This window comes from Vibrio sp. YT-19(2023) (assembly GCF_033337395.1).
Window position 1 is genome coordinate 105,068 of the sequence record NZ_JAWOQN010000011.1, and the last position, 57,671, is coordinate 162,738.

Below are 57,671 nucleotides of genomic sequence, written 5' to 3' on the forward strand. Positions count from 1 at the left end.
GCGAATGCGTTACCTAAAATAAGTTTGAATAGTTCTTTCATGATTATTTGCCTCCCGTACGTAGGCGAGGGTCTAGAATCATGTACAGCATGTCAGCCATTAAGTTGAAGCACAGCATGAACATCGTCATGATAATTAACTGACCTTGAAGTACTTGGTAGTCACGAGCGTGAATTGCGTTAAGTAGCACGGTGCCTAAACCTGGGTAGTTGAAAATCATCTCGATGATCAATTGACCACCAATGGCCATACCCAAAGACATAGACAGTGCGGTAACACTTGGAAGTAGTGCGTTACGTGCGGCGTAATTAAAGACGACGCGGTTTTCACTCAGCCCTTTACCTTTAGCCATCGTGATGTAGTCTTCGGCGAGAAGGTTGATCATGTTGTTACGCATGTTAACTAGGAAGCCACCAATTTGAACGATGGTTGCACAGAATAGAGGTAGTACAGCGTGATAACCCACGTTCTTGATGAACTCCCAGCTTGTCCAATCAGGAATAGTACCTGGCGTGTAAGCATAGCCAGATGGGAACCATTTCAGGCCAATCGCAAAGGTAAACAGCGCTAACATTGCGATAACCATTTGTGGAATAGCTTGAATGATCAATGTGCCAGGCGTTACGAATGCATCGTACTTACTACCGCGCTTCCAGGCGGCAAAAATACCAAGGACAGAAGCGATGGAGAAAGAAAGTACAACCGCAGTACCAGCTAGAAATAGTGACCAGCCAAATGCACTACCTAGTAAAGAATTAACTGAAAGTGGGTAGAACTGGATTGAGGTGCCCAATTCCCAACTTAGAATGTTTTTAATGTACGAGAAGTACTGAATGTAAATTGGCCCATCAACGAAACCGAGCAGTTCTTTCATTGCTGCGATTCGTTCTGGAGTCACCTGTACTGAAGCATTAGCAAACATCATGGTAACTGGGTCACCAGGCATTGCTCGCGGAATAATAAAGTTTAACGTCGCTGCAACTAAGAGCGCGACAAGATAGAACGACAAACGTCTTAAAAAATAACCCATAACTCACACCTTACTCACCCAGATTTTTTCCCTGTTTCTGGTTTCAGGTCGCTCCTAGCGAAATTTAGAGCGAAAAATCCCCTGACGACGAGCGCCACATATTGGTTTCGTTAACAAGGGATTTTTATAGGCGGCACACGGGATGTATGCCGCTTGAAATGAACTTCTACTTATTTAACTGGTTTTAGGTCCAGTACGTGAAGTAGACGCTCTGGGATACCTGCCCAAATGTTTGGACGGCCCTTAGGGTTTTCTTCGTTCCACCAACCAGTGAAGCGAGTTGTGTTGTATTGGTACATGTACGCGCCAGATAGCACAGGAATAGTTACTTGGTCCTGAGCAATGATCTTCTGAATGCCATGAGCGATCTCTAGCTGTTCTTGCTTATCTGCTGTCTTGTAGAAGCTGTTAAGAAGACCGTCTAGCTTATCGTTCTTGTAGAAGTGCATTGCAAAGCGAGGCATGCCGTCACCAGCTTGTAGCTTCGAGTTGTAGCCACTATCCCAGTACAAGTGTGGATCTGCACCGTGGAAGTAGTTGGTGTAAGCAACGTCGTAAGTACCTTCTAGCATTGCTTGGTTGTATACCGAGAAGTCCGGTGTACGAGCACGAGCTTTAATGCCCACTTCTGCTAGTTGCTCAACGGCTAGTTGTACTGTGTTGTTGAAGTCAGTCCAACCGTTTGGTGATTGAATTAGAAGCTCGAAAGACTTGCCAGATGGTGTATCCACAAAGCCATCTTTGTTTACATCTTTGAAGTCAGCTTTAGCTAGAAGCTTTTTCGCACCTTCCGCGTTGTATGTGTTGTAGCCTTTGTACTTGTTGTGCGTCTCTTCATCAGACCAAGCTTCGAATGCGTAGCCAAGGCCAGATGCGAAGTCGTTCACTGTACCGCCGCCGTAGAAAGCGATATCAATAATAGTTTGACGGTCTAGCGCCATAGAGAACGCACGACGGAAGTCAACGTTAGTTAGCGCTTCGTTTTTCGCAGCGTCTGGGTTTTTGAAGTTCACTACAAATGCTTGAGTACCCGCTGGTGGGTACCAGTAGTGGTGATTCGGACTTGCTGCAGCGTACGTACGGTCGATGTCTGGTACGAATGAAGACGTCCAGTCCATTTCGCCGTTAACGATTTTGCCCAAGAATTGGTCGTTGTTCGCGATTTGCGGCACACGCAGACAGTCTACATCTAGGTTGTCTGCATCCCAATAATTCGGGTTCTCACACTGGATATATAGCTGCGGTGTGAAAGTGTCGATTTCGGTAAATGGACCACTGCCTACTGGATTTTCGTTTGTGAATGTTGCTGGATCTTTTACTTTGCTCCATACGTGCTTAGGTACGACGGGTACTTTCGCAATTTCGTAAGGAACGTTTGAGTTTGCTTCGCTTAGACGGAATTTAACTTGGTAGTCGTTAACTTTTTCTACGCCAGTCACCCAAGAGTTGATACCAGATTGGTCTAGCTCTGGCTTCTCTTTAACTAGGTTGAAAGAGTAAACAACATCATCAGCGGTAAACGCTTTGCCATCAGACCATTTTACGCCCTTACGGATATCGAAGGTTACGCTCATCAGGTCATCAGCCATGGTAAAGTTTTCTGCTAGACGAAATACAGGCGTATTACCGTGCATTTCGTTAAAAACAACGAGCGGCTCGTAAATAAAGTCGGTTGTTGTGTGCAGGTTAGTTGCACCCAAGAAAGGGTTAAAGTTACGAACGAAAGTTGTAAACTCTTTAGGGTGGATAGTCAGTTCACTGCGTTCAGCCGCAGTAGCTACCGATGCAAAACCTGTAGTAGCCGTTGCAATAATTGCTGTTGCTAGTGCTGTTTTTTTAATATTGGCAAGCATAGCTGTTCCTTACTATTTGCTTTCATTTCACTAAATGGAATTGAATGTCATCAATTGATAAACACTCTCTAAGACCTACCTCTTGTACATGCCTTACTCATTACAACATTGAGTTTCGCCAAGAGTGGCCTGTAGGCCTTAGGCAGGAGTAAGAAAACACCTTATCCATAAAATAATCAAACTTGATTCCCGTTAAAAACGTTAAAATCTCTGAGCTCTCCGTTATAAACGTTATTTTGGCTAATTTTAACCAGCATTGGGCCAAAAAATAAACGTTGATATGCGTCGCAGTTTATATCCTTGTTAATAATGAATGTTGGTGATTACTAACCTGTTGGTCCTTTTTAAATATACGTTTCTTGCTTGGTTTCTAGGTTCGGAGATCTCGCTCACATGCAGAAATGGTGTTAATTAATCAGCTAAAAATTAATCTGCCGTTCTGTTGTGATTAAGTTCGCAATCTCTATCAATAGTTCGTCAAAATCCGCTTGTTATCTGAAAAATGGCCTTTTTTATCGACAGTTTTCTTCCGTTTGTTGTCCTTTTTTTATTGTATGAATGAAGTTTTTCGGTTGCTCGAACTTACCTAGTTAAGACAAGTTAAATGGATAAGGTCGTACGTTTTGAAGACCAACAATAGATAGCGTTGTCTAACCAAATGTTCGTTATTGGAAATATGTTAACGGGGTAGGAAGAGGCGGTCTCTTTTATCTCTAGGAAGGGAATACTCGAATAACAAAAAAGCCCAGCATGCACGCTGGGCTAGTTTTTTGATAAATATTAGCTGGTCAATAGTCGCTGTAGTTTATCTCGTTGTGCTTCTATGTATGCTCTCTCGGGGCTCTGTTCTTTGCAGTGTTCGAGAATGAACTCTATCGAGCTTAGCACCGTTCTCCAACGTGGTGTTTTGGGTAATGTTTCTATACGCATGTATTTATCTAAAGTGCGTGTTTGCAAAGTACTACGGTCTAGATAAACGCGCCACAAGCCACTTTGCTCTGCAAATGCGAACTTACTTTCACCCGTTACAGATTCCCAATACTCTAAAGCATGTGTCATTGCGTCTACTAGAACTTCTCGCATAAGTTCTTGCTTGTCTTTTTTATTACCGAGCGCTTTGTCTGCAAGGCGCGTAAATTCTCCGCCAAGCTCTTTTAGCTTTTGTAATTGGTCTTTGTCACCATCAAATGCATAACTTGAAAGCACTTCTACGGCGGTTTCTAGATTATGTATGCGAGCGGCACTGGCTCCACCGCCGACATTAAAGATGTACATGATATCTAACCCTGAACCTTCAGGGAGCTTAAGAATGTCTGCTTCGATGTTCTGACGAATATCTTCAATATAGATATCAATCTTGCCACAGTAATGAGGTTGTTTGACGGTTAGATATTTAGGGGCAATCAGCTCATCAGCAGATGAGCGCTTTAGCTGTTCTAAGCTGCGCTTGAATAGCTTACAAGCAGCTTCGTTAGCAAAGCGAATACGCTTGTCTTCACGTAGACAGATGATAGCTTCAGGAGCCGATTCTAGCTGTTCCAACAGACGACCTTGAGTCTCAAGTAAGCTTGCTTCAACGACTGCTCGCTGTCTAAGTTCAGACTCTAGCACTTTGTTTTCCATATGGCGCATTTCTGCTTTACTTGCCGTTAAATGCGCTTGGATACGTGCCGCCAACTCTTGTTTATTAAATGGTTTCGATAAATAGTCGTTGGCTCCTGCTTCAAAACCTCTTACACGATCTTCTGTTTGACTGAGTGCGGTGAGCATAATGATTGGCAACTCGGCATGATCATAGGTTTCACGTAGTTCACTACAAACTTGGTAGCCGCTCATGCCTGGCATCATGATATCCAATAACAGAAGTTCCGGCTTCTCTTGCTCGACGAGCGCTAACGTTTCTGGCCCATCGGAGACGGTACGCACACGATAGCCCTCTAAACGTAAAAAGCTTTCAAGCACGCGTAAGTTTACTGGTTCATCGTCAGCAACATACAGTAACGGGCCGTCTGGGTTCTCTGGAAGTGATAAGTCTTCGCGGTTCTCTACATTAACTTCAGGAATTTGGAAGTGCCCGTGCGCAGCTAGAGTCTGGGTTGCTTGGATTTCTTCTTCACTGGCGAGCGGTAAAGTGAAACTGAAGGTAGTTCCGACCATTGGTTGGCTACTGACGTATAACGAGCCTCCCATTAATTCGATCAATTGCCGGCTAATGGAGAGCCCAAGCCCTGCACCTTGACGATAACGGCTCGCGTCTTGCCCTGCTTGGATAAGTGGTTCAAAAATATGCTCAAGTTGTTCTGCGGGAATTCCTTGTCCAGTATCCACGACTTGTACGCGTACATGATCATCTACCACATTAGCGGAGATAACAATTTTACCTTCTGAGGTGTATTTAATCGCATTGCCAATCAGGTTATATAGCACTTGTTCAAGGCGTTGCGGGTCAGCTGACACTGCTTTTAAATCCGCTGGGACTTGGTTGATGATGCGGATGGTTTTACTTCCAAGTAAATGGCTAGAAAGCTCTAAAACCAATCGTGTTGCACTGCCCAAACTCACTGCTGATTTCTGGATATCCATGCTTCCATAACGCATTTTATGATAATCCAACAAGTCATCGACTAGATTAGCGAGACGCTGACCACTTTTAATGATGATATCAAGCTGATATTTCTGGCTAGCGGGGATCGCGCCATTGGCGCCGGACGCTAAGGTTTCAGCAATCCCGACCATGCCGTGTAACGGTGTACGAAGTTCATGAGAAGTCGTGGCTAAGAATTCATCTTTTAATTTATCGGCCAATTGCAGTTCTTCATTCTGTTTTTGAATGATCTGTATGTTGCTTTCTAGTTCTTCATTTTGCTTCTTAATGGTTTGAATCTTCTCTCGAATAGAGCGTTGCATTCGTTCAAAGCTTAACGCAAGCCGACCAATTTCATCTTTACGAACAGTATTAAAAGACGTGTCATCAAGATCACCTGCAGAGACCTTTTCGGCAACCCAAGTCAATTTCAGCAACGGAGAAGTGATAAAGTTTGATAAATAGTGAGAAGCGATCACCACAAGGATAATGGCGATCAACATAGCGATAACGAATAGTTTTTCGAGTTGATGGATACGAGCGAAAGCTTCGTTTTCTGGTAACTGTACGACGAGCGCCCAAATCACACCACGAGTTTCAATCGGTGCATAAGCCGCGATGATCTCTTCACCTAAACCGTTTGTGTAAGTGCCGACACCAAATGCACCAGAGAGTGCTTTATCGATCACTTCTAAACTGTTCTTAATATCGTCTTGTTTCGTGTTAATTGTGCGAGGTTGGTGATCATTTCCAACCAGCAAGGTGTTAATTGATGACTCTCGGTTGGCGTCTGCGGCTAACTTAGTGATGCCATTATTTGGCAAGCGGAACATGGCATAGCTGTGTAGATAACCTTGCTGAACAATTGGTGCACCTAGCCAAGCGACTGATTTCCCCCCTTCCAGCTCGAAGTCAGACACAATCACAGGAGTGTAGTCTTCGTTTACTTTTCGACGTTCAGTCACATCATCGGCGAGACGCTTGAAAGTTTTGCCAAGTGCCGAGTCTTTGTAGGGGCCTGATAACAAGTTCGTTCCGTAGTTATCGTCTTTGTTGATCGAGTAGGTGACGTTACCATTGATGTCGACCAGCAAAATGTCATTAAAATCAGAGCGCTTGAGGAGCTCTAAGTAGGCCCAATGATAGCGTTTATGTAAAAGCCGGTAACGTTCACTTCCTACATAGTTGGATGACTCGGGTAACGTTGAGGTTTTGATTTGGTCTCCGCTGCCCTCGATGTAGCGCTGTTGGGCGTTTTTACGAGACTCTTCAATATCATTGCCTAAACGACTAAAAGCATTGACGAGACCGTAGAATCGGCCACCACTGGCGTAAGCCAACTCTGAGCGCACAAAGCCCATGACTTCGGTTTCTCGTGCCTCAAAGTAGTCGATGATTTGCTGCTGTTTTGTATCTCGAACAGACAGTAAGTGCGAGGTGCTTTGTTCTTGCAGATCTTTACTGTGGGACTGCAAGAAAAAGATCGCAGTAATGGTAAGAGGTGTGATACTGAGCACCAGAAATGCGGTCATCAGTGTACTCTGAAGGCGCTTAAATTTCTGTTTTTTGTAGAATTTAAACATGGATAAGATTACAACTCATAATGGGCAGTTCTAAAACATACTTCGCTGCCGAGGTTCTCGTTAAAAACGGATAAGATGTTCAACTAGATAGAATTAACAAAATTAACGAGTTTTTTTTCTTTGACAAGAAAGTTAGTTGTAAAGCGTGCAGGGTGACGCAGTTTTTCTTATGAGTGTTGAATTTATGAGAAAAAATCGCGCAGGTTTGTGCCCGCGCGGGGGGAAGTTATGATTTTTTCGCGTAGTAGATAGAAAATTTATTGGTCTTATTTAGCGTCTCGCAATTATTAAACGCCCGCTCGATAATTGGTGGGTATTTTAAGAAACTATTCGCGACAATCACCATTTCGCCGTCTTTGGTTAAATATTGTGGTGCCTGACCCAACAAGGTTTCCGCTGCGTTGTAATTTGTGTCTAGACCACTGTGGAATGGCGGGTTGCTGACGATAAAGCGGTAGTCTTTTGCGGTATCCGAGTATATATCTGATGCAAATACGCGTCCGGATAAACCATTCGCTTCTAATGTGGCTTGGCTAGAAGTGATCGCATAAGCATTAATGTCACACATCTCAATCGCGATCTCTGGATTCGCTTTCGCCATAAACGCACCGAGTGCACCTGCACCACAACCAAAGTCGAGCACTTTGCCCGACAGCTTAGGTAAGGCTTCAAGCAGCAATCGGCTACCTAAGTCGAACTCGCCATGGCTGAATACGCCAGGTAGGCTCTTAACCGCTAGCGACTGCTCACCGAGTGTAACAGTGTAAGACTTAAACCAATCTGCTTGGTTGAAAGGTTTTGGTTCATTGAGGCAATTACCCCAGTAAAATGAGCAGCGACGAGCAGAGTCGTACTTGTTCACAGGGCCGTATTCTTGGAACATCTTCTCGATGCTCTTGATGCCGGAGCGGTTTTCACCAACGATGACGATTTCGGTGTTAATGCCCAGTTTCGCCATCAACATCGCCAGCAAGTATTCTGCTTCGGCTTTTGCTTTTGGCCAGTATAAAAGGACCATGTCTGCTTTTGTTTCAACATCAAACACAGAGCCAAAATGACTTTTCACTTTGTCAGAGGTTTGAATTTGGCGGTAGTAGCTATAGTTGGAAGTAAACACTTCAACAGACTCACAATGAGCCACTAACTCAAGAGGAAATAGGTCTTCAACTTCACCAGCGACTAAAACGTGTTTTCCGTTGAAGTATTCAAGTTGGCGCTGAGCTATTTGGCTAGGAGCGATATAAGCAGACATAAATTTGGTTCATCAGAAATAATTTGGGGCAGATTTTCGCACAATCCGCCCCAAGCTTGAAGTGATTAAGCGGTGACTAGCTGTTGTCTTGTTGGTTAAGGAAGTCTTTGAATTCTTCCTCGTAGATATTAAACAGTACCATGGTCACGGCAAAAATAAGTGGGCCGTAGATAAGACCAATCAAACCAAACAGATGCAGACCACCCAGTAATGAGAAGAAAATCATAAGGGTATTCATGCCGGCGCTGCCTTGCATTAGCAACGGACGTAATAGGTTATCTATAGAGCCAACGATAACTACACTCCACACCGTCAAGAAGATAGCCCAAGTCATATCGCCTGTTAAGAACAAGTACGCTGCTGCAGGAATCCAGATTAGCGCGGTTCCTACCACTGGAATGAATGATGCAAAGCCCATCATTGTTCCCCAAAATAACCCAGGGAAACCGGCGAGCCACATACCGATACCGCCAGCCAAACCTTGAGCAATCGCTGTCATGAATGAGCCCATTACGGCTGATTTAGAAACTTGCTCTATCTCTGTCAATATGCGGTCTTCTTGGCTACGTGAGAGTGGCAGGATATGACGAATCGCAGAGATAATTTTGTCGTGGTCACGAAGCAGAAAAAACAGCACAAACAGCATTAGGAAGAAGTTCATTAGGAAGTTGGTTGCGTCTCCTAAAATCTTTGCGCTGATAGCGACTAAGTTAGAGCCAAACGATGTGGCAAATTGCCCAATTTTCTCAGCGATGGCTTTGGGCTCGATTTTATCAAAAGGTAAGTACTCATTAACAATCGCTAAGCCTTTGATAACGAAAGGATGTTGGAATATATCTTGGATACCACCATTGGTAACCCAATTATATGTATTTTGTGAGAAAACAGAGCCTTGCTGAACAATGGCGGCAAACACAAATAAAAGCGGGATAACAATAATAAACGTCAAGACGACACATGACAGCAGTGCCGCCATATTGGGGTGCTTGGGAATTTTCTGCTCAAACCATTCGTGTATTGGAAACATGAGCAAAGAAATGATAAAAGCCATCACAATTGAATTGATATATGGCTCAACCAATAAGTAGCAAGCAAAAGCAGCGGCGAGTAAAGCAACCATTAGTACTCGGTGACTCGACGTTATTTTTACATTATTTGGCATGGTATTAGTCCAACTTACAGGTGACGTTTACGGTTTATGCCTTCAATGATGGCGTGTAACCTTTATTACTTTGCACTCTTAACTCTTTCAAGCTTATGACAATGCCGAATTAGAGCAGGGCGATGTACCTTGCTATAATGACTACAAATCAGTCGGTTATCAATCAAGAGATGAGCTATGGGTTGTTGCAACGGTGATAAAAAGTGTCAAACCGAGAAAAAAGCTAAGCGAATACCGTGGTTTGGCATTGTCGTTGGGGTATTAGCGATATTGGTTATTTTGAATTGGCAATAAAAAAGGACCGTTACGGTCCTTTTCTAAATGCGTTATCGCCGTTTTTAGCGATTACTTCGCTTCTTCTGCAAGAACAGCAAAACAGCGGTCAGCAGCTTCTAGTGTGGCATCAATCTCTTTTGAACCATGAGCGAGTGAAGTAAAGCTCGCTTCAAACGCAGATGGCGCAAGGTAGACACCGTGTTTTAGCATTAAGTGGAAGAAACGCTTGAAGCGTTCTACATCGCACTTCGTTACGTCTTCGTAGCAAGTTACTTTTTCTTGGTCAGTGAAGAAGAAGCCGAACATACCGCCCACTTGGTTAACAACTAGCGGAATACCGTGTTTTTCTGCTAGAGACTTAAAACCTTCAGCAAGTTGTTTCGTTTTAGAAGCTAGGCGCTTTTCGTTGCCTTCTTCTTTTAGAAGGTTCAAACATGCGTAGCCTGCTGCCATTGCGACAGGGTTACCGGAAAGGGTACCAGCTTGGTAAACTGGGCCTGTAGGTGCAACGTATTGCATCACTTCTTTACGGCCACCGAAAGCACCTACTGGCATACCGCCACCAATCACTTTACCCAGTGTCGTTAGGTCGGGTTTGATGTTGTAGTGTGCTTGCGCGCCGCCTAGAGCAACACGGAAGCCTGTCATTACTTCATCAAAAATTAGTAGCGCGCCCTCTTGATCACAGATTTCACGTAGCCCTTCGTGGAAGCCTTCCACTGGTGGAATACAGTTCATGTTGCCAGCTACTGGCTCAACGATGATACAAGCAATTTCGCCTTTGTTAGCAGCAAATAGCTCGCGTACAGAATCTAGGTCGTTGAATGTTGCTGTTAGCGTGTGCTTAGCAAAATCTGCAGGAACGCCAGGAGAGCTTGGTTGACCTAGTGTTAGTGCACCAGAACCTGCTTTTACTAGCAAGCTGTCAGCGTGGCCGTGGTAACAACCTTCAAATTTCATGATCTTGTCGCGACCGGTGAAGCCACGTGCAAGGCGAATCGCGCTCATCGTAGCTTCAGTACCAGAACTTACCATGCGTATTTGCTCCATTGATGGAACAAGCTCAGAAACTAATTCTGCCATCGCGATTTCAAGCTCTGTTGGCGCACCGAAGCTAAGACCGCGTTGCGCTGCATCAATTACTGCTTCGCGGATAACCGCGTGGTTGTGGCCAAGAATCATTGGACCCCAAGAGCCAACGTAATCAATATACGCTTTACCATCGGCATCAAAAATCAGTGGACCGTCTGCTCGTTCGATAAATAGCGGAGAGCCGCCAACGCCGTTGAATGCACGAACTGGTGAATTGACACCGCCAGGGATGGTTTGCTGAGCTTTTTGATACAGCTCTGATGATTTGGTCATGGGGTTATCCTCTTTTGATTGCTCGGACCAAGTGGAGCGCATTGTACCTAGCTATAATCAAGTTAGAAACGTTTTGCTTAATTTATGTGTTGTTTCGCAGTGTAATCTTATATATCCGCATCTGTTATAAAGAATCGGCGGCGAATACTTGAACGAGTTTGTCAGGTATTGGATAATCGTCTCAATTAGCACAAATTTGACGTCTTGCTTCAGGCTTGACGCATTACACGAGTGAGAGAGGTCTTCGTGAGCGAAGTAAACGTACCATTATCTTTTTCTGACGCAGCAGCATCTCGCGTTAAAGCATTGATTGCTGAAGAAGAAAACCCAGCATTGAAACTGCGCGTATACATTACTGGCGGCGGCTGCAGCGGCTTCCAATACGGCTTTACTTTTGATGAAAATGTAAACGAAGGCGATACGACAATCGTAAACAGTGGTGTAACACTGGTTGTAGACCCTATGAGTCTGCAATATCTCGTTGGCGGTATTGTTGACTACACAGAAGGGTTGGAAGGAGCGCGCTTCTTCGTAAATAACCCCAATGCAACGACAACATGTGGTTGTGGTGCATCGTTCAGTGTGTAATTAACACCTAACAGGCAGCTAATGGCTGCCTGTGCTTTATGTAGAAGGATGTCACGTAAAGCACACGCTCGCAGATATGCAGAGAAATAATAAAAAGGACTTTATATGTCTGGACTTTCTTTTGGACGCCGAATTGTCGAGCGCCCTTGGCTAGTATCTCTTATCCTCGTCTTACTTCTTGTTGCATGGCTAACCATCGGCCAACTCAAAGCACAAGATGATCATCCTAACTCTTCAACATCCACGAACACGACACCACTTGCAAAGGTGATGTTTGATACTTTTCTTGCCGAACCTACCAGTAAAACCATTGAATTGTATGGACGAACAGCGCCCAATCGTCAAGCGCGTCTTGGCGCCGAAGTTGCAGGTAAAATAGTCAGTCTTAACATAAAGAAAGGCCAAGCGGTCAAACAGGGACAAGTGATCGCAAACATCGATAAGCGCGACCTTGGCATTCAACTTAAACGGGCCCAGGCGATGCTGTTGGTTAAAGAAAAAGAGTTTAATGCAGCTAAATCGCTAAAAAGTCGAGGACTGCAAGGTGAGGTTGCGTTTGCGACAGCGCAAGCAGCGTTGGTAGATGCACGTGCGAATTTGAGTAACGTGCAAACGGCTTTAAGAAATACTGAGGTTAAAGCGCCATTTGATGGCATCGTAGATCACCACTTTGTTGAGTTAGGTGATTTTGTCGGGATTGGCGATCCTATTGCGACGGTCATTGATTTGGATACTTTAGTGATTGAAGCCGATGTCAGTGAACGGCATATACAATACCTTAAGGAAGGCCTAGAAGCCGACGTAAGAACCATTAACCAACAGCATCATCAAGGTCGTGTGCGCTACATTGGACGTGTTTCTTCTGCTTCTACTAATACATTTCCAATTGAAATCGAAATTGATAATCAAGACGCAAGAATTCCTGCTGGTATGAGCGCAGAAGTACAGCTACCTTTGAGTGAAGTGTTGGCAGTAAAGATTACGGCTGCCATGTTAGCACTCGATGAAGAAGGTAACTTAGGTGTCAAGACACTGCGTAATGAGCATGTTGAGTTTGTTCCAATTCAACTCGTTAAGGCCGAGGATGATGGTGTGTGGCTCTCTGGGTTAGGAGAGCGTGTAGACATTATCGTGCTGGGACAAGGTTTTGTGCGAGATGGTGATCAAGTACTGGCCAATAAAGTTGATGACGTAGTTATTGAAGCGGCTAATGAGTAGTAAGGAGCACCTATGTACACTCTGATTGATGCTGCGTTATCTCGCGCTCGCACTATGCTGACATTGTTGGTGATGATATTAATTGCAGGTGTCATTACTTACGTCACAATCCCCAAGGAATCGAGCCCTGATATTACCATTCCTATTATCTACGTCTCTGTTGGGCATCAAGGCATTTCTCCTGTCGATGCCGAGCGTTTATTGGTTCGTCCAATAGAGCAAGAGCTGCGTTCAATTGAAGGCGTAAAAGAGATGACCTCTGTGGCATCAGAAGGTCATGCTTCGGTGACGCTGGAATTTAGTGTCGGAGTGGATCTTGATAAAGCGATGGCAGATGTGCGTGATGCGGTTGATCTTGCGAAGCCAAAGTTACCAGAGGACAGTGATGAGCCGACGGTAAACGAAGTCACGTTTGCATCTGAAGAGCCTGTTTTGACCGTTGTGCTCTATGGCACCGTACCAGAGCGAACCATTGTTCAGATTGCCAGAACGTTACGTGATCGTTTGGAAAGTTTCCGTCAGGTTCTTGAGGTTGAAATCGCAGGAGATCGCGAAGACATCGTGGAGATAGTTGTCGATCCGCTATTGATGGAAAGCTACGGTCTCGATCAAGCGGACATCTATAATTTAATTGCCTTGAATAACCGAGTTGTGGCTGCGGGGTTTGTCGATACTGGGTATGGACGCTTTTCGGTAAAAGTCCCATCGGTTTTTGATTCACTGAAAGATGTGCTTGAACTACCGATCAAGGTGAATGGCAAAGAGGTGATCACTTTTGGCGATGTGGCGACAGTACGACGTGCATTTCGCGATCCTGAAAGTTTTGCTCGTTTAGATGGCGAATCTGCCATCGTTTTGGACGTAAAAAAACGGGCAGGGGAAAACATCATTGAAACGGTTGAGCTGGTAAAAGAAGTACTGGCTCTGGGACAGAAGCGCGCCGAGTGGCCCGACAATTTGCAAGTTAAATATACTTGGGATCAATCCGACGATGTCAAATTGATGCTCAGTGATCTACAAAACAATATCTTATCCGCAATTATCCTCGTAGTTATCGTCATTATTGCCATATTGGGGGTTAGGACCGCGCTTCTCGTGGGGATTTCTATTCCAGGATCGTTCTTGACTGGGTTGTTGGTGTTATCGGTATTTGGGCTGACGGTCAATATCGTCGTACTGTTTGCTTTAATTATGGCGGTAGGCATGTTGGTGGATGGTGCCATTGTGGTGACAGAGTTTGCAGATCGGCGCATGCAAGAAGGAACGCCACGTAAAGAAGCCTATCGAGATGCAGCAAAGCGAATGGCCTGGCCTATTACCGCATCCACAGCAACCACATTGGCTGCGTTTGCTCCGTTACTTTTCTGGCCAGACATCACTGGTGAGTTCATGAAGTACTTACCACTTACTTTAATTGCTACCTTGGCCGCTTCGCTGATGATGGCTTTATTGTTCGTTCCTGTCATCGGTGGGATCATTGGCAAGCCTCAAGTAGTCAATCAGAAAGCTCAGCGAGAAATGGTGGAGCTGCATAACGGCAACTTTGAAAAAGCGACTGGCATTACCAAGCTTTATTACCAGACTCTGTCGGTAGCGATTCGTCATCCATGGAAAGTCTTACTCAGCGCGATACTGCTAGCGGCAGGTGTCGGCTTCACTTACAACAAAGCTGGCTTGGGTGCAGAGTTTTTCCCTGAGGTGGACCCTGCCTTTTTTACCGTTAAAGTTCGTTCTTATGGTGACCTGTCTATTCACGAAAAAGATGTTGTTATGCGCGAAATCGAGAAGGTGATGCTCGGTCATGACGAGTTTGAAAGTGTCTACACGCGCACAGGATCGAGCGATAATGGGGACGAGATTGGCCAGATTCAAATAACGCCTGTGGATTGGCAGTATCGACGCAAAGTGAAAACCATTATTGAGGAACTAAAAGAGACGACAGACCGCTTTTATGGTGTTGAACTTGAGTATAAATTCCCGGACGCAGGACCGCCTGTCGAGCATGATCTCGTGATTGAAGTGTCATCACGAAATTTGAGTGTTAGTGCGTTAGATGAAGCAGCCAAAAAAGTACGACATTGGGCTGATGGTAATCCTGCACTGACCAACTTGAGTGATACCACTAATAAGGAAGGGATTGATTGGCAAATTGATATCCAGCGAGATGACGCCTCTCGCTTTGCAGCGGATGCTACTTTAGTCGGGAATACCGTCCAGTTTGTTACGAACGGCTTGAAAATAGGCGATTATTTGCCCGATGATGCGGATGAAGAAGTCGATATTTTGGTGCGCTATCCGCAAGATAAGCGCGACATAGGTCGATTTGATCAACTGAGAGTGAAAACGGCAGCTGGTCTGGTACCGATTACGAATTTTGCTCAAATCAAACCAGATCATAAGCAAGACACTATTCGTCGGGTCGACGGTCATCGAGTTATCAATATTAAAGCGGATATGGTGGAAGGTTACAATTTGGCGCTTGAGTTACCTAAGATTGCCGCTGGAATGGAACAGCTCGACTTACCGGAAGGCATTGAATATAAGATTCGGGGTCAAAATGAAGAGCAGGAAAACTCATCAGCATTCTTGCAAAATGCTTTTATTGTCGCGCTTGGTGTCATGGCTTTGATTTTAATTACGCAGTTTAATAGCTTTTATCAAGCTTTCTTAATCCTTAGTGCAGTGCTGTTTTCTACCGTTGGTGTCTTCGCTGGGTTACTTATTTTCCAAAAGCCATTTGGCATCATTATGTCGGGAATTGGAGTGATTGCGTTGGCTGGTATCGTGGTAAACAATAATATTGTTTTAATCGATACTTATAATCAGATGCGTAAACGTGGCTTAGAAAAATCTGAGGCTATTTTGCGTACCGGTGTGCAGCGTTTAAGACCCGTTTTACTTACGACGGTGACCACCATATTAGGCTTATTGCCAATGGTGTTAGAAATGAACATCGACTTAGTTAATCAGAAAGTGGAGTTTGGCGCACCAAGCACTCAATGGTGGTCTCAGCTTGCGACCGCTGTCGCGGGTGGTTTGGCGTTTGCGACTTTGCTAACGTTAGTTCTGACACCGTGTTTGCTTATGCTCGGGAGAGAGCATCACTCCGAACAGTAAGCTTTATCGTGATGATATCGACAAAACAAAAAGGGCAGCTTCGCTGCCCTTTTCAATACCTGGCTTACTTCATTGCTAGCAGTTTGCTGTAGCGTTCAAGCTTGTCCATGCTAATTTTCGCGTTTGCCATGAAAGTTTGTCTCGCTTTGCCTGTCAGGGATTTAGATTGTGGCAAATTCACCGTGCGCGGGTTTTTATGGACACCATTCACAAGGAACTCATAGTGCAGGTGAGGGCCAGTTACACGGCCAGTTCCGCCAAGCGTACCAATGGTTTGGCCTTGCTTAACGCGTTGACCAGCTCGTACAGTACGTTTGGTTAAGTGCAGGTACTTGGTAATGTAAGTATTGCTATGTTTAATGAAAACGTAGTTACCATTAAATTTGTTGTAAGACGATTTTTGAACAACGCCATCACCAGCCGCCCAAATCGGGGTGCCCACTGGTGCCGCATAGTCCGTGCCTCTATGAGGACGAACGCGTCCCGTCACTGGATGTAAGCGGCGTGGGTTGAAATTAGACGAAACTCGACGGAAGTCCAACGGCGCGCGTAAGAATGCTTTTTTCATTGCACGCCCATTTTCGTCGTAATACTTGCCACTTTTCTGATCCAATATTGCGGTAAAGGTATCGCCTTGGTTTTTAAAGATCGCAGCAATGATTTTTCCACGGCCGATTACTTCACCTTCTACCACTTCCTCTTGGTAAAGTACTCGGAAGCTGTCGTTTTTACGAATATCTAAAGCAAAGTCGATGTCCCAACCAAATATGCCAGCCAGTTCCATGATTTGGTTACCATTTAATCCAGAAGATATTCCTGCATTCCAAAAGTTTGATTTGATGGTGGCTTCAGCGTAGTTGTACTGGAAGTCGACTTCTTTTTTATCAACTTCAGAAACGTACTTGCCGTCTTTTAATGTGATACGAAAAGTCTCGAACGCGCTTAGTGTTCTTCTTAGCTGCACCAAGTTGTTATTTTCGTCAAAACCAAATTGCAATCGGTCACCAGGTCGAAGCCGAGTTAACTGTTTTTCCACTTCTTTGTCTGATGACACCAGTTCATGTAATAGACGAGCAGAAAGCCCTACGCGACTAAATAAGATGGCAGCACTCTCGCCATTTTTTACCTTGTATGTCTCCCAGCGCAGCACGGCGGGAACCGCAGGCGATGAACTATTTAGTGCACTGAGTTCGAGGGAAACTGGCACAGGATAATGTTGACCAACTTTTAATCGGCTCTGCTGCGGGTCTAGGTCTTGCGGATCAGGTAAAAAGAAGAGCGCGAAGATAATCAGCGCACTAAAAAAACCGATCAATACTTTGTGCAAGAGTGGAAGTCGGACAAAAATCGAATGCATGAGGTACTTGATTGCTAAATTAAACGGAAAAAGTGACAACTACCTAGTCTAACGTGTTTCAAAATGCATCGCTATTCAAGTAATATGTTCAGCTATTATATTTTTGCCAAATCTGTGGGAGTGAACAAGAATGGCGAGCATTGAAGCTGCACTAGCCGAGATTAAGCGCGGTGTTGAAGAGCTGATTCCAGAAGAAGAGCTAATCGCAAAACTAAAAGAAGACCGTCCTCTACGTATTAAATTGGGCGCTGATCCAACAGCACCTGACATTCACCTAGGCCATACGGTTATTTTCAATAAGCTTCGCTTGTTCCAAGAACTAGGTCATGAAGTGACGTTCCTAATCGGTGACTTCACTGCAATGGTTGGTGACCCAACAGGTAAAAACACAACTCGTCCACCGCTAAGTCGCGAAGACGTATTGCGTAACGCTGAAACGTACAAAGAGCAAGTGTTCAAAATTCTCGATCCTGCAAAGACTAAAATTCAGTTTAACTCTGAGTGGCTGTCTGAACTGGGCGCAGAAGGTATGATTCGCCTTGCGGCAAACCAAACCGTTGCTCGTATGCTAGAGCGTGACGACTTTAAAAAGCGTTACGCGGGTGGTCAGCCAATTGCTATTCATGAGTTCATGTACCCACTTCTACAAGGCTGGGACTCAGTAGCAATGGAAACGGATGTTGAATTAGGTGGTACAGACCAGAAGTTCAACCTTCTAATGGGTCGTGAACTGCAAAAGTCTCACGGTCAAAAACCTCAGGTTGTACTGATGATGCCGCTTCTAGTGGGCCTTGATGGCGAGAAGAAGATGTCTAAGTCAGCAAACAACTACATCGGTATCAGCGAAGCGCCAAGCGAAATGTTTGGTAAAATCATGTCTATTTCTGATGACCTAATGTGGAGCTACTACGAGCTGCTCTCTTTCCGTCCTCTGGAAGAGATTGCTCAATTCAAAGCTGATGTAGAAGCGGGCAAAAACCCTCGTGACATCAAAGTATTGCTAGCAAAAGAAATTATTGCTCGTTTCCACAGTGAAGCCGATGCCGATGCAGCAGAGCAAGAATTCGTAAACCGTTTTGCGAAGAACCAAATTCCTGATGAAATGCCAGAGTTTGACTTTGACGCAGGTCGCCCAGTGAGTAATCTGTTGAAAGAAGCAGGCTTATGTCCATCATCGTCAGATGCGATGCGCATGGTTAAGCAGGGCGCTGTGAAGATTGATGGTGAAAAAATTGCGGACAGCAAATTTGCTCCAGAAGCGGGTACTTACGTGTTCCAAGTAGGCAAACGTAAATTTGCTCGTATTACTATTCAGTAATTCATAATGACTGCAAATGAAAGCGTCCGAAGGGCGCTTTTTTGTATGAAAATTTAGCAAAAACGGCAAAGTAAAACTTCCATACCTGATGAACTTTGCTACTATACTAGCGCTGCCAATAATGGCAGCGCTATTGGAGATTTACATGAACAATACCGACCATCCTCCCAGTCGTTGGGTGAGTAAGATTAAGGGAGCGAAATAGCCCGCTTCGGTATTGGCGATCTCCGCCTTACCTAAGTGGTGAGGCATCTTTTCTAATTTTCTTCTCGTTATTTCCTTCATACATTCTGAATAGACAGTGCATTCGCATTGGTTTTCTCTGTGCATCTTATTTGTTGTCTGACTTTTAGCGTGCAAGAGTGGCTTTTCATGCTTTGTCGATGGTCGTTACCAATGCCAATCGGGAGATTCGCCATGACGGTAATGAACAACACTTTTATTGAAACAACACCAAACTTTTCTGAAGTAGAAATTGGTGCTGCTCGCAATGCATTCTTGCAGTACGAGCAAGAGCAACAAGTCCATTTGCTTACGGTTATGCCGATTGATGAGGCTGTAGGTATTTTACAGCATTGCTCTGTCGGCTATGTGAATAGTCTTATTGCTCAACTTGAGCAAGCAGGTCATGACAAACGCGCACGTCATTATGCTCACCAACTGGGTCTGCATATGTCTGAAGTTGATACACCCGATGGTTATTTATCAACTAGTGTTTTAGGGCATGTAAAACAGCGTATTGGATGGATCATTGCGCTGGCTCTTTTAGGGATAGTGTCAGGCTTGATCATCGCTCAGTATGAGGACACCCTTAGTCAGCTTGTTTTACTTGCAGTGTACATGCCAGTGATTGCAGCTGCTGGTGGTAACACAGGAACACAAGCAGCAACTTTGGTGATTCGTGCTCTTGCTACTGGAGAGTTAAAAAAACGCCAATGGTTAGAAGTTTTGTGGAAAGAGAGCCGAGTCGCTCTATTTATTGCGCTAGCGATTGCTATCGTGATGATTGGACGCATTATGTTATTTAGTGCAGGACAATCAACAGGAGGCTTTGAACTGACCGATATCGCACTGGCAATAGCAGTTGCGCTGTTCATTCAAGTCACCATTTCTACAACATTGGGCGGGCTGTTGCCAATTATTGCACGAGCTTGCAAGTTGGACCCAGCCGTATTGGTGAGTCCAGTTCTTGCGTCTATCGTCGATATTTCAGGAATGTGGATTTACTTTAACGTGGTGAACTATTTCTTAGGTATTGCCTGACTAAAGTTCACAATGTCATTGTAAAAAAGCTGCTCAAAATGTGTAATCGGGGCGATGACAGGTGTGTTGTCGTCCCGTTTTTCTGGGAAGTAGTCTGAAACAAACTGAACAAAAATGGTGTTAGGTTGACCATTTTTATCCAAGCCATATCCAGCCATATTGTAAGTCCCGTAGATAGAGCCACTTTTCGCGATCAGCTGTCCTTTAATTGGAAGTTTTCGCATACTTTGTCGGTACTTTAATGTGCCGGATTCACCTGATTTCGGCATGATGGCAATCAATTTGAGTTCGTTTTCATGCTTCCAAATATAGCGCAGCATTTCAGCCATCTTGGTCGCGGAGATCCGGTTATTTCGCGAAAGTCCTGAGCCGTCTTCTAGGCGCGCATTACGAATATCAATACCAGTGTTGGCGAAAATGATCTGCTTGATCGCTTCTGTCCCGTTAGTAAAACTGCCTGGCTGAACGAAAAATTTAGCGCCAAGTGTTTTGGTTAATGTGTCGGCAATTAAGTTGTCAGAGTTTTTGAGCATATCTTCGAGAATGTCTGGTAAGGCTTTTGATTGATGCATTGCGATGAGCTTTCGCTGCTTTTCTGGCGCCGTACCGACCCTAATCTTTCCCGATACCCCAATGTTGAGCTCCTTGAGCAAAGCCGCCAACCTTTGACTGGTGTAACGCTCAGGGTCTTGAACCGCAAATTTCAGTGGCAATGGTTTGTCTCTTTCAACCAAGCACCCTGTTAGCTTGTAGTTGTTATCGGGATTTGCAACTAAACCTAAGTCACAATGACGACTTTTCTTAATGGTTTTAGAAACTGTTTCTACGGTACTTGTGACACGAATAGGTTGATGCTCTGGTACGTAGACCCGCGTTCCACCATCTTTTTGTGTATAGATAGAGGCTTGTACACAGTTGTTATTGAGTGTGATGGTCGATGCCGGAGCGCTGTAGCAAACTCCCAAGATATCCCACGGCCAGCCCACCGCACGGTTATAACCAGTGAATGCGCTGTTATCGAGCCATAGGTCACCGTTAATCCGTTTTAAGCCATTTTTCTTAGCTAGAGTGAGAAGTGATTTTAAGTCGTTGGTTTGGAGTGTTGGGTCGCCGACAAAGTAAATCACTGTATCTGAGTTCGACGTTTCCAGCTTGGTTCGAAACCGGAAGTTATCACCCAGTTCTAGCTTTGCGGCTAATGCGGTGACGATTTTTAATGTACTCGCTGGTGGGAACAGTTGTTCGGTAGGATGAACACCGTCAAGCTCAGCATTTTCACTGAGTTTTTCCGCAACTAAACTGATGCGGGCGCCTTCAGGCAACACCTCTTGATGAGGGTACGCTTGTGAAAAAGCAGAAAGTAATGAAGAGAATATGAGCAAGGGCCAACGTAAACGCATAATGATACTTTCTAAGGTGAGTTATGTGATTGAGTATACGCAAGTCCTTTCAATATGCTAGGTAACTAAAGAAATGCTTCAAATGTCTTCATGAATGAGACACGAGAGAAAGGCGCGCTGCTTAAAATGAAGTATAAAAAATGCCCGCTTAAAGCGGGCATTCGATATTCTAGTCAAAGACCGGAATTAGAAGTCGTAACGTAGACCTAGAGCTAGCTCGTCTTCAGCATCGATCTTAGTTGCAACTGTTTTGCTCGTGTCAGTTGAACCAAACTTGTCACCTGCATCAATCAGGTTGAAGTTGTAAGAAATGTAACCACGGAAGTTAGGCTTGAAGTAGTAAGAAGCATCAACAGCGAAGTTGTTTGCAGAAGTTTCGTTGTTAGTTTCTGCATTGTTGTATGATGTTGTAAATACTGTTTGGCCTAGAGTGTAAGCACCCGCTAGCTCGTAACCAGTGTAATCAACTGTGTTACTGTTGTTTGAATCTTCCATTTTCTCGCCGTCAGTGAATACACCAGCGAAGTAAAGATCAGACATTGTGTAAGATGCAGCTAGCATGTACTCGTTAGCTTTGTCTTGATCTGCGTAACCAGCACCTAGCTCAAGACCAGTGTCAGCTAGAGCGTAGATTGCAGATAGAGAGTAACCGTCTTGTTTGTTGTCGTAGTACTCACCAGTGTTTTTGTTTTCCATACGATCAGCGAAGCGGTAGCTTGCTTTTACGCTTAGGTTTTCAAACTGGCCTTTGTAAGCCATCATGTTGTCTGTACGGTCTGATACAGCTAGTTTGTCTGCTGCAGAGTTACCGTGGTAAGCCATGATATCTGTGAAGTCAGTGATAACGCCTAGTGCACCTTCAGTTTTACCGTATGCGAACTCACCGTAAGCACCGCCAAGACCAGCGTAAGCAAGACGAGTTTCTAGATCGCTCTTGTCGTCGCCGTCTACAGTACCGTTTTGAGCAGTCTCAAATTCACCTTCCCAGAAACCAACACCGTATAGGTTGTCATTGATTTCTTGTTTACCAAGGAAGTTTAGACGGATGCGAGATTTGTCTTGAGCGTCGCCATCTTTCATAGATAGACGTGCTTCAGCACGGCCGCCCATTTCTAGAGAAGTACCGTCTTGGTTGTAAAGTTCAGCTGCGTTTACGCCAGTTGCCATAGCTGCTGCAGATACAGAAAGAGCAATTAGAGTCTTTTTCATCTTATTTGTCCTAGTTAGCTGTCCATAATCATTGTTGTATGGGGGAGAGGTGATCTCTCACAAGTTGTTGGTCCAAAATTGGCTAATTGAGCGATATAGTTCGCACTTGTAAGCCATTGATCTAACAACTCGCTGGACATGTTTTACTGCTAAAGTTTCCGTATGAGTTAGTAAAATGATATAAATCCCACTGATGAACACTGTTCAATTGTGCGTTGTTTTTATTTAAATTACTGTTTTTGATTGAAATTATTGGCAATGACATTGGCCTGACATTGATTAGTTTTTATCTTTTTTGAGGTTTTTGGTGTAATGAACAGTGTTGTTTTTCAATAAATTGAGAAGGTGATTCGCCCTAGAACCGCTCTAAAAGTGAGTTATATCATTATGCCGAAAAGGCATAGTCTTGCTGTCTTTCGAATTAAGATGATTTCGTCCGGGAGTTTGTTTACACTAAACGAAATACATCTTTAAGCGCACTACCCAGTCCTATGACAGGGTGGGCTTTTTTTGTCCAAAGACCCATTTGGGCTTGAGGTTATAAAATGGAAAAAGTTCCAATGACACTACGTGGCGAGCAAAAGCTACGTGCAGAACTCGATCGTCTACTTAAACTACGTCCTCAGATCTCAGAGGCAATTGCTGAAGCTCGTGAGCTAGGTGATTTAAAAGAGAATGCTGAATATCACGCCGCTCGTGAAGAGCAGGGCATTTGTGAAGCACAAATCCGTGACATTGAATACAAACTGTCAGTTGCTCAAGTTATTGATGTAACGAAGATGGAGAACACGGGTAAAGTTATTTTTGGTTCAACCGTAACCTTGATTGATATCGACACCGAAGAAGAAAAAACGTACCAAATCGTTGGTGATGACGAAGCCGATATCAAAGCAGGTCGCATTTCAGTGAGCTCACCTATTGCTCGTGGCCTGATTGGTAAGATGGAAGGCGATGAAGTTGCTATTCAAACTCCGGGTGGCGCGAAAGACTTCGAAATTGACCGAGTAGAATATATCTAAGTCGTTTGGAGTAGCATTACTACTCTGATAAAACGCAAAAAGGTCGCCTCAGGCGACCTTTTTTCTTCAGCAACGTAAGTAGAGTTACTTACGAGGGATTTCGATTTTACGCTCTTCAGACTGGCGGTATAGCACAAGCACTTTACCAATAGTCTGAACTTTTTCAGCGCCCGTCTCACGTACGATAGCGTCGATGATTAGCTGTTTTGTTTCACGATCTTCCGAAGCAACTTTTACTTTGATAAGTTCGTGATGGTTAAGAGCGATTTCAATTTCTGCTAGCACGGCTTCTGTAAGTCCATTTGCGCCCATTAGCACAACAGGTTTTAAACTGTGAGCTAGGCCTTTAAGGTGCTGCTTTTGTTTGGTGCTTAGGTTCATTACGCGGCCAATTTTCTTTAAAATAAGGGTTGAAAAAAGCTATTTTAACGCCATCTATTGCTGAAGACTATAATTTATTGAGTAATAGGTAGCGCCTATTAAAACAATAGCTCCAATTTGTGCCTTGTTGGGATTAAAATGAGTAAACAAAAACATTCGGCTAGTTCTGGTCGTTGGTTGAAAGAACACTTTGATGATAAATACGCGAATGAAGCCCGAAAAAAAGGCTACCGCTCACGTGCTTATTTCAAGATCGATGAGATTCAAACGAAAGATAAATTGTTAAAGCCTGGAATGACAGTCGTCGACTTGGGGGCTGCGCCGGGCGGATGGTCTCAATATGCTGCTAAGATAGTAGGGGACAGTGGTCAGATCATCGCGTGTGACTTGCTTCCTATGGACCCGATTGCTGGCGTTAGCTTTTTACAAGGCGACTTTCGTGATGATGCAGTATTGGAAGCTTTGCTAGAAAGGATCCAACCTTCCATGGTAGACGTAGTAATGTCTGATATGGCGCCTAACATCGCGGGAAACAATTCTGTTGATCAACCTCGCGCTATGTATTTAGTTGAATTAGCTTTAGATATGTGTCGACAAGTTCTAGCGCCTAATGGTAGCTTTGTCGTAAAGGTTTTCCAAGGGGAAGGCTTCGATCAGTATGTGAAAGAAGTCCGAGACATGTTTAAAGCCGTAAAAATTAGAAAACCAGACTCATCGCGAGCTCGCTCTCGAGAGGTCTTCGTCGTAGCCACTGGTTACAAAGGTTAACCATTTTGCTCTCTTGAGAGCGTGTTAACACTATAGCTACAGTTAATGAACTGTAGTACCCTACCTTTAATTACAATTAGTTATCGAGAGGCTTACACCTTGAGTGACATGGCAAAAAATTTAATTCTGTGGCTTGTTATCGCCGTCGTATTGATGTCGGTATTCCAGAGCTTTGGCCCTGGAGAAAGCAATGGCAGAACCGTGGATTACACCACGTTTGTACAGGAAGTTGGCCAAGGCCAGATTCAAGAAGCAACTTTTAAAGACGGTGAAATTAGTTTTGTTCGTCGTGGCGGCGGTGCCAAAATGGTCACTTACATGCCAGTGTATGACCAAAAGCTTCTAGATGACCTAATTAACCAAAACGTGAAAGTACAAGGCACGCCTCCAGAAGAGCAAAGCTTGCTTGGTACTATCTTCATCTCTTGGTTCCCAATGATCTTACTGATTGGTGTATGGATTTTCTTCATGCGTCAAATGCAAGGCGGCGGTGGTAAAGGCGCCATGTCTTTTGGTAAGAGCAAAGCTCGAATGATGAGCGAAGAACAAATCAAGACAACTTTTGCTGACGTTGCTGGTTGTGACGAAGCAAAAGAAGACGTGAAAGAACTGGTGGACTACCTACGCGATCCAAGCCGCTTCCAAAAACTGGGCGGTAAGATTCCAACGGGTGTTCTAATGGTTGGTCCTCCTGGTACGGGTAAAACGCTTCTAGCGAAAGCCATTGCCGGTGAGGCGAAAGTACCATTCTTTACTATCTCTGGTTCTGATTTCGTAGAGATGTTCGTTGGTGTTGGTGCATCTCGTGTGCGTGACATGTTTGAACAAGCAAAGAAAGCCGCACCTTGTATCATCTTTATCGATGAGATCGATGCGGTAGGTCGTCAACGTGGCGCAGGTGTTGGTGGTGGTCATGATGAACGTGAACAAACACTAAACCAAATGCTCGTTGAGATGGATGGTTTCGAAGGTAACGAAGGTATTATCGTTATCGCTGCGACTAACCGTCCTGATGTGTTGGACCCTGCGTTACTGCGTCCTGGTCGTTTTGACCGCCAAGTGGTAGTTGGTCTTCCAGATGTACGTGGCCGTGAACAGATCCTAAAAGTTCACATGCGTAAGGTCCCTCTAGCGGGTGATGTAGAGCCTTCTCTCATCGCGCGTGGTACTCCAGGCTTCTCTGGTGCTGACCTAGCAAACTTAGTTAACGAAGCAGCCCTGTTTGCTGCGCGCGGTAACAAGCGCAACGTTTCTATGGTTGAGTTTGAACTGGCGAAAGACAAAATCATGATGGGTGCTGAGCGCCGTTCAATGGTGATGTCTGAGGAAGTTAAAGAGTCAACCGCATACCACGAAGCGGGTCACGCGATTGTTGGTCGCTTGGTTCCTGAACACGATCCAGTGTACAAAGTGTCTATCATTCCACGTGGTCGTGCGTTGGGTGTAACAATGTACCTTCCAGAGCAGGACCGCGTGAGTATGTCTCGCCAACACCTAGAATCAATGATTTCTAGCTTGTACGGTGGTCGTTTAGCAGAAGAACTTATCTACGGTGCTGACAAAGTATCAACCGGTGCTTCTAATGATATCGAGCGCGCAACAGATATTGCTCGTAAGATGGTTACTCAATGGGGTTTCTCTGAAAAGCTTGGCCCTCTGCTGTATGCAGAAGATGAAGGCGAAGTGTTCTTAGGACGTAGTGTAACTCAGACTAAACATGTGTCTGACGATACAGCGAAGTTGATTGATGACGAAGTTCGTCAGATCATTGACCGCAACTACGATCGTGCGAAGAAGATTCTTCAAGAGAACATGGATATCATGCATGCGATGAAAGATGCGCTGATGAAGTATGAAACCATTGATGCTCGCCAGATTGATGACTTAATGGAGCGCAAAGCTGAAATTCGTGAGCCTGCGGGCTGGAGTGATAACTCAGCAAGCAAACCAGAAGACAGCGACAAGCCTCAAGCAAAGCAAGAAGTTAAAGAAGAAGCAACGGAGACTGCGAAAGATGCAGAACAGCCTAGCTCTTCTGAAACAACTTCTAACGAAGCGCCTGAAAAGAAAGACTCTGAATAAAGAGTATCGATAATATTAAACCCCGAGTTATCTCGGGGTTTTTGTGTTTATGATGATGATTACAGCAAATAACAAATCTTTGGACCTTTCGCGTCCACATGTCATGGCCATTCTAAATGTGACACCGGATTCCTTTTCGGATGGCGGTAAATACAACTCAATTGAACTTGCTCTTGCTCAAGTTGATAAAATGATAAAGGCTGGTGTAAGTATTGTTGATGTTGGTGGTGAATCGACAAGACCTGGTGCACCGGATGTGTCTTTGGAAGAAGAGCTTAGGCGTGTTGTCCCAGTAATCAAAGCCATTCGTGAAAAGTATGATGTGTGGATTTCCGTTGACACCAGTAAAGCAGAAGTGATGCGTCAAGCAATTGATGCTGGGGCTGATTTGATCAATGACATCCGCTCGCTGCAAGAGCCAGGTGCTCTGGAAGTCGCAGCAGAAGCAAACCTTCCAATTTGTCTGATGCATATGAAAGGTCAGCCTAGGACCATGCAAGTTGACCCTCATTATGATGATTTAATGGGGGACGTGTCGGCTTTTCTAGAAGAGCGTATCGCGGCGTGTGAAGCAGCAGGGATTGATAAATCTCAACTGATTCTCGATCCTGGGTTTGGCTTTGGCAAAACAATCGAACACAATTATCATATGCTTGCTCATCTTGAAAAGTTTCATGAATTCGGCCTGCCTATTTTGGCTGGCATGTCTCGTAAATCCATGATCTTCAAACTGTTAGACAAGCCAGCGGCAGAGTGTACGAACGCAAGTGTCGTTTGTGCTACGATTGCCGCGATGAAAGGCGCGCAGATCATTCGCGTGCATGACTTTGAAGAGACAATCGAAGCGATGAAAGTTGTTGAGATGACGAAAAACAATATTTAAAAATAATAAAGGAAAGTTTATGTCGAATGAAAGACGTTACTTTGGTACTGACGGTGTGCGCGGTAAAGTAGGACAATACCCAATCACTCCAGACTTCGTACTTAAGCTTGGCTGGGCTGCTGGTCGTGTACTAGCGAAACAAGGCACAAAGAAAGTTATCATAGGTAAAGATACACGTATTTCAGGTTATATGCTTGAATCTGCACTAGAGGCTGGCCTTGCAGCTGCGGGACTTAAAGCAACATTTACTGGTCCCATGCCAACTCCAGCTGTGGCATATTTAACTCAGACTTTCCGTGCCGAGGCTGGTATTGTGATTTCTGCATCACATAACCCATATTACGACAACGGCATTAAATTCTTTTCTTCTGAGGGTACTAAGCTACCTGACGATATCGAATTGGCGATCGAAGCTGAGTTAGATAAAGAAATTGAATGTGTGGAGTCTGCTGAGCTTGGTAAAGCAACCCGCCTAAATGATGCAGCTGGTCGTTACATCGAATTCTGTAAGAGTACTTTCCCATCTGAGCTGAGCCTTGCGAACTTTAAGATCGTAGTAGACTGTGCGCACGGTGCAACGTACCACATCGCTCCAAATGTTTTCAAAGAACTTGGGGCAGAAGTTATCGCTATGGGCGTAGAGCCTAACGGCATCAACATTAATGAAAAAGTGGGCGCAACAGACGTACGAGCTCTTCAACAGCGTGTTGTTGAAGAGCAAGCGCATCTTGGTCTCGCATTTGATGGTGATGGTGACCGCATCATTATGGTCGACCACCTAGGTAACAAAGTTGATGGTGACCAAATTGCTTATATCATCGCTCGTGATGCACTTCGTCGTGGTGAGCTAAAGGGTGGTGTTGTTGGTACACTAATGACTAACTTGGGTATGGAAAATGGTTTAAAGCAGCTAGGCATTCCGTTTGTACGTGCTGCTGTTGGTGACCGTTATGTCATGGAGCAACTGCTAGAAAAAGGTTGGAAAATTGGTGCTGAAAACTCAGGCCATGTGATCTTATTAGATAAAGTCACAACCGGCGATGCGATTGTTGCTGCACTTCAAGTACTTGCTTCTGTAATTGGCAGCGATATGTCTTTATATGAACTATCGCAAGGAATGACATTATATCCTCAGGTTTTAGAAAATGTCCGTTTCTCAGGAGAAAGTAACCCTCTTGAAGCTACAGCTGTATTAAACGCTGTCGCTGAAGTAGAGGCGACACTTGGTGATAAAGGGCGTGTACTGCTGCGTAAGTCTGGCACTGAGCCTTTGATCCGCGTTATGGTGGAAGGCGAAGATGGTGAACTAGTTCAACACTCAGCATTGAAAATCGCTGAGGCTGTTAAAGCAAGTTGTTAATCATTGCGTTAAAGCATGTCTTGAATGAAAAGGGCATCTTTTGCCCTTTTTTTGAGCGCTTAACGCATTGGCATTGATTTTTTACTAATTTTCCCTTGTCAGCGTTACTGGCTTTCGCTAGTATTGCTCCGCCTCCCGTTAGGAGGTCGCTAGCCTTGTTCATTATGATTTGTTCTTTTGAACGGCGCTGGCTCAACAATTTGGAACATAGGTGGAAAAAATGTTTTCAGTTCTACTTGTGATTTACCTGTTGGCAGCGCTTGGTGTGATTGGCCTTGTGTTGATTCAACAAGGTAAAGGCGCAGATATGGGAGCCTCGTTCGGTGCTGGTGCTTCAAACACAGTGTTTGGTGCTGGCGGCTCAGGTAATTTCTTAACCCGAACAACTGCTATTTTAGCAACCGTATTCTTTATCGTTAGCTTGTTACTTGGTCGTATGTCTACGCACCAGACTGAATCACAATGGGTAGACCCAACGTTAGGTCAACCAGTTGTTGAACAAGTTAAGGACGCAGCGAGTGAAGTTCCTGCCCCTGCGGGTGATGAAATTCCTCAATAAGCTGTAAGGTTTTGATGCCGAGATGGTGAAATTGGTAGACACGCTAGCATGAGGTGCTAGTGCCTTAGGTGTGAGGGTTCGAGTCCCTCTCTCGGCACCATGTATTTACAAACTTGTAAATCACTTGTTTGCGAGTATAATGCTCAGCAAGTCGGACGCGGGGTGGAGCAGCTTGGTAGCTCGTCGGGCTCATAACCCGAAGGTCGTCGGTTCAAATCCGGCCCCCGCAACCAATCTCTTTCTTTAAAAGGAAATCGTAGATTGGCAAGTTTGCGTAGTGCTAACCACACTACGAGTTAAGAAAAGCAATTGTTGGCTATTCTTAACGTATCAGGGTCCAGCAGCATAAAACCCCGACTATCGGGGTTTTTTGTTATCTGAGCTTTTTGAAATAGCTCAGATACTGCTTGGTTTTTTGATTGGGCTCTGAGCCCTTTTTTTGTTTCTGGAGTGGTTAAATGACTGGTTTAGAAAGACAACTTACTGAAATGCTTGACGCGCCAGTAGCGGCATCAGGTTATGAGTTAGTTGGATTAGAATTCATTCGTGCAGGCGCGCACTCAACGTTACGTATCTACATTGACCATGAAAATGGTATTAACGTAGACGACTGTGCAGAAGTTAGCCACCAAGTTAGTGCAGTTTTAGACGTTGAAGATCCAATTTCTGTTGCTTACAGCCTAGAAGTGTCTTCTCCAGGTTTAGAAAGACCACTTTTTAAAGCAGCACATTACGAGCAATTTATTGGTCACGAGGTCAGCATCGTATTGAAAATGGCTGTAGCAAACCGTCGTAAGTGGAAAGGTATTATCCACGGTGTTGATGGCGAAACAGTGACAATTACTGTAGACGGTCAGCAAGAAGAGTTTGCTCTAAGTAACATTTCCAAAGCTAACCTGATCCCTAAATTTTAGTTCCCTAAAAAAGTTTAAGCTTAGAGGCTAAATACAATGAGTAAAGAAATTTTAGCGGTAGCAGAAGCGGTATCGAACGAAAAAGCGGTACCTCGTGAGCGTATCTTTGAGGCTCTTGAGATTGCTCTAGCAACTTCTACAAAGAAGAAATACGAAATCGAAATCGACGTACGTGTTGCCATTGACCGTAAAACCGGTGAGTTTGTAACTTACCGCCGTTGGTTAGTTGTTGATGACGTTGAGAACCCTACAAAAGAGATCTCACTAGAAGCAGCGCAATACGAAGATGATTCAATCGAGCTTGGCGACTACGTAGAAGACGAAATCGAATCAGTAACGTTTGACCGTATTACGACTCAAACTGCTAAGCAAGTTATCGTACAAAAAGTTCGTGAAGCTGAGCGCGCACAAATCGTTGAACAGTTCATCGACAATGAAGGTGATCTAATCACTGGTGTCGTGAAAAAAGTAAACCGTGACACAATCGTGCTTGATCTTGGTAATAACGCTGAAGCGGTAATCCTGCGTGATGACCAACTTCCTCGTGAAAACTTCCGTCCAGGCGACCGCGTACGTGGCCTTCTTTACAAAGTCGCGCCTGAAGCACGTGGTTTCCAATTGTTCATCACTCGTTCTAAGCCAGAAATGTTGGCAGAACTGTTCCGTGTTGAAGTGCCTGAAATCGCAGAAGATATTATCGAGCTGAAAGGCGCAGCACGTGATCCTGGTTCTCGCGCTAAGATCGCTGTCAAAACAAATGACAAACGTATCGACCCTGTAGGTGCGTGTGTTGGTATGCGTGGTGCACGTGTACAAGCTGTTTCTGGCGAACTTGGTGGTGAGCGTATCGATATCGTTCTTTGGGATGATAACCCAGCTCAATTCGTTATTAACGCAATGGCGCCAGCTGATGTTGCTTCTATCATCGTTGATGAGGATGCACACTCAATGGACATCGCAGTTGAAGCTGACAACCTAGCGCAAGCTATTGGTCGTAACGGTCAAAACGTGCGTCTAGCATCTCAACTAACCGGTTGGGAACTGAATGTTATGACAGTTGCTGATCTTCAGAAGAAACACGCTGAAGAATCACAAGCATCTATTGAAAACTTCATGAAGTACCTAGATATTGAAGAAGACTTCGCTCAACTTCTTGTTGAAGAAGGTTTCTCAACGCTAGAAGAAATCGCATACGTGCCAGTTAACGAGCTACTAGAAATCGATGGTTTGAATGAAGAACTAATCGAAGAGCTTCGTGGACGTGCAAAAGATGCACTAACGACGATCGCACTAGCACAAGAAGAGTCTTTTGAAGGTCTAGAACCAGCTGAGGACCTACTTGCACTTGAAGGTCTTGAGCGTGAGATGGCATTTAAATTGGCAGCGAAAGGTGTAGCGACACTGGAAGATCTTGCTGACCAAGGTATTGACGATTTAGAAGGTATCGAAGGCCTGACCGAGGAACGTGCAGGTGAGCTAATTATGGCCGCACGTAACATCTGTTGGTTCGGCGAAGAAGCATAATTTTCGGCAAGGAGGAAGCGGCATGACACAATTAACAGTTAAAGCACTGAGTGATGAGATTGGTACGCCAGTCGACCGCTTGATTGAACAACTTGCTGACGCTGGCATTAAAAAGGCGAGCTCTGACAATGTTACTGATGAAGAGAAGCAGAAGCTTCTCTCTCATTTAAAGAAAGAACACGGTGATAAATCAGGTGATTCAGAGCCGACTCGCCTTACGCTTCAGCGTAAAACTCGTAGTACACTTAGTGTGAACGCGGGTGGTGGTAAGAGTAAGAATGTTCAGGTTGAGGTGCGCAAAAAACGTACATACGTGAAGCGCAGCACAATTGAAGATGAAGCGAAACGTGAAGCTGAAGAAGCAGCACAACGTGAAGCAGAAGAAGCAGCAAAACGTGCAGCAGAAGAAGCTGCAAAACGTGAAGCTGAAGAAGCTGCAAAACGTGAAGCTGAAGAAGCTGCAAAACGTGAAGCGGAAGAAAAAGCGAAACGTGAAGCTGAAGAAAAAGCGAAGCGAGACGTAGATACGAATGCACAACGTAATGCTGAAGAAAAAGCAAAGCGTGATGCTGAAGAGAAAATTAAGCAAGAAGCAGCGCGAAAAGAGGCCGACGAGCTTAAACGTCGTCAGGAAGAAGAAGCTAAGCGTAAGGCTGAAGAGGAAAGTCAGCGCAAGCTTGAAGAAGCTCGCGAATTGGCTGAAAAGAATAAAGAGCGTTGGTCTGCTGCAGAAGAGAAAAAGGGTGATATGGAAGATACAGATTACCATGTAACGACTTCACAATACGCACGTGAAGCCGAAGATGAAGCAGATCGCAAAGTAGAAGGCGGTCGTCGTAAGAAGAAAAAAGCAGCTTCGGGTAAAGACGACCAAGCTCGCGGTGGCCGTAACAACCAACGTGGCGGTAGAGGTCGTAAGGGCAAACTTGCTAAGCCGACTTCAATGCAGCACGGGTTTGATAAGTCAGCAACGGTTGCTAAGCAAGACGTTGTAATTGGCGAAACGATCGTTCTATCAGAACTTGCTAACAAGATGTCGGTTAAAGCGACAGAAGTTATCAAAGTAATGATGAAGATGGGCGCTATGGCGACTATCAACCAAGTGATCGACCAAGAAACAGCACAACTTGTTGCTGAAGAAATGGGCCATAAAGTAGTTCTTCGTAAAGAGAACGAACTGGAAGAAGCGGTACTATCTGACCGTGACACTAACGCGGAAGCAGTTCCACGTGCTCCAGTTGTTACTATCATGGGTCACGTTGACCACGGTAAAACGTCAACACTTGACTACATCCGTCGCACACACGTTGCTTCTGGCGAAGCGGGTGGTATTACTCAGCACATTGGTGCGTACCACGTTGAAACAGACAACGGCATGATCACGTTCCTTGATACTCCTGGACACGCAGCGTTTACTGCAATGCGTGCTCGTGGTGCTCAAGCAACAGATATCGTTGTTCTTGTAGTTGCAGCAGACGATGGCGTAATGCCACAAACAGTAGAAGCGATTCAGCACGCGAAAGCGGCAGGCGTTCCTCTAATTGTTGCTGTGAACAAGATCGATAAAGAAGACGCGAACCCAGATAACGTTAAGAACGAGCTTGCTCAATACGACGTTATTCCTGAAGAGTGGGGCGGTGAGAACATGTTCGTTCACATCTCTGCTAAACAGGGTACAAACATCGATGGTCTTCTAGAAGCAATCCTTCTTCAGTCTGAAGTTCTTGAACTTACAGCTGTAGCTGAGGGCATGGCATCTGGTGTTGTTGTTGAATCTCGCCTAGATAAAGGTCGTGGTCCAGTTGCAACAGTACTTGTTCAATCAGGTACACTAAACAAAGGCGACATCGTTCTTTGTGGTCAAGAATACGGCCGTGTTCGTGCAATGCGTGATGAGCTAGGTAAAGAAATTACTTCGGCTGGCCCATCTATCCCTGTAGAGATCCTAGGTCTTTCAGGTGTACCATCTTCAGGTGATGAAGCAACAGTAGTTCGTGACGAGCGTAAAGCGCGTGAAGTAGCTAACTACCGTGCTGGTAAGTTCCGTGAAGTGAAACTTGCTCGTCAGCAGAAATCTAAACTAGAGAACATGTTCTCTAACATGACTGCTGGTGAAGTTGCTGAACTTAACGTTGTACTTAAAGCAGACGTTCAAGGTTCTGTAGAAGCAATCGCTGACTCACTAGTTAAGCTATCTACTGACGAAGTTAAAGTGAACATCGTTGGTTCTGGTGTAGGTGGTATTACGGAAACTGACGTAGTACTAGCGGAAGCTTCAAACGCAATCATCCTTGGCTTTAACGTTCGTGCAGATGCTTCTGCTCGCCGTGCTGTTGAAGCCGCAGCTGTTGACTTACGTTACTACTCAATCATTTACCAATTGATTGATGAAGTGAAACAAGCAATGGGCGGTATGCTTGCTCCAGAATTCAAGCAAGAGATCATTGGTCTTGCTGAAGTTCGTGACGTGTTTAAGTCACCGAAACTGGGCGCTATCGCTGGTTGTATGGTTACAGAAGGTGTGATCAAGCGTAACAACCCAATCCGTGTACTACGTGATAACGTTGTTATTTACGAAGGTGAACTAGAGTCACTACGTCGTTTCAAAGATGACGTTCAAGAAGTTAAGAATGGCTACGAATGTGGTATCGGCGTTAAGAACTACAATGATGTTCGCGTTGGTGACCAAATCGAAGTCTTCGAAATCGTTGAAATTAAACGTACTCTAGACTAATTGACTAAAATTACTAATATTGTCTTTGAAAGATAAGTAGTAATTGGTTGTTGAATACACCATGGGGGGCTGGCTTTGACCAACCCCCCATTCTTTCTATATAAGAGTAAAGATATGTCAAAAGAATTTAGCCGCACGCAGCGCGTTGCACAGCAGCTGCAAAAAGAACTAGCGATGATCCTTCAACGTGAAGTTCGTGACTCTCGCCTTGGCATGGTGACGATCTCAGACGTAGAAGTCTCTCGTGACCTAGCTTACGCAAAAGTATTTGTGACCTTCCTGTGTGTGGGTGAGCAAACACCTGAATCATGTCTAGCAGCGCTACGTGAGCACGAAGTGCACATTCGCATGATGTTAGGTAAGCGTATTCGTCTACGTTTAACGCCAGAAATCCGCTTCCACTATGACAATACGCTTGTTGAAGGTATGCGTATGTCTAACCTAGTGTCTGAAGTCGTTAGTTCAGACAAACAAAAGCAAAAAGATTCTGGTCGTGAGGACGAAGAATAATGGCTCGTCGTCGTAAAGGTCGTCCAATTAATGGCGTTATACTGTTGGACAAACCAACAGGTATCTCTTCCAATGATGCACTGCAAAAAGTAAAGCGAATCTACTTTGCTGAGAAAGCAGGCCACACTGGAGCCTTGGACCCATTAGCGACAGGCATGCTGCCAATTTGCTTGGGTGAAGCGACAAAATTTTCTCAGTTTCTTCTTGATTCTGATAAACGCTACCGTGTGATCGCAAAGCTGGGTGAACGTACCAATACGTCTGACTCGGATGGTGAAGTTGTAGAGACGCGTCCAGTCGATGTTACGTTAGACAAGCTAGAAGCGTGCATCGATCAGTTCCGTGGTGAATCTGATCAAGTGCCTTCCATGTTCTCTGCGTTGAAGTATCAAGGTAAACCCTTGTATGAATACGCTCGTAAAGGCATCGAAGTTCCGCGTGAATCTCGTAAGATCACGGTATATGAGATTGTTCTTCACCGTTTTGAAGGCGATGAAGTAGAGATGGAAGTGCACTGCTCTAAAGGTACCTATATTCGTACTATCGTTGATGATCTGGGCGAAATGTTAGGTTGTGGTGCGCACGTAACTATGCTTCGTCGTACTGGTGTTGCTAAATACCCTTACGAGAATATGGTAACACTTGAGCAACTAAATGAGTTGCTAGAGCAAGCTCACCGCGAGGAACGAGCGCCTCGAGAACTACTGGACCCACTGCTTTTGCCAATGGATACAGCGGTAGAAGACTTACCAGAAGTCAACTTGGTGCCTGAACTGGCGGATATGGTCCAACATGGGCAGCCCGTTCAAGTATTTGGTGCTCCGACAGAGGGCTCACTTCGCCTTACTATGGGTGAAGAACGCTTGTTTATTGGCGTTGGCGAAATGAACGAAGATGGCAAAATCGCTCCTAAGCGATTGGTCGTGTTCCGAGATGACGTTGCATCCAAGTAAATGATTGAAAATACCGACCTGAGTGTCGGTATTTTTATATTGCACGAGATAGGAAATTTCCCTATAATCCGCGCTTCGCGTAGCGGCTGAATCAGAGATTGGCTGCTACAACTTTAAACCTACTCTTATTAGGAGAGAATTATGTCTCTGAATGCAGAAACTAAAGCAGCAATCGTTGCAGAATACGCACAAGGCGAAGGCGACACTGGTTCACCAGAAGTTCAAGTAGCTCTACTTACAGCTTCTATCAACCACCTACAAGGTCACTTCAAAGCGCACAAAGGCGATCACCACAGCCGTCGTGGTCTTCTACGCATGGTTTCTCGTCGTCGTAAGCTTCTAGATTACCTAAAAGGTAAAAACCTAGCTCGCTACCAAGACCTAATCAAACGTCTAGGCCTACGTCGCTAATCAGCGACTGCATAGCAGTTTGTCTAAAAAGGGGCTTTATGCCCCTTTTTTGTTGCCTAAATTTAGCCAAATTAGACTTATGCCGTTATAATACTGGCGGCTAAACCTTGTAAGAGGTTTTCTCAAAAGCTCATAGCATTACAGTCAACCACGTCGACCAAAAGGTCGCGACTATTCAAAAGGAACTTCCGAGTTTCTTTTTACTAGTCGCGATTCGTAATGCCTTGAGTGTCAATTAACACATCTAAGATTTCTTTAAGCACTAAAGGAAGATTAGAAACAAGGAATAACAATGTTCGAAAAACCAGTTGTTAAAACGTTCCAGTACGGTAACCACACAGTTACTTTAGAAACTGGCGTTATTGCACGTCAAGCTACAGCAGCAGTTATGGTCACAATGGATGATACGTCTGTATTCGTATCTGTTGTAGGTAAAAAAGAAGCCGTTGCAGGTCAAGACTTCTTCCCACTAACGGTTAACTACCAAGAGCGTACTTACGCTGCGGGTAAAATCCCAGGCGGCTTCTTCAAACGTGAAGGTCGTCCTTCTGAAGGCGAAACGCTAACAGCTCGTCTAATCGACCGTCCAATCCGTCCGCTATTCCCAGACGCGTTTAAAAACGAAGTTCAGGTTATCGCGACAGTAATGTCTGTAAACCCAGATGTTCAGCCAGATATCGTTACAATGATCGGTACTTCTGCTGCTCTTGCTATCTCTGGCATTCCATTCAACGGCCCTATCGGTGCGGCGCGTGTTGGTCATATCGATGGTCAGCTTGTACTTAACCCTAGCCAAACTGAACTAGAAACTTCTAAGCTTGACCTTGTTGTTGCAGGTACAGAGTCAGCAGTATTGATGGTTGAGTCAGAAGCGGACAACCTAACTGAAGAAGAAATGCTAGCGGCGGTTGTTTATGGTCATGACCAACAACAAGTTGCTATTAAAGCTATCAACGAATTCAAAGCAGAAGTTGCAACTCCTGCTTGGGATTGGGTTGCTCCTGAAGAGAACACAGCGCTTAAAAATAAGATTGCTGATCTAGCAGAAGCTAAACTTGTTGAAGCCTACCAAATTACTGAGAAAATGGCTCGTTACGACCGCATCCATGAGATCGCTGCGGAAGTAAATGAAGTTCTTCTTGCTGAAGATCCTGAAGCAGATACAAAAGAAATCCACACTATCTTCCATGATCTAGAGAAGACAGTAGTACGTAGCCGTATTATTGCAGGTAACCCTCGTATCGATGGCCGTGAAAAAGACATGGTTCGTGCACTAGATGTACGTACTGGTGTTCTTCCTCGTACTCACGGTAGCGCGCTATTCACTCGTGGTGAAACTCAGGCGATCGTTACGGCAACGCTAGGTACTCAGCGTGATGCTCAAATCATCGATGAGCTAACTGGTGAGCGTAAAGATCACTTCCTACTGCACTACAACTTCCCTCCATACTGTGTAGGTGAAACTGGTTTTGTAGGTTCTCCTAAGCGTCGTGAAATCGGCCACGGTAAACTGGCGAAGCGTGGTATTGCTGCAGTAATGCCTTCTGTTGATGAGTTCCCATACACAGTACGTGTTGTATCGGAAATCACTGAATCTAACGGTTCATCTTCAATGGCTTCAGTATGTGGTACTTCTCTTGCGCTTATGGACGCAGGTGTACCAATCAAAGCATCTGTTGCTGGTATTGCAATGGGTCTTGTTAAAGAAGGTGACGATTTCGTTGTACTTTCTGACATCCTTGGCGATGAAGACCACCTAGGTGACATGGACTTTAAAGTAGCAGGTACTAACACTGGTATCACTGCACTTCAAATGGACATCAAGATCGAAGGCATCACTAAAGAAATCATGCAAATTGCGCTTAACCAAGCTCAAGGCGCACGTAAGCACATCCTATCTGTAATGGATGAAGCAATCTCTGGTGCTCGTGAAGACATCTCTGAATTTGCTCCGCGTATTCACACGATGAAGATCAGCGCTGAGAAGATCAAAGACGTTATCGGTAAAGGTGGTGCAGTTATCCGTGCTCTAACTGAAGAGACTGGTACAACTATCGAAATCGAAGACGACGGTACTATCAAGATTGCGGCAACTGAAGGCACTGCTGCGAAAGAAGCTATCCGCCGTATCGAAGAGATCACTGCTGAAGTTGAAGTGGGCCGTATCTACACAGGTAAAGTTGCACGTCTAGCAGACTTCGGTGCATTCGTAACGGTTCTTCCAGGCAAAGATGGTCTTGTACACATTTCTCAAATCGCAGAAAAACGCGTAGAGAAAGTGTCTGACTACCTAGCTGAAGGTCAAGAAGTTCAAGTTAAAGTTCTTGAAATCGACCGCCAAGGCCGTGTACGTCTAAGCATGAAAGAAGCGGTAGAAAAGCCAGCTGAAGAAGCTGCTGCTGAAGCACCAGCTGCTAAAGACGAGTAAGACAAAATGAGACTTTCAGCCTTTTATTAGATTAAGGGCCTGAAAGCATGTTATAAAAGGGGAGCATTTTCGCTCCCCTTTTTTGGTTTGTTTCGATGTATTAACCTCAAACGAGGTTATCGCCTATATTGCATTAAGAGAAATAAATCTTGAGCGGTCCAAACAGGAGTATCAATTAGTGAAATGGTTTCAAACCGCAATTTTATGTGTTGCTATCGCGCTGACCGGTTGTGCAAATACTTCTCAACAATCAGCACAAAAGTGGTTATATCCACCGATGGCGGTGCCACTTCAGCCTAGTGTTCAACAAGAAGTACAAATCGCGCGTCTCTCGCAGTTGCTACAACGTCCCGACCTTAGTGATGAAGTGCGCGCTAAAATGCATTATGAGCGCGGTAGCTACTACGACAGCGTTGGTTTACGTGATCTTGCCCGTTTGGACTTTAACCAGTCTTTGCAGTTGAATCCTGCTCAGCCGGACATCTTCAATCTTTTGGGAGTATACTTTACCCAAGTAGGAGAGTTTGATGCGGCATATGAAGCGTTTGACTCGACCATAGAGTTGGCTCCTGATAATACCTATGCTGAGCGCAACCGTGCGATTGCACTGTATTATGGTGGCCGAATCGATCTCGCTTTAGAAGATATGACCAAGCATTATCAAGAAATGCCAACGGATCCTTTTCGTTCATTATGGCTGTACATCATCGAAGCTGAGCAAAATCCAGAGCAAGCAAAAGCCAATCTTCAACAGCGTTATTTACGAGATCGTAGTGAAGAGTGGGGGTGGGTTCTTGTTGCTATCATGCTGCGAGACGTCTCGGACGAAGACGCGCTTAAAGCAATTATGGATGGAACGAGAGAGAACTATCGTCTAGCTGAACGATTGACGGAAACGTATTTCTACCTTGGAAAGCGTAATCAGCTTGAAGGTGATATCGCAAGTGCCATCTCACTTTATAAGCTCGCGATTTCGTTCAACGTTTACGATTATGTTGAGCATCGCTATTCTTTCTTGGAGTTGGCGCAAATTTACGATCAATTACAGCAAGATAGATTGGCCAAGTTAAAGGCTGCCAAGAAGCTGGAAATTGAATGATTTAGAGCCGCTCGATGAGAGCGGCTTTTTTTATGATTGAACTTGATGAGTGACTCATTTAAAATAGTTAGTCTTGCTAACTAAGTGGTGGTGGCTTTTATGGCATTAGAAGAAAGCTTGATTGATTTAGAGCGTTTTTGCGCCAAAGCTTGGCGTGTCTATGCCAAAGAAGATCCATTATCACATCTAAGCTTTAATGAGTTCGATTATTTACGTGTGATTCAGGTTTACCCTGAGGGTGTGCGAATAACCGATCTTGCAGAAGAGCTGCAAGTGACTAAGCCTTCCGCATCGACAATGGTTGTGCGTTTGGAAAAAAAGGGTTTGGTGAAACGCATCGCATGTAATGAGGATGCTCGTGCTAAGCGTGTGTTGCTTACGGAAGAAGTCGCAGAAAAAATGTCTTTGGAGCAGGTAGTGTACAAAGATATCTCTGACCAAATGATGCAACAATTAAATCAGCAAGAAGCTGAACAGTTACAAGCTTTATTGAATAAAGCATTGAGTAATAAGTCATTTTAAACTGAAGCAAAGGCCTCAGCTGTATGGTTTAGTTTTTGTTGTTTCATCTTTCTTTTATTTAATTTAACCATTTAGTTAGCCTTGCTAATTAAATGGTTAGCTTTGCTAACTACTGGTGACAGTCATGCAAAACTCAATTTATAGACAGTTTTGGAAATATACGATTCCAACCGTCGCAGCAATGCTCGTAAACGGTTTGTATCAAATAGTTGATGGCATTTTTATTGGCCGTTATGTTGGCGCTGACGGATTAGCTGGGATCAATGTTGCGTGGCCTATTATCGGTTCGATCCTCGGTATAGGAATGATGATTGGGGTGGGGACTGGCGCGCTGACTTCGATCAAGCAAGGAGAGAACGATCATGAAGGCGCTAAGCGAATCCTAACGACCGGATTGACGTTGTTAGCGGCATTGATGCCGATCGTTGCTACAATATTGTTCTTGTTTTCGGATGAATTTATTCGCTGGCAAGGTGCGGAAGGGCGAGTGTTTGAACTTGCGCTGCAATATTTGCATATTCTGATTGTCGCGTGCGTATTCACGTTGGGTTCTATCGCAGTTCCGTTTTTATTACGCAATGACGACAGCCCGAACTTAGCAACGATTTTGATGGTCATCGGTGCCGTTATTAACATTGTATTAGACTACGTATTTATTGCTTGGTTGGAGTGGGAGTTAACCGGAGCCGCTATTGCCACTGCACTTGCACAATTAGTGGTCACTGTGCTCGGTATTGGTTACTTCTTTACTTCAAAAGCAACATTACGCCTTCGTATCCGCGACTTCAAAGTTCAGGTTGATGCTGCACCAAAGATTATCATGATAGGTACATCAAGTTTCTTTATGTACGCCTACGGCTCTGTGATGGTGGCACTGCACAACTCGTTATTTGCTCAATACGGAAGTGCAATGTTGATCGGAGCGTACGCCATTTTGGGGTACATCGTGACGGTTTACTATCTGATAGCAGAAGGAATTGCGAATGGTATGCAGCCTTTAGTGAGCTTCAACCACGGTGCACGTAATCAGGAGAACATCAGAAAGTTATTAAAGGTCGCGATGGGGACATCTGTGCTTGGTGGGGTGGCGTTCGTTGTTTTGATGAACCTTTTCCCGTACGAACTGGTTGCGGTGTTTAATAATGCTGACCAACAGTTGATTGATAGCACCGTGATCGGGATTCGTTTACACATGTTTGCGTTGTTCTTAGATGGTTTTTTAGTTGTGGCGGCCGCGTACTATCAATCAGTAAACAAAGGCAGCAAAGCTATGTTTGTAACACTAGGCAACATGCTGGTCCAGTTGCCATTCTTATTCATTATGCCGAAACTTTTCGGCGTGACAGGTATTTGGTTAGCTTTCCCATTGTCTAACATTGCATTGAGTTTGGTCGTGATCAGTATGTTGTGGCGAGATGTGAAAAAGCTGCTTAATGAGAGTTCTGTCGAACCAAGGGTGCAAGCCTGCTAACAAAAGCTAACAGATAAAAGCGAGGCTAGGCCTCGCTTTTATCTTTAAGGATTAAATGGTTTTTACTTCTAAGCCCGCTAGTTGATGCCAATAGCCATTGCATTGGCGGCTTTCGAGCTTTTCAGGATTATCGCCGTATTCGTTTGAGCGAAAACGCTCTAACTCTGAAAAAGTGTCGATACCAAGAGGGCTTAACCGGACCACATCAACCAGCCCTTTCATAGTAGGTAAGTCATTGATGAGGTTGTAGCAATACCCTGACTGTGTTTGAATGCCGTTAAGGTTAAAGACTTCTTGCCCTTCTTGGCTGCTGACCTGGATACCCGTAGGGTATTTGATACAGCAGGTTTCGCAATCGTCTTTCGCTCGGTTTTCAGCTCGGGCTGTGAAACAGCGAGCGGAATACGCTAAAGGCAAATAACCGTGGCTAAATACCTCAACTTCAAACTTGTTACGAATACCAAGCTCGTCACACTGAACTAAAGTATCGTTTAACCATTCGCGAGATAGCTCGACAGGCATGCACCAACGCATCATACCTTGCTTCAAAAATAAGTTGAGCGTGTGTGCGTTATAAGTATTGATTGCAGGGCCAACGACGAAAGGCACTTTATGCTCTGATGCCAATTGAACAGCAGATACGTCATTTGCTTCAATCGCGAAGTCACCGTTGTCGATGTACTTCTTCATTATGTTTACTTCACTCGGAGCTTCTAGTAGTGCCATTGTTGATAGCACCACTTGCTTGCCAGATGCAGACAGCTCTTTTGCGATTTCAAGCCAATGCGAAGGCTTCATTTCTCGACGTTTTGAACATACGGTTTCCCCAAGATAGATGATGTCCGCGGAGCTTGATTTCGCTTGTTCATAAAACGCTTCGATATCTTGTTTTGGCCAGAAGTACAACAGCGGACCAAGCGCGTATTTCATTGAATTATCCATCTTAACCTCTACTGCCATTTGCGGTGATAAGCACCAAGTGTGGTCTGCGTACCTTCAGACACGTTTGCCAATGCGGCATCCCAAGCCGCTTCGACTTGATAAGCTTCTGGGTTTGCTTGGTAACGGTCAATCGCGGCTCGCCATGTTCGAGTGACTTGTTCTACGTAAGCTGGGCTACGTTGGCGACCTTCAATTTTTACAGACGCCACATTTGCAGCAAATAGTTCTGGCAGCATAGAGAGGGTGTTCAAACTGGTTGGTTCTTCCAGTGCGTGGTAGCGTTTTTTCTCGCCTTCGATTTCTGCTTCGAAACGACCTTTACACAAGGTAGGGTAGCCCGCATTTTCACCGGCGCTGTAGCGATCGATCAAAATGTCGTTAAGGCGGGATTCCAGACCATTTTCTGTTTCTTGCCAGCGAACGTACTTAGCTGGAGAGCATGCTCCCACAGTGTTTGGAGACTCGCCTGTCATATATGACGATAGGTAGCAGCGACCTTCAGACATGATGCAAAGGCTACCAAAAGCAAAGACTTCTAACTCGACATCGCTAGTGATGTTGCGTGAAAGCTGTTTGACCTGATGAATCGATAAAACGCGAGGTAATACTACCCGTTTTACGTTGAAGTTTTGTTTGTAAAAATCAATGGCTGCGACGTTGGTCGCTGATGCTTGCACTGAAAGGTGTAGTTCTAGATCGGGATATTTGCGAGCCGCGTACTCCAGCACTGCAATGTCTGCAACAATCAGCGCGTCTACACCCAGTGCCGCTGCATTGTCTACTGCGTTCGTCCAGCGCTCGAAGCCATTGGGATGAGCGAAGGTATTCAACGCGACATGAATTTTTTTATTGCGGTCATGAACGTATTGCACCGCTTTTTCTAACTTTTTGCCGTTAAAGTTGAGGCCAGCAAAGTGACGGGCGTTGGTATCATCTTTGAAACCAATGTAGACGGCATCGGCACCGCAATCAATCGCAGTTTTTAACGCAGGCAGGTTACCCGCGGGACACAAGAGTTCCATATGCTCACAATCATTGAGAATAAAAAGGTGTCCGCATTTTATGAAGAATTATGAATAGCGAAATTGACCTAAGTTAGGTTTAGCTCAATAAAGTCGATATTTACCCCTTGCGAGTAAGGGTATCGGGTCGGGGTTAGTTCTTGTGACGACGATTCTGTACAAACAGCTCTTCAATTTCATGTTTTGGCTGCGGGCGATAAAAATGGAATCCTTGAATCGCATTACATTGAAGGTTAGAGAGCAGGGTCGCTTGCTGGTGGGTTTCCACCCCCTCGGCAACGACAGTTAAGTCGAGCGACTTACCCAGATTAATGATGTTTTCAATCACAGTGACTTGTTTCGGTAGTGTGTCGATATCATTAATAAAAGCGCGGTCGATTTTTAGCTCGTCAATAGGAAAACGCGCTAAGTAGGAAAGAGAAGAGTAGCCGGTACCAAAGTCATCGATAGAGAGAGCGAAGCCAAGCTTTTTAATCGCATTCAACATTTGCAGTGTATGTTCGCTATCACTCATCACGGCACTTTCGGTTAGCTCGAAGGTAATGCAGCTTGGATCAAGCTCGGTAGTGCGAAGCAGCTTTTCCATAAAGTCGATCAGCTGTGGGTTGCCAAATTGCTCGGGAGAGAGGTTGATGGCGACACGGCCTGGCAGTATGCCTTGTTGCTTCCAACGTTTTACCGTATTGAAAACATCACGCATCACGACACGTCCAAGGTGTTCTATTAACCCAGCGCGCTCGGCGACAGGAATGAATGAGCCAGGACTAATGTACCCTTCGACTGGATGCTTCCAACGAACGAGCGCTTCTGCGCCGTTGATACTGAAGTCTCGCGCGTTAACCTTAGGTTGATACCACACTTCCAAACCGTTCTGCTGCAATGCTTTTTGCAGTTCAATTTCAAGCCACAAACGCATACGCGCTTCTTTGTTCATTTGATCGTTAAATTTGATCAGACGATTTCTACCACGATCTTTGGCTTCATACATCGCAGTATCGGCATTTTGTAGTAGGATTCGCGCATCTTGTCCGTCTTCAGGGTATCGAACGCTACCAATTGAACACGCAAGGCGTTTACTGAAGTGGTGCAAGTCGAAAGGTTGGTTGATCAACGAGATAATGCGATCGGACAAAATTTCAGCCATGCGGGTGTTTTCTGGCTCCGGCAGAATGACGCCAAACTCATCGCCACCCAAATGACCAATAATCGCTTGGTTTGGCAGTAACCGTTTAAGACGGGCCGATACCTCTTGAATCACTTTATCGCCAATATGGTGACCAAGTGAGTCATTAATGTTTTTGAAGTTATCGATATCCAAATAGAACACCAGAAGCGGTGTTTGCTTTTTGATCAGCTGTTCCAAACGTTTGGTGAAGCCAAAGCGGTTGTAGAGTTTGGTGAGCGAGTCAATGTGTATGTCTTCATTCGATGCAGAAGACAGGTTTTTGGGCGCATCATCAGCATCTTGGATTAGGATAATTTGAGATTCGCTACCTAATATCGCCGTGGAATCCGCGTGTAGCTGAACTTTCCGTTCAAAGCCGCATCTTGCACTGGTTAAGCAGACAAAAGGTTTGTCAGAAATTAATGTACTCAATCGATGACTAAATACCTTTTTACTGTTTTCATCGATGAATAAACGACTTAGCTCTTCGCCCAACAATTCATGAGGAGAGTTAAGTCCGAGAAGGCGCGCTGATGCGGGGTTCGCAGAGATGACAATATCATCTTCGATAAGCAGTAAGCCGTCTGGTAGCAGTTGTGTTAACTTCGCAAACTTACTTTCGGACTCTTCTAAGGAGCGAACGAGTATCTGCTTTTCTGAAGTATCGACAGCGTGAAAAACAACAAAGCGAATGTCGTTACCTTCAAAAACTGGCGAAAGACTAAAGTGAAGACTGGTTTCAAGGTCGGTTTCATCGAGCGTGATTTCGGCTTCGACATGTGCCCCTTTGAACGCGCGCTGATAGTATGGTGCAAGCTTCTTATAAAACTGTTCACCCAGCACTTGGCAATCGTTTAAGCCGACGATTTCCTCATGACTTAAACCTGCGATATCGCAGTAACGGTCACTTACCATTCGATAATTGTGTTTTTTATCAAGAATGGCAAAGAAGAAAGGGCTATTTGAGGTTAGCGTGGCAAACCAATGTTTTAATTGCTGGGAAGGCATTAGGGTATTACCGATCTCCAATGAGCCAGATTATTCGTCCGTGTATAAAAAGCGACACCCTGATAAGCCTGCGGCGATCTACCACCAAGCCAAAGTGTTACTTGCCATTAAAGGGCTCGCGGTTTTAGCTGTGCAGTCGACAATCACATGGATACGCTCAGATAACTATAACTTTGAAAATACGGTTGTAAAAGTGTTTATCCACCTGTTCGCATCAATAATACACGTAAGTTCAAAAAAAGAAGCGTTAGTGAGCAATAAACCACCAATCTAAAATAAGCACTTTATTGATACATAACAGTAATCTCATCGCCACGATTGCTTAATATAAGCAACCTAATGACAAAGTAACGGATAATGAACGTGTTAAACAAGATTCGCAGTCAACTAGTAAAGAACGCAGCTAATATTTTGCGTTCTCCAGTCCAGTTATTACCACAGCCAATTCAGCAAAAAGCGTTGCTAGAAGGGCTAAAAATGGTGTTTAAAGAAGCCTTGGAAGATGGTGACTTTGAGTTCCTTGAAGACAAGTGGTTAAAAGTTGCGATTAAAGACTTGAACTTAGCATGGTACATCAGCTATCAAGACGAAAAATTGGTGGTAGCTGAAAAACCAGTTCAGGAAGATGTGAGTTTTAGTGGTAATCTAAACGACCTAGTACTGATTGCTGGTCGTAAAGAAGACCCTGACACACTGTTCTTCCAACGTCGCCTTTCAATTGAAGGTGATACTGAGCTTGGCTTAGAAGTGAAAAACTTAATGGACAGTGTCGACTTAGAGCAGTTACCGAAAGCAATGCAAGTCGCTTTGAATCAATTGGCTGATTTTGTTCAGAAAGGAGTTCAAGCGCCTGCACAACCAACCGGAGTAGCGAATGCTTATTCGAACTGAAGCCCCAGCGGACATTCTTACCATTGACCGCTTATTGAAACACGCCTTCCCGACGGAAGCTGAAGCTGAGCTTGTGATGCGTTTGCGCGAAAACAGCAAATTCACGCTTTCCTTAGTCGCGTGTACAGATGAGGGAGAGGTGATAGGCCATGCTTTATTTAGCCCTGTGACCTTAAATGGTGAAGATTTGTCATGGCAAGGGCTAGCGCCATTAGCTGTTCATGAAGATTACCGTCGCCAAGGCATCGCTGCAGAGTTGATCAAAGAAGGTTTTGATTCACTGCGTGATTTTGGTTACCCAGTGTGTGTGGTGTTGGGCGATCCTGATTATTACGCGCGCCAGGGTTTTCAATCATGCGACGAGATGGGCTTTGAATGTGCTTGGGATGTCCCTAAAGGTGCATTTCGAGTCGCAGAGTTGGTCGAAGGTCAATGTGCTGGACGCTCCGGACGCATAGACTATGCGCCAGAGTTCTCTGAACTGTAAATGAAAGAAGCCCACGACTAAGTGGGCTTCTTTCTTATTCACTGAAAACTGAGATAGGGAGGTTAGGATGACTGGTTACTTTTCTTTTTGCCCCAGACCTCTATTTTCGCTTTTTTACTTACCCCTAGCAGGCTAAGTTTTGTGCTTCCCCAGCTACTGTAAGTCATTTCAATCCGTTTTAGCTTGGCTTCTTTTGTACCTGGAAGGCTCCAGGCACGAGTCGACAATCCGCTTGTTAGTACGCCCATAGAGGAAAGCTTTTTCTCACTACCATCTGTCATGACGACTTTTAAACCATTCATGTCTACCGTTCCTTGCACACATTTTAGTTTTATTTTACTGAAGCTTCGGTTTCGGAATAGGCTATTTGGTGTCACGGTATCTGTTTCTGTATGAAAGTTAACGGTTTTCGTTGCAATCAGCTCCCACTCATCGCTGTTATTAGCAAAAACACTCACGCTGGTGGCGGCTACCAGTGTGCAAAGTAGTAGCGTATTTAAGAATTTCATAATGTACCTCATATGTCATACCCAATGTGTGGCCGTTGGCAAAACGCTATGTTCAGGAATATCCAAATCATCTCATTGTGTTCAGGTGTTCCTTGAAGTCCTTTAGGTATAATCGCGATAATTTGATAGGATTGCCCTCGTTCAAATAGGTGACGGAAAATGTCAATTAACGAGAAACAGTATTTACGTGAAATGGGGATCAGCACATGGGAGCTGGTACACCCTGAAAGACTGGAAGGCTATCAATCGCCATTATTGGATTTGCAAAGTTCATGTAAACTCCTATTGGTATCGCCAATATGTCCAGAAAACGAGACGGCATTGATGTTTGAGCGCGTATTAAAAAGCATTAAGCTCACGCTTGATGATGCGCTACACCTAGAGCCTGAGCGCTTATCCATGCTGGGTGAACATCAGCTAGAGTGGGTGTGGTTTGCAGGCTGTGAGGCTGATCAAAGCATCAAGGCAAAGCACCTGACCTCGCCACTATTACAAGATATTGATGGTAATAACGAACAGCGCCGCGCATTGTGGCAACAAATCTGTTCGTACTCTTCTTAACGGAGCTAATGCGTGACAATTGAAATTACGCCGATGCGTGCAGAGCACCTCGACCAAGTTTGGCAAATCGAGCAGCAAGCACATTCTCACCCTTGGGCCGAATCTTTGGTTCGTGACTTATCCAGTCGCGGTGCTTGCCATCATGTGATGCTGGAAGGCTCTCAAGTGGTTGGTTACTTCTATGGACAGAATATTGTTGGAGAAGTGACACTATTAAATATTGCAGTAGCGCCTTCTCAACAGGGCAGAGGGCTAGGGCAAAAATTGCTGGACGCGTTTATTGAATACTGTGAACAAGCCAAAGCAGAGAGTGCTTGGTTAGAAGTGCGTGAAAGTAATCACCCAGCTATCCATATTTATGAGCAAGCAGGTTTTAATGAAGTGGACCGTCGTTACAACTATTACCCAGCTAAATCGGGAAATGGTAAGGAAGACGCCATTATCATGAGTTACTTATTTTTGAGTTAGTTTTAGGCCGTTACTAATTACCTCATCAACACTTATGCTTTAAATGCGTATCCGGATTCGAGGCTTTTGAATATGTAATAATAATTTTTTGAATTTTTACATCTCTTTGTGTGGAGCTGGCTTTCCCTTGTTAGTTGCAGGTAAAGGCTGGTGAGCCGAGTAAATTCAGTTCATGTCTTTCCAGTTTGCTAGCACAGCGATAATAAGCGAGAATACCGCACAATATCGAATAGTAGATATGCTTGCCTATTTTGTGAGCATGAAAGTAATTTAGAAGATTAACTAATGTCAAATCCCCTTTTTTTAGGCGAAGTGTCTAAGCGCAGAACGTTCGCTATTATTTCTCACCCTGATGCCGCCCAGCCTTTCAACGCTTAAAACCACCTTTCATTGCACACCACAATTACATCTCTACTTACTGAATTTAAAGGCTTTTTGTCTTTTTCTCGTTTCTTTGCTTTTCAATGATGTTCAAGCGTAACCTCGGAAAGTGTGTACAAACTTGAGTACAAATTCCGTTTTAGAGGCCTTTTGCGAAAATTCCATGACACAAACCTGGCTGTAGGCCTTGTGGTTACTGGGTTTGGCGTAAAAAGTACTACCGTTAAAAAGAGTCTCTTTTTTTGGTAAATGTTTTCTTCTGTACCAAATTACAAAATTTAATGAGGGAGTTTATTGTTGGCGTGATTTTCGCTTTAGTGTTCGTTTTTGAAGATGCTTGAAGCGAACCAATACGGTTATTTCTAATTGAGATATCAGACTTACCTTCAAATTTAGTTGCTGTTTACACCATCATTTTGCACTTGTTTTTCGACTTGTGTGTACAAAATTTCCTGTAACTGTGTACAAACTTCCTCTTTGTTGCACTTATCTTCTGGCGATTTGACGCGAGTTCTTCTGTAGCCCTTGCTGTATAAGGGCTGAGCTACAAAAGTACTTAGGGAGTTTGATGCGTCAGTTGGCGATTATCAGCGAGAGTATCGCTCTTTTGTCGATGACAAAAATCTCCTTCTACTTATATGTAATTATGTATCTGGTCATGGCTTTTGATATGTAATGGCTAATCAAATTTGTGTTATTTAAGGTACTGTGATATGTTTTTGTATATAATTATTCTTAATTGATGCATTAAGGCATATCGAAATGAGCTATGTAACAGAGCAGATACTAGAAAGTCTTCGAGAAGCTCGGGTACGAAAGGGGTTTAGCCAGAGAGAGTTAAGTGCTCGTTCGGGTGTGCCTCAAAGCCATATTTCGAAAATCGAGTCTGGCAGTGTTGATTTAAGAATATCCAGTTTGATTGCACTTGCCCGTGTACTAGACCTAGAGCTATTGGTTGCGCCTAAAAAGTCTGTACCTGCCATCAAGTCGATCATTCGAAGTGGCCAAGGTATTAACGGCATTAGCGATGAGGGTGAGTCAATGTCGCCCGCGTATCAGTTAGAGGAAGACGACGATGACTAACCATGTCTCTACGCTCAACGTGTTGCTGTACGGTGAACCCATTGCCACTATCACCAACGTGGGCAATGACAGAACGCTTTTTGCCTTTATGGATTCGTACATTCATGATGAATCGCGGCCCGTGTTAGGACTTAGCTTTAAAGATTCGCTAGGTGGCCTGCTGACTAGCTTCAAACCGACCCAAACTAAGTTAACCCCGCTTTTCTCTAACCTTTTGCCAGAAGAAACGATGAGAAATTACCTAGCAGAGCGTGCCGGAGTGAACCCCGCGAGAGAATTTTTTCTATTGTGGGCACTGGGACGGGATCTGGCTGGCGCGATCACGGTTGAGCCTGCGAATGGTGAATCCTTACCACCTAATGTGTATCAAGACATAGAAGATGAAAAGAAGACTGATGGGCCAATGCGTTTTTCATTGGCGGGAGTGCAATTGAAGTTTTCAGCGGTGCAGCAGGCAAATGGCGGTTTGACGATCCCAGCAACCGGTCAAGGTGGTTCTTGGATTGTAAAATTACCGTCGTCTCGATTTGAAGCTGTGCCAGAAAATGAATATTCAATGATGGAACTGGCTCGAATGTTGGGAATGAATGTGCCAGAAACGCAGTTACTCCCTATTAATCAGATTGCTAATATCCCAAATGGCATTGGCAAATTTGGTGACAGTGCGTTTGTGATCAAACGTTTTGACCGTGCAGATGGTCAAGCTGTGCACATTGAGGACTTTGCGCAAGTGTTTGGCGTTTATCCTCAAGATAAATACAAAAAAGCCAGTATGCGCAATATTGCTCAGGTTATCGGCATCGAAGGCCAAGACGATGATATCGCAGAATTTACTCGCCGATTGGTGTTCAATACGCTAATTGGAAATGCAGATATGCATTTGAAGAATTGGTCTGTGATCTATAAAGATAAGCGCACAGCATCAATAGCACCTGCTTATGACTTTGTCTCGACCATTCCTTATATCTCCGATGATAGTGCGTCGCTGAAGGTGAGCCGTAGCAAGAAATTCAGTGATTTCACGTTAGATGAGTTATCACACCTAGCAGCTAAAGCCATGCTGCCAGAAAAATTGGTGTTAGATACCGCCAAACAAACCGTAGCAGGCTTTCATGAGGTATGGGCGAAAGAAAAAGCGCATTTACCGCTTACCAAATCGATGATTGAAGCAATCGAAACACACTTACGAAGCATACCGCTACGCTGAATTTCTGGAAGCTAGAGTGTGAATATCGATGTTTGTCGTAATGATGGTTTAACTTCACGCTAATTTACGGCGCTTTGCGCCGAAAATTGGACGTTTGGTAAACTGAATAATGATACCAGTGTTTTTATACGGCTGATCTTCTGAACAAATCATGCATCTTTCTGACCATCAACAAGTGATGAATCAGGCGATGATAGCTTTACATTGATTTTCAGGAGAATGCAGATGACAGCAGTAGCGCACCAAGTAACCCCTTTTCTCACGTCTTACGAAGTGATGGCTCGTTACCACATTAGCTATACGACGCTCTGGCGAAGAATAAAAGATGGCAGCTTGCCGCAACCTCGTATCAACCGAAATACACGAAACAAGCTGTGGCACATTGAAGACTTGGAAGAGTATGAGAAGAAAGAGGACTGAGCCTCTTTCTTTTACTGTCCGAAACGCCAGTTGAATGGAAAGCCTGTCGGCTCGATGATGGTTTCTAGTTGTTGATACCAAACGTCGTAAGCATGACGCATTTCATCCAGGTACTGATATTGGTTGTAGATAGCATCCAACCCTTTTTTGCTGTGGCCAATCATCAACTCGGCAACTTCTTGCGTCGTGATGGCCGACATTCGTGTTCGCATCGTTCTGCGTAGATCATGCATAGACCAATGTTCCATCTCAATACCAAGCGACCTGCGAGCCCAGATTTTCACATTGTTAGGAATAGTGGTATCAAAGCCATTTGTGGCAAGTGCTTCTTGTCCGTTCGCGGGAAACAAGTAAGTTGATTTACTCATCTGCATCGCCAGTTCAATCAGCTCGATAGCTGGTTTGATTAATGGCCGCATGATCGGCGCTCCTATTTTCTCACCTTGTTTGCGGATCTCTATAGGCACTGTCCACATTGCAGATTGCAAATCAAAGTGATGCTTTTCAGCTTGAATGAGTTCGCCCTTGCGACCGCCCAATAGCAGAAGCAGCTTTATGTAGATGCGGTTCTTCTCAGTGATTTTTGACTCGTGCAAATAGCGCCAAAGTATCCTGATCTCGTTGTCATTTAGCACCCGAGTTCGTTTGCCTTTCTTACCGCCAACTTTTTTTGCTGTGATCCCAGCGGCAGCGTTAATTTCCAAAATTTGTTCATCAATCAGCCAGTCATAAAACTTGTGCAGCACAGACACCAGGCGTTCTGTGTTTGAAGGGGACGACTCCGAAACCTCACGAAGACAGTTTCGTAAGGATAATTCATTGATGTCAGTTAATGGGTACTTGCCAAGTCGAGGCAGCAAATATATTTCACTGCTGCGTTTTTGGTAGTGCCACGTTTTCTCCTTTAGCCTTTGCTTACCGGCAGAGTCTATCCAGTCTCGAAAAATCGATTCGAAGCTTTGGTTGGCAGAATACTTGGCCCGTTCCTGCTGTAGGTAGAGCTTGGGGTTTCTGCCCTGGTCGAGTACCGCCCTTAACCTATCCAGCTCATTCCTGGCTTCAGCAAGCTTCATAAGTGGGTAAGTACCTATGTCTACTCGCTGTTGCTTGCCATCGAAACGATAACGAAACTGAAAAACAATTTTGCCCTTGGGCGATACCCGAGCGCTTAGCCCGTCTCGGTCGGCTTTTACTACGGTTTCTTTTGCTTCTTTATTTAACCTGGCATCGAGCCAGCTAACTGATAACGCCATGTTATAAGCCCAGCCCTAGTTTTGATTTTAATGATTGCTTACGTGATTCTGCTTCGGGTTCTGGCGCTGTACTCATAAAAGTCACTTCACCATCTGGTGCATGGCCATCCACCGGTGCAGATGTCGTCGATAGATTGGTTTGGCTCATGTGAATTAGGCCAAAGGTGGCCAGCATCCGCAGACGCTCAGCGCGTTCCCGTGGCGGCGTCTTTTCTAATTCTTTGAGCAGTTCAGGGTGGCTCCCTGGGGGAATGTTGACGACGACTCTCATGATCAGGCCCCATAAAACCAGAAGCCTCGGACGTTCGCCAAAACAGACTGCTCCGGCACGATGATCTTGCTTCGTGAAAAAATCTCCTTGGCCGCTTCCTTATAAGTCAAGGCCCCACCTCCGGCGATCAATACCAAGTCCGCGTTAATGCTTTCGTCACGCATGGATTGGCGCATGGCTGTAAGAGCAACAGGCGCTACCTTTTTCATGGCAGTATTCAGACAAGGTGAAACATCGACTTTTTCTCCAAATAGCAGCACCTGCAAGTCGCCGGTTCTCATGGCTTTTTCAAGTCGATCCATACCCACTTTGGCACCGTGATCTTCCGAAATCAGCTTATCAATCGTTTCCAGTAGCACGGACATTGCCTGAAGACTGGTTCCTGATGAGCTGTAGCGAATTTCTCCGGCCTCAAGGGCAACCCAGTCAACAGAAAAGAAGCCTGGATCGATGACGACGACGCGACCTTCTTCAATCAAGCCCAAATCACCACCTGTTTGAACCAGATCCATATAGGCACCGGCAGGCTGCGGCAGCACTTTGACGTCATGAACAGTGATGCTGCGCTTAGGCGTCACTTGATGGACACCTTTTAAACGCTGCACAAGGTCTGACTTACGTTGTGGTTCATGAAACTGGGAAACCGGTAATCCAGTGACAACCAAATCGATGGAGTCAGTTTCAGCCATTAACAAGGCAGCATGAAAAAGCGCCTTATAGGTTTTTGTGGTGGGATATTCGGGGTTAAGCTCTCGTTCCCAGCCTTGAAGGCGTCCAGCTGGCACACCGGCGGCCCAACGCTCATTATCGACAGACACATACAAACAGGTTTCATCATCGCCTCCACTGATACGATCCGGCATACGATCCGCAGGACCGGCACCCGCAGGCAGAATAATGGTTTTCGGTTCACTGCCTGATTGGCCAATGGCCAGCTTCAGGTTTGAGTAACCGATATCTACGCCTAGTACAAACATACTTATCTCCTGTGCACTCAAAGTGCTCTAACGGTTTTCAATCAACCGCACTGACCACGCTTGGGCATTTCCAAGTACTCTGGCGGTTCACTCAAATGTCATTATCAGGATTCGGTGCACTGGCGGTGGGCAGAAAGGTGACAAATCCTTTCATCTATCTGCCTATTGCATTTTCGCAAAAGTATGAGAATAGGCTCTGTTTGGCGGCGAATGACTGAGTCAAAAAAATCGAGACGCCAAACGTCGTTTGCATTCTGGCCTGAACTCGCCAAACGGTTTGTATCTTCATGGCGATACGTCTTTTTAGGCGCTTTTAAGTGAAATCGGCCTGTATCCCTTGTCATGTATGGGATTGCGCGAGTTGATTTATATCGAGACGCCAAACAGTGATTGTTACGGCAGTTTTACGTTTGGCGTTTCGATCCAAAAGCCAAACGGATAGTGGTTTTGGCTTTTGGGGTTAATTGGATGGGGAAATTGGTTTGGTAGAAATCGTCAATGAACAATGGAAAGCAGAGGTATCAGATTTACTTCAGCAAGAAACGGACAGGCTAAAAGCGCTGGCACGAGCTGAAGTTGATGACTTTTGGGTTACCCATTACAAGGTTCGTGAGAATGAGCCCTTTAAAGATTGGGGGCTGCTTGGTGTCCGTATCAGAGACTTTAAGTATGGCTTTGGCATTGAGTGGTACATCAACAGTTTTCACGGTCAACGAGGCAAACGCGTGGTCTTTAGCAAGGGGCTGCGTATTTCCAAGACGAAGCTCAGATACTCATTTTTGGACTGCCAAGGTTTGGCCAAAGAGTGGGAGCTAGCGCTGGCCATGGAGAAAGAGGAATTTTTCAGTGATATTCGACGCCAGGTTGATAAGCTCAACATGCTGCGTCGCAGAGTGAATGCCTATTGAATCGCAGGGTCTACTTCACTCGTGGTAACTGGTCCCAGCGTGTTGTATAGGCGGGAGATAAATGCTCTCGCTTCATTGACCAATCTTTCTTCGTACCTTGTCCAGCAAAGAAAACCTTTCCGGCACCGCTTTGGTTAATGGTGTCCAATACAGACATTAACTGTTGGCTATTTGAGCGGGTCGATACGTCATCGAATAGTCCTGACTGAAACATGCCAAGATCGTAAAAGTCAGATAGCATGACGCCCGCTTTGGCATAACGAAAACCATCCTTCCAAATCCGCTTGAGTAAGTGATTGGCCAGCTCGATAAAATCCCGCGTGTCGCAACTGGGGATTAGCAATTCACCCGATGCAGAGTTGCTGTACTGCGGCTCGTTGTCCTTAAAGGGGCTGGTACGTATGAACACGGTCAGCACTTTGGCTTGCTGCTGTTCTTTGCGTAGCTTCTCAGTGGCGCGGGTTGCGTATTCGCAGACGGCCTCACGTAACAATTCAAAGTGCGTTACTTTTACGCCAAATGAACGGCTACAGACAATTTGTTTCTTAGCTGGCGGGATCTCTTCAAGTTCAATGCACGAGTCACCATTGAGCTCTCGGACGGTTCTCTCTAAAACCACTGAAAACTGGTCTCTGATGGCTCTAGGAGAGGCATTGGCTAGGTCTAGGGCTGTGGTGATACCCAAAGCATTTAAACGCTTAGAAAGCCGTCTACCAACGCCCCAAACATCATCAACTGGGACTAATGCGAGTAATCGACGTTGCCGATCTGGATTGGTCAGGTCTACAACGCCCTGAGTGGCGGGATACTTTTTGGCGGCATGGTTTGCCAGTTTGGCGAGTGTTTTAGTCGGTGCAATGCCGACACAGACGGTGATCCCAATCCAGTGGCCTATGCGCTCCCGCACTTGTTGTCCGAACTCGACAAGGGATAGGGCAGACTCAATACCGGTTAAATCCAAAAACGCTTCGTCAATGGAGTAAACCTCTACTCGTGGTGCCATCTCTTCCAAAGTGCGCATCACTCGACTGCTTAAATCTGCATACAGCGCATAGTTGGATGAAAAAGCCAAAATGCCATGGCGCTGCATTTCAGCTTTGATCTGAAAGACGGGTACGCCCATTTTAATACCGAGTAACTTGGCTTCACGCGACCGTGCAACCACGCAGCCGTCATTGTTGGACAGCACCACAACCGGCGTATCTTTTAAATCAGGACGAAACAGCTTCTCACAACTGGCGTAAAAATTGTTGCAGTCCACCAAGGCAAATACAGGCATGGGATAGTCACGACTTACGGCGCATGTTTCGCACCACATTGGTGACCACACCAAATATCTCTAACTCTGTCCCTTCGGGAATATGGATAGGTTCATACGCCCGGCTTCTTGGGATCAGCTTGACGCACGGCCTTAGTTGAAGCTCCTTTACCGTGAGTTCACCATGGATGCCAGCGATGACAATGTCACCGTGTTCTGCTTGGACAGAGCGATCAACCGCCAGAATATCATCTGGGTGAATCCCGGCATCAATCATAGAATCACCTTCAACACGCACAAAGAAGGTTGCAGCCGGTCGTTTGATGCACAGCTCGTTAAGGTCGAGCGTTTGCTCAACATAATCCTGCGCTGGTGAGGGAAAACCAGCAGAAACACGTTCCATGAACAATGGAATACGAAGGCGCTTGGCTTTGATGAAGGCAAGTGCGCCGCTACGGCCTATCAGCGAGACACTCATGACGAACCTCGAAAAAAATAGAATTGATACTGTTTGTTCATACAGTATCTAATACTATGCTGATTTCTACAAGTAAAATTGTAGGTAAAACTGTAGTTGTTCGAGTAAGACGTTGTTTCGTGGGTGATTTCTTTTTTGTGTTGAAAAGCTTGATGTGGGGGATCGCTCGCCCTCGTCAAAGCCGCAAGG

General features: G+C 44.9%; 49 protein-coding genes, 2 tRNA genes and 1 pseudogene (1 of these 52 cut by a window edge). 32 read left to right on the forward strand and 20 right to left on the reverse strand.

All coding sequences use genetic code 11. The features are described from left to right. The 7 genes from R7E78_RS10615 to hemL form a co-directional block, all read right to left on the reverse strand. Positions 1 to 41 carry the beginning of an ABC transporter permease gene (locus R7E78_RS10615; RefSeq protein WP_054730004.1) on the reverse strand. It extends 985 nt beyond the left edge of the window, so only the first 41 of its 1,026 coding nucleotides appear in the window; its start codon is at positions 39 to 41; its stop codon lies off the left edge, out of view. 2 nt (positions 42 to 43) lie between these two features. After that, positions 44 to 1,030, reverse strand: a complete 987-nt coding sequence (locus R7E78_RS10620; RefSeq protein WP_005380038.1) for an ABC transporter permease — start codon at positions 1,028 to 1,030, stop codon at positions 44 to 46. 170 nt (positions 1,031 to 1,200) lie between these two features. Beyond that, positions 1,201 to 2,883, reverse strand: coding sequence for an ABC transporter substrate-binding protein (locus R7E78_RS10625; protein ID WP_262640640.1), 1,683 nt, complete (start codon positions 2,881 to 2,883; stop codon positions 1,201 to 1,203). Between the two features lie 780 nt (positions 2,884 to 3,663). After that, entirely contained in the window at positions 3,664 to 7,050 is a 3,387-nt protein-coding gene (locus R7E78_RS10630) for a response regulator (protein WP_054579089.1), read from the reverse strand. A 226-nt stretch (positions 7,051 to 7,276) separates the two neighbouring features. Continuing rightward, positions 7,277 to 8,302 (reverse strand): 16S rRNA (guanine(1207)-N(2))-methyltransferase RsmC, encoded by a 1,026-nt coding sequence (gene rsmC / locus R7E78_RS10635; RefSeq protein WP_262640641.1) that lies wholly within the window; start codon positions 8,300 to 8,302, stop codon positions 7,277 to 7,279. Between the two features lie 76 nt (positions 8,303 to 8,378). Continuing rightward, the gene (locus R7E78_RS10640) at positions 8,379 to 9,464 is read right to left on the reverse strand and encodes an AI-2E family transporter (protein ID WP_031779035.1); all 1,086 of its coding nucleotides are present in this window, start codon (positions 9,462 to 9,464) and stop codon (positions 8,379 to 8,381) included. A 345-nt stretch (positions 9,465 to 9,809) separates the two neighbouring features. Further along, positions 9,810 to 11,105: a glutamate-1-semialdehyde 2,1-aminomutase gene (hemL, locus tag R7E78_RS10645; protein ID WP_005380032.1), complete on the reverse strand. Its 1,296-nt coding sequence runs from the start codon at positions 11,103 to 11,105 to the stop codon at positions 9,810 to 9,812. A gap of 246 nt (positions 11,106 to 11,351) precedes the next feature. On the opposite strand from hemL, the gene erpA reads away from it, so the two are divergent. From erpA to vmeK, 3 genes are all read left to right on the forward strand, one after another. Then, entirely contained in the window at positions 11,352 to 11,693 is a 342-nt protein-coding gene (gene erpA / locus R7E78_RS10650) for an iron-sulfur cluster insertion protein ErpA (protein WP_005380031.1), read from the forward strand. 105 nt (positions 11,694 to 11,798) lie between these two features. Then, on the forward strand, positions 11,799 to 12,911 hold the full coding sequence (locus R7E78_RS10655; RefSeq protein WP_054579091.1) for an efflux RND transporter periplasmic adaptor subunit: 1,113 nt from the start codon (positions 11,799 to 11,801) through the stop codon (positions 12,909 to 12,911). A 12-nt stretch (positions 12,912 to 12,923) separates the two neighbouring features. Beyond that, on the forward strand, positions 12,924 to 16,028 hold the full coding sequence (vmeK, locus tag R7E78_RS10660; RefSeq protein ID WP_017820415.1) for a multidrug efflux RND transporter permease subunit VmeK: 3,105 nt from the start codon (positions 12,924 to 12,926) through the stop codon (positions 16,026 to 16,028). Positions 16,029 to 16,092: 64 nt separating this feature from the next. Here the strand turns inward: vmeK and R7E78_RS10665 are convergent, their stop codons facing one another. Further along, a complete protein-coding gene (locus R7E78_RS10665) occupies positions 16,093 to 17,385 on the reverse strand; it encodes a peptidoglycan DD-metalloendopeptidase family protein (RefSeq protein WP_054579093.1) in 1,293 nt (430 codons plus the stop codon). Positions 17,386 to 17,515: 130 nt separating this feature from the next. Here R7E78_RS10665 and tyrS point away from each other — a divergent pair, with 130 nt between their 5' ends. Next, positions 17,516 to 18,703: a tyrosine--tRNA ligase gene (gene tyrS, locus R7E78_RS10670; protein WP_017820416.1), complete on the forward strand. Its 1,188-nt coding sequence runs from the start codon at positions 17,516 to 17,518 to the stop codon at positions 18,701 to 18,703. 417 nt (positions 18,704 to 19,120) lie between these two features. After that, positions 19,121 to 19,966, forward strand: a complete 846-nt coding sequence (locus R7E78_RS10675; RefSeq protein ID WP_005380062.1) for a magnesium transporter — start codon at positions 19,121 to 19,123, stop codon at positions 19,964 to 19,966. On the opposite strand, the gene dacB is transcribed toward R7E78_RS10675, so the two are convergent. Together dacB and R7E78_RS10685 are read right to left on the reverse strand one after the other, a co-directional pair. Beyond that, entirely contained in the window at positions 19,945 to 21,366 is a 1,422-nt protein-coding gene (gene dacB, locus R7E78_RS10680; RefSeq protein ID WP_017635897.1) for a serine-type D-Ala-D-Ala carboxypeptidase, read from the reverse strand. The two genes, R7E78_RS10675 and dacB, sit on opposite strands and share 22 nt — an antisense overlap. Positions 21,367 to 21,552: 186 nt before the next feature. Further along, on the reverse strand, positions 21,553 to 22,575 hold the full coding sequence (locus R7E78_RS10685; RefSeq protein ID WP_005380064.1) for a porin: 1,023 nt from the start codon (positions 22,573 to 22,575) through the stop codon (positions 21,553 to 21,555). Between the two features lie 545 nt (positions 22,576 to 23,120). Between R7E78_RS10685 and greA the strand changes: the two genes are divergently transcribed. Further along, positions 23,121 to 23,594, forward strand: a complete 474-nt coding sequence (gene greA / locus R7E78_RS10690; protein ID WP_005380065.1) for a transcription elongation factor GreA — start codon at positions 23,121 to 23,123, stop codon at positions 23,592 to 23,594. An 84-nt stretch (positions 23,595 to 23,678) separates the two neighbouring features. On the opposite strand, the gene yhbY is transcribed toward greA, so the two are convergent. Next, on the reverse strand, positions 23,679 to 23,975 hold the full coding sequence (gene yhbY / locus R7E78_RS10695; protein WP_005380066.1) for a ribosome assembly RNA-binding protein YhbY: 297 nt from the start codon (positions 23,973 to 23,975) through the stop codon (positions 23,679 to 23,681). 138 nt (positions 23,976 to 24,113) lie between these two features. Here yhbY and rlmE point away from each other — a divergent pair, with 138 nt between their 5' ends. From rlmE to R7E78_RS10780, 17 genes are all read left to right on the forward strand, one after another. After that, positions 24,114 to 24,743: a 23S rRNA (uridine(2552)-2'-O)-methyltransferase RlmE gene (gene rlmE, locus R7E78_RS10700; protein WP_005388985.1), complete on the forward strand. Its 630-nt coding sequence runs from the start codon at positions 24,114 to 24,116 to the stop codon at positions 24,741 to 24,743. A gap of 108 nt (positions 24,744 to 24,851) precedes the next feature. Then, entirely contained in the window at positions 24,852 to 26,825 is a 1,974-nt protein-coding gene (gene ftsH / locus R7E78_RS10705) for an ATP-dependent zinc metalloprotease FtsH (RefSeq protein WP_017635895.1), read from the forward strand. A 52-nt stretch (positions 26,826 to 26,877) separates the two neighbouring features. Next, positions 26,878 to 27,708 carry a dihydropteroate synthase gene (folP, locus tag R7E78_RS10710; RefSeq protein WP_017820419.1) on the forward strand — a complete coding sequence of 277 codons (831 nt, stop codon included), beginning with the start codon at positions 26,878 to 26,880 and terminating at the stop codon, positions 27,706 to 27,708. 19 nt (positions 27,709 to 27,727) lie between these two features. Continuing rightward, positions 27,728 to 29,068: a phosphoglucosamine mutase gene (glmM, locus tag R7E78_RS10715; RefSeq protein WP_005388992.1), complete on the forward strand. Its 1,341-nt coding sequence runs from the start codon at positions 27,728 to 27,730 to the stop codon at positions 29,066 to 29,068. 220 nt (positions 29,069 to 29,288) lie between these two features. Then, positions 29,289 to 29,627, forward strand: a complete 339-nt coding sequence (gene secG / locus R7E78_RS10720) for a preprotein translocase subunit SecG (RefSeq protein WP_005380080.1) — start codon at positions 29,289 to 29,291, stop codon at positions 29,625 to 29,627. Positions 29,628 to 29,643: 16 nt separating this feature from the next. Beyond that, a tRNA-Leu gene (locus R7E78_RS10725) sits at positions 29,644 to 29,727 on the forward strand. Positions 29,728 to 29,783: 56 nt separating this feature from the next. Continuing rightward, a tRNA-Met gene (locus R7E78_RS10730) sits at positions 29,784 to 29,860 on the forward strand. Between the two features lie 225 nt (positions 29,861 to 30,085). Next, positions 30,086 to 30,541, forward strand: coding sequence for a ribosome maturation factor RimP (rimP, locus tag R7E78_RS10735; RefSeq protein WP_005386424.1), 456 nt, complete (start codon positions 30,086 to 30,088; stop codon positions 30,539 to 30,541). A gap of 36 nt (positions 30,542 to 30,577) precedes the next feature. Further along, the gene (gene nusA, locus R7E78_RS10740; protein WP_005380084.1) at positions 30,578 to 32,065 is read left to right on the forward strand and encodes a transcription termination factor NusA; all 1,488 of its coding nucleotides are present in this window, start codon (positions 30,578 to 30,580) and stop codon (positions 32,063 to 32,065) included. Between the two features lie 22 nt (positions 32,066 to 32,087). After that, positions 32,088 to 34,799, forward strand: a complete 2,712-nt coding sequence (gene infB, locus R7E78_RS10745) for a translation initiation factor IF-2 (protein WP_005380086.1) — start codon at positions 32,088 to 32,090, stop codon at positions 34,797 to 34,799. Between the two features lie 114 nt (positions 34,800 to 34,913). Next, a complete protein-coding gene (rbfA, locus tag R7E78_RS10750) occupies positions 34,914 to 35,309 on the forward strand; it encodes a 30S ribosome-binding factor RbfA (protein ID WP_005380087.1) in 396 nt (131 codons plus the stop codon). Beyond that, positions 35,309 to 36,262 (forward strand): tRNA pseudouridine(55) synthase TruB, encoded by a 954-nt coding sequence (gene truB, locus R7E78_RS10755; RefSeq protein ID WP_017820421.1) that lies wholly within the window; start codon positions 35,309 to 35,311, stop codon positions 36,260 to 36,262. Before rbfA ends, truB begins: the two co-directional genes overlap by 1 nt. Positions 36,263 to 36,403: 141 nt before the next feature. After that, complete coding sequence (gene rpsO, locus R7E78_RS10760; protein WP_005380094.1) at positions 36,404 to 36,673, forward strand: 30S ribosomal protein S15; 270 nt, start codon at positions 36,404 to 36,406, stop codon at positions 36,671 to 36,673. Positions 36,674 to 36,965: 292 nt separating this feature from the next. Further along, positions 36,966 to 39,101, forward strand: coding sequence for a polyribonucleotide nucleotidyltransferase (gene pnp, locus R7E78_RS10765; RefSeq protein ID WP_054574827.1), 2,136 nt, complete (start codon positions 36,966 to 36,968; stop codon positions 39,099 to 39,101). 178 nt (positions 39,102 to 39,279) lie between these two features. Further along, positions 39,280 to 40,200 (forward strand): lipoprotein NlpI, encoded by a 921-nt coding sequence (gene nlpI, locus R7E78_RS10770; RefSeq protein WP_005380101.1) that lies wholly within the window; start codon positions 39,280 to 39,282, stop codon positions 40,198 to 40,200. 99 nt (positions 40,201 to 40,299) lie between these two features. Beyond that, on the forward strand, positions 40,300 to 40,722 hold the full coding sequence (locus tag R7E78_RS10775) for a MarR family winged helix-turn-helix transcriptional regulator (protein WP_005380103.1): 423 nt from the start codon (positions 40,300 to 40,302) through the stop codon (positions 40,720 to 40,722). A gap of 124 nt (positions 40,723 to 40,846) precedes the next feature. Next, complete coding sequence (locus R7E78_RS10780) at positions 40,847 to 42,193, forward strand: MATE family efflux transporter (RefSeq protein ID WP_033905574.1); 1,347 nt, start codon at positions 40,847 to 40,849, stop codon at positions 42,191 to 42,193. 51 nt (positions 42,194 to 42,244) lie between these two features. Here the strand turns inward: R7E78_RS10780 and R7E78_RS10785 are convergent, their stop codons facing one another. The 3 genes from R7E78_RS10785 to R7E78_RS10795 form a co-directional block, all read right to left on the reverse strand. Next, complete coding sequence (locus tag R7E78_RS10785; RefSeq protein ID WP_021034024.1) at positions 42,245 to 43,123, reverse strand: U32 family peptidase; 879 nt, start codon at positions 43,121 to 43,123, stop codon at positions 42,245 to 42,247. Between the two features lie 20 nt (positions 43,124 to 43,143). After that, complete coding sequence (locus R7E78_RS10790) at positions 43,144 to 44,157, reverse strand: peptidase U32 family protein (RefSeq protein ID WP_005386427.1); 1,014 nt, start codon at positions 44,155 to 44,157, stop codon at positions 43,144 to 43,146. Between the two features lie 133 nt (positions 44,158 to 44,290). Then, positions 44,291 to 46,330 (reverse strand): bifunctional diguanylate cyclase/phosphodiesterase, encoded by a 2,040-nt coding sequence (locus tag R7E78_RS10795; protein WP_005380112.1) that lies wholly within the window; start codon positions 46,328 to 46,330, stop codon positions 44,291 to 44,293. Between the two features lie 363 nt (positions 46,331 to 46,693). Between R7E78_RS10795 and R7E78_RS10800 the strand changes: the two genes are divergently transcribed. Both R7E78_RS10800 and R7E78_RS10805 read left to right on the forward strand, forming a co-directional pair. Beyond that, complete coding sequence (locus R7E78_RS10800) at positions 46,694 to 47,221, forward strand: SCP2 domain-containing protein (RefSeq protein WP_005394645.1); 528 nt, start codon at positions 46,694 to 46,696, stop codon at positions 47,219 to 47,221. Next, a complete protein-coding gene (locus R7E78_RS10805; protein ID WP_005380119.1) occupies positions 47,205 to 47,708 on the forward strand; it encodes a GNAT family N-acetyltransferase in 504 nt (167 codons plus the stop codon). The genes R7E78_RS10800 and R7E78_RS10805 overlap by 17 nt, the downstream gene beginning before the upstream one ends. A 62-nt stretch (positions 47,709 to 47,770) precedes the next feature. Here the strand turns inward: R7E78_RS10805 and R7E78_RS10810 are convergent, their stop codons facing one another. Next, positions 47,771 to 48,217: a hypothetical protein gene (locus R7E78_RS10810; RefSeq protein WP_005380120.1), complete on the reverse strand. Its 447-nt coding sequence runs from the start codon at positions 48,215 to 48,217 to the stop codon at positions 47,771 to 47,773. A 159-nt stretch (positions 48,218 to 48,376) separates the two neighbouring features. Between R7E78_RS10810 and R7E78_RS10815 the strand changes: the two genes are divergently transcribed. The 6 genes and pseudogenes from R7E78_RS10815 to R7E78_RS10835 all read left to right on the forward strand — a co-directional run bounded on the left by R7E78_RS10815 (position 48,377) and on the right by R7E78_RS10835 (position 52,337). After that, positions 48,377 to 48,778, forward strand: coding sequence for a DNA polymerase III subunit psi (locus R7E78_RS10815; RefSeq protein WP_005380121.1), 402 nt, complete (start codon positions 48,377 to 48,379; stop codon positions 48,776 to 48,778). Positions 48,779 to 48,790: 12 nt separating this feature from the next. After that, positions 48,791 to 49,246, forward strand: a complete 456-nt coding sequence (gene rimI, locus R7E78_RS10820) for a ribosomal protein S18-alanine N-acetyltransferase (protein WP_005380122.1) — start codon at positions 48,791 to 48,793, stop codon at positions 49,244 to 49,246. A 285-nt stretch (positions 49,247 to 49,531) separates the two neighbouring features. Next, positions 49,532 to 49,609, forward strand: a pseudogene (locus tag R7E78_RS31190) (peptide chain release factor 3); the annotation flags it as partial. Between the two features lie 780 nt (positions 49,610 to 50,389). Further along, entirely contained in the window at positions 50,390 to 50,710 is a 321-nt protein-coding gene (locus tag R7E78_RS10825) for a helix-turn-helix domain-containing protein (RefSeq protein WP_022609784.1), read from the forward strand. Beyond that, positions 50,703 to 51,917 (forward strand): type II toxin-antitoxin system HipA family toxin, encoded by a 1,215-nt coding sequence (locus tag R7E78_RS10830; protein WP_213870451.1) that lies wholly within the window; start codon positions 50,703 to 50,705, stop codon positions 51,915 to 51,917. Before R7E78_RS10825 ends, R7E78_RS10830 begins: the two co-directional genes overlap by 8 nt. 225 nt (positions 51,918 to 52,142) lie before the next feature. Beyond that, positions 52,143 to 52,337, forward strand: coding sequence for a helix-turn-helix transcriptional regulator (locus tag R7E78_RS10835; RefSeq protein WP_000127614.1), 195 nt, complete (start codon positions 52,143 to 52,145; stop codon positions 52,335 to 52,337). An 11-nt stretch (positions 52,338 to 52,348) separates the two neighbouring features. Here R7E78_RS10835 and R7E78_RS10840 read toward each other — a convergent pair whose 3' ends face one another. From R7E78_RS10840 to R7E78_RS10850, 3 genes are read right to left on the reverse strand one after another with little or no spacing between them, the layout of a single operon-like run. Continuing rightward, positions 52,349 to 53,590: a tyrosine-type recombinase/integrase gene (locus tag R7E78_RS10840; RefSeq protein WP_064376542.1), complete on the reverse strand. Its 1,242-nt coding sequence runs from the start codon at positions 53,588 to 53,590 to the stop codon at positions 52,349 to 52,351. Position 53,591: 1 nt separating this feature from the next. Continuing rightward, positions 53,592 to 53,861, reverse strand: a complete 270-nt coding sequence (locus R7E78_RS10845; RefSeq protein ID WP_064376543.1) for a hypothetical protein — start codon at positions 53,859 to 53,861, stop codon at positions 53,592 to 53,594. Positions 53,862 to 53,863: 2 nt separating this feature from the next. Further along, positions 53,864 to 54,838, reverse strand: coding sequence for a ParM/StbA family protein (locus tag R7E78_RS10850; protein ID WP_064376544.1), 975 nt, complete (start codon positions 54,836 to 54,838; stop codon positions 53,864 to 53,866). A gap of 464 nt (positions 54,839 to 55,302) precedes the next feature. Between R7E78_RS10850 and mobI the strand changes: the two genes are divergently transcribed. Beyond that, complete coding sequence (gene mobI, locus R7E78_RS10855) at positions 55,303 to 55,746, forward strand: conjugative transfer protein MobI(A/C) (protein WP_025574216.1); 444 nt, start codon at positions 55,303 to 55,305, stop codon at positions 55,744 to 55,746. A gap of 10 nt (positions 55,747 to 55,756) precedes the next feature. Here mobI and umuC read toward each other — a convergent pair whose 3' ends face one another. Beyond that, the gene (umuC, locus tag R7E78_RS10860) at positions 55,757 to 57,064 is read right to left on the reverse strand and encodes a translesion error-prone DNA polymerase V subunit UmuC (RefSeq protein ID WP_411913423.1); all 1,308 of its coding nucleotides are present in this window, start codon (positions 57,062 to 57,064) and stop codon (positions 55,757 to 55,759) included. Next, positions 57,033 to 57,482, reverse strand: coding sequence for a translesion error-prone DNA polymerase V autoproteolytic subunit (gene umuD, locus R7E78_RS10865; protein ID WP_169628521.1), 450 nt, complete (start codon positions 57,480 to 57,482; stop codon positions 57,033 to 57,035). The genes umuC and umuD overlap by 32 nt, the downstream gene beginning before the upstream one ends. Positions 57,483 to 57,671: the final 189 nt, after the last annotated feature.

Bases quoted from the DNA above. Each gene is read 5' to 3' on its own strand.
- glmM (WP_005388992.1), top strand. From the start codon at position 27,728: ATGTCGAATGAAAGACGTTACTTTGGTACTGACGGTGTGCGCGGTAAA.
- rimP (WP_005386424.1), top strand. From the start codon at position 30,086: ATGACTGGTTTAGAAAGACAACTTACTGAAATGCTTGACGCGCCAGTA.
- R7E78_RS10630 (WP_054579089.1), bottom strand. From the start codon at position 7,050: ATGTTTAAATTCTACAAAAAACAGAAATTTAAGCGCCTTCAGAGTACA.
- truB (WP_017820421.1), top strand. From the start codon at position 35,309: ATGGCTCGTCGTCGTAAAGGTCGTCCAATTAATGGCGTTATACTGTTG.
- R7E78_RS10845 (WP_064376543.1), bottom strand. From the start codon at position 53,861: ATGAGAGTCGTCGTCAACATTCCCCCAGGGAGCCACCCTGAACTGCTC.
- umuC (WP_411913423.1), bottom strand. From the start codon at position 57,064: ATGTGGTGCGAAACATGCGCCGTAAGTCGTGACTATCCCATGCCTGTA.
- dacB (WP_017635897.1), bottom strand. From the start codon at position 21,366: ATGCGTTTACGTTGGCCCTTGCTCATATTCTCTTCATTACTTTCTGCT.
- umuD (WP_169628521.1), bottom strand. From the start codon at position 57,482: ATGAGTGTCTCGCTGATAGGCCGTAGCGGCGCACTTGCCTTCATCAAA.
- R7E78_RS10685 (WP_005380064.1), bottom strand. From the start codon at position 22,575: ATGAAAAAGACTCTAATTGCTCTTTCTGTATCTGCAGCAGCTATGGCA.
- R7E78_RS10815 (WP_005380121.1), top strand. From the start codon at position 48,377: ATGTCAATTAACGAGAAACAGTATTTACGTGAAATGGGGATCAGCACA.
- R7E78_RS10640 (WP_031779035.1), bottom strand. From the start codon at position 9,464: ATGCCAAATAATGTAAAAATAACGTCGAGTCACCGAGTACTAATGGTT.
- rpsO (WP_005380094.1), top strand. From the start codon at position 36,404: ATGTCTCTGAATGCAGAAACTAAAGCAGCAATCGTTGCAGAATACGCA.
- R7E78_RS10840 (WP_064376542.1), bottom strand. From the start codon at position 53,590: ATGGCGTTATCAGTTAGCTGGCTCGATGCCAGGTTAAATAAAGAAGCA.
- R7E78_RS10830 (WP_213870451.1), top strand. From the start codon at position 50,703: ATGACTAACCATGTCTCTACGCTCAACGTGTTGCTGTACGGTGAACCC.
- R7E78_RS10825 (WP_022609784.1), top strand. From the start codon at position 50,390: ATGAGCTATGTAACAGAGCAGATACTAGAAAGTCTTCGAGAAGCTCGG.
- pnp (WP_054574827.1), top strand. From the start codon at position 36,966: ATGTTCGAAAAACCAGTTGTTAAAACGTTCCAGTACGGTAACCACACA.
- infB (WP_005380086.1), top strand. From the start codon at position 32,088: ATGACACAATTAACAGTTAAAGCACTGAGTGATGAGATTGGTACGCCA.
- vmeK (WP_017820415.1), top strand. From the start codon at position 12,924: ATGTACACTCTGATTGATGCTGCGTTATCTCGCGCTCGCACTATGCTG.
- secG (WP_005380080.1), top strand. From the start codon at position 29,289: ATGTTTTCAGTTCTACTTGTGATTTACCTGTTGGCAGCGCTTGGTGTG.
- rbfA (WP_005380087.1), top strand. From the start codon at position 34,914: ATGTCAAAAGAATTTAGCCGCACGCAGCGCGTTGCACAGCAGCTGCAA.
- tyrS (WP_017820416.1), top strand. From the start codon at position 17,516: ATGGCGAGCATTGAAGCTGCACTAGCCGAGATTAAGCGCGGTGTTGAA.
- R7E78_RS10790 (WP_005386427.1), bottom strand. From the start codon at position 44,157: ATGGAACTCTTGTGTCCCGCGGGTAACCTGCCTGCGTTAAAAACTGCG.
- folP (WP_017820419.1), top strand. From the start codon at position 26,878: ATGATGATTACAGCAAATAACAAATCTTTGGACCTTTCGCGTCCACAT.
- R7E78_RS10675 (WP_005380062.1), top strand. From the start codon at position 19,121: ATGACGGTAATGAACAACACTTTTATTGAAACAACACCAAACTTTTCT.
- R7E78_RS10795 (WP_005380112.1), bottom strand. From the start codon at position 46,330: ATGCCTTCCCAGCAATTAAAACATTGGTTTGCCACGCTAACCTCAAAT.
- R7E78_RS10775 (WP_005380103.1), top strand. From the start codon at position 40,300: ATGGCATTAGAAGAAAGCTTGATTGATTTAGAGCGTTTTTGCGCCAAA.
- rsmC (WP_262640641.1), bottom strand. From the start codon at position 8,302: ATGTCTGCTTATATCGCTCCTAGCCAAATAGCTCAGCGCCAACTTGAA.
- R7E78_RS10780 (WP_033905574.1), top strand. From the start codon at position 40,847: ATGCAAAACTCAATTTATAGACAGTTTTGGAAATATACGATTCCAACC.
- greA (WP_005380065.1), top strand. From the start codon at position 23,121: ATGGAAAAAGTTCCAATGACACTACGTGGCGAGCAAAAGCTACGTGCA.
- nusA (WP_005380084.1), top strand. From the start codon at position 30,578: ATGAGTAAAGAAATTTTAGCGGTAGCAGAAGCGGTATCGAACGAAAAA.
- R7E78_RS10785 (WP_021034024.1), bottom strand. From the start codon at position 43,123: ATGAAATACGCGCTTGGTCCGCTGTTGTACTTCTGGCCAAAACAAGAT.
- R7E78_RS10620 (WP_005380038.1), bottom strand. From the start codon at position 1,030: ATGGGTTATTTTTTAAGACGTTTGTCGTTCTATCTTGTCGCGCTCTTA.
- rlmE (WP_005388985.1), top strand. From the start codon at position 24,114: ATGAGTAAACAAAAACATTCGGCTAGTTCTGGTCGTTGGTTGAAAGAA.
- R7E78_RS10625 (WP_262640640.1), bottom strand. From the start codon at position 2,883: ATGCTTGCCAATATTAAAAAAACAGCACTAGCAACAGCAATTATTGCA.
- R7E78_RS10835 (WP_000127614.1), top strand. From the start codon at position 52,143: ATGACAGCAGTAGCGCACCAAGTAACCCCTTTTCTCACGTCTTACGAA.
- hemL (WP_005380032.1), bottom strand. From the start codon at position 11,105: ATGACCAAATCATCAGAGCTGTATCAAAAAGCTCAGCAAACCATCCCT.
- R7E78_RS10665 (WP_054579093.1), bottom strand. From the start codon at position 17,385: ATGCATTCGATTTTTGTCCGACTTCCACTCTTGCACAAAGTATTGATC.
- ftsH (WP_017635895.1), top strand. From the start codon at position 24,852: ATGGCAAAAAATTTAATTCTGTGGCTTGTTATCGCCGTCGTATTGATG.
- yhbY (WP_005380066.1), bottom strand. From the start codon at position 23,975: ATGAACCTAAGCACCAAACAAAAGCAGCACCTTAAAGGCCTAGCTCAC.
- R7E78_RS10805 (WP_005380119.1), top strand. From the start codon at position 47,205: ATGCTTATTCGAACTGAAGCCCCAGCGGACATTCTTACCATTGACCGC.
- R7E78_RS10655 (WP_054579091.1), top strand. From the start codon at position 11,799: ATGTCTGGACTTTCTTTTGGACGCCGAATTGTCGAGCGCCCTTGGCTA.
- R7E78_RS10850 (WP_064376544.1), bottom strand. From the start codon at position 54,838: ATGTTTGTACTAGGCGTAGATATCGGTTACTCAAACCTGAAGCTGGCC.
- R7E78_RS10810 (WP_005380120.1), bottom strand. From the start codon at position 48,217: ATGAAATTCTTAAATACGCTACTACTTTGCACACTGGTAGCCGCCACC.